The 56,257-nt window shown below is 73.7% G+C and carries 52 protein-coding genes (2 of these 52 only partly in view); 28 read left to right on the forward strand and 24 right to left on the reverse strand.

Annotated elements, in window-relative coordinates:
• Together J5Y05_RS03395 and J5Y05_RS03400 are read left to right on the forward strand one after the other, a co-directional pair.
• A protein-coding gene (locus tag J5Y05_RS03395) for an ArsB/NhaD family transporter (RefSeq protein WP_210868220.1) crosses the window boundary here: on the forward strand, positions 1-116 show its 3' end. The gene continues 1,183 nt to the left of window position 1, outside the view; the window shows 116 of its 1,299 coding nt (coding positions 1,184-1,299); its start codon lies off the left edge, out of view; it ends in the stop codon at positions 114-116.
• Between the two features lie 108 nt (positions 117-224).
• Positions 225-515: a DUF3040 domain-containing protein gene (locus J5Y05_RS03400; RefSeq protein WP_210868221.1), complete on the forward strand. Its 291-nt coding sequence runs from the start codon at positions 225-227 to the stop codon at positions 513-515.
• A gap of 236 nt (positions 516-751) precedes the next feature.
• Here the strand turns inward: J5Y05_RS03400 and J5Y05_RS03405 are convergent, their stop codons facing one another.
• Positions 752-1,075 carry a hypothetical protein gene (locus J5Y05_RS03405; protein WP_210868222.1) on the reverse strand — a complete coding sequence of 108 codons (324 nt, stop codon included), beginning with the start codon at positions 1,073-1,075 and terminating at the stop codon, positions 752-754.
• A gap of 157 nt (positions 1,076-1,232) precedes the next feature.
• Here J5Y05_RS03405 and J5Y05_RS03410 point away from each other — a divergent pair, with 157 nt between their 5' ends.
• From J5Y05_RS03410 to J5Y05_RS03425, 4 genes are all read left to right on the forward strand, one after another.
• Positions 1,233-2,081, forward strand: a complete 849-nt coding sequence (locus tag J5Y05_RS03410) for an inositol monophosphatase family protein (protein ID WP_210868223.1) — start codon at positions 1,233-1,235, stop codon at positions 2,079-2,081.
• Positions 2,082-2,214: 133 nt separating this feature from the next.
• Positions 2,215-3,624: a phytoene desaturase family protein gene (locus J5Y05_RS03415; RefSeq protein ID WP_210868224.1), complete on the forward strand. Its 1,410-nt coding sequence runs from the start codon at positions 2,215-2,217 to the stop codon at positions 3,622-3,624.
• Complete coding sequence (locus J5Y05_RS03420; RefSeq protein WP_210868225.1) at positions 3,621-4,133, forward strand: O-acetyl-ADP-ribose deacetylase; 513 nt, start codon at positions 3,621-3,623, stop codon at positions 4,131-4,133. The genes J5Y05_RS03415 and J5Y05_RS03420 overlap by 4 nt, the downstream gene beginning before the upstream one ends.
• 234 nt (positions 4,134-4,367) lie before the next feature.
• The gene (locus J5Y05_RS03425) at positions 4,368-4,886 is read left to right on the forward strand and encodes a hypothetical protein (RefSeq protein ID WP_210868226.1); all 519 of its coding nucleotides are present in this window, start codon (positions 4,368-4,370) and stop codon (positions 4,884-4,886) included.
• Positions 4,887-4,954: 68 nt separating this feature from the next.
• Here J5Y05_RS03425 and J5Y05_RS03430 read toward each other — a convergent pair whose 3' ends face one another.
• On the reverse strand, positions 4,955-5,821 hold the full coding sequence (locus J5Y05_RS03430) for an MHYT domain-containing protein (protein ID WP_210868227.1): 867 nt from the start codon (positions 5,819-5,821) through the stop codon (positions 4,955-4,957).
• Positions 5,822-6,060: 239 nt separating this feature from the next.
• On the opposite strand from J5Y05_RS03430, the gene J5Y05_RS03435 reads away from it, so the two are divergent.
• The 9 genes from J5Y05_RS03435 (at position 6,061) to J5Y05_RS03475 (ending at position 19,353) form a co-directional block, all read left to right on the forward strand.
• Positions 6,061-7,647, forward strand: a complete 1,587-nt coding sequence (locus J5Y05_RS03435; RefSeq protein ID WP_210868228.1) for an ABC transporter substrate-binding protein — start codon at positions 6,061-6,063, stop codon at positions 7,645-7,647.
• Between the two features lie 20 nt (positions 7,648-7,667).
• Positions 7,668-8,636 (forward strand): ABC transporter permease, encoded by a 969-nt coding sequence (locus tag J5Y05_RS03440; RefSeq protein WP_210868229.1) that lies wholly within the window; start codon positions 7,668-7,670, stop codon positions 8,634-8,636.
• A 5-nt stretch (positions 8,637-8,641) separates the two neighbouring features.
• Positions 8,642-9,553 (forward strand): ABC transporter permease, encoded by a 912-nt coding sequence (locus tag J5Y05_RS03445; protein WP_210868230.1) that lies wholly within the window; start codon positions 8,642-8,644, stop codon positions 9,551-9,553.
• Complete coding sequence (locus J5Y05_RS03450; RefSeq protein ID WP_307853690.1) at positions 9,550-10,524, forward strand: ABC transporter ATP-binding protein; 975 nt, start codon at positions 9,550-9,552, stop codon at positions 10,522-10,524. Before J5Y05_RS03445 ends, J5Y05_RS03450 begins: the two co-directional genes overlap by 4 nt.
• A complete protein-coding gene (locus J5Y05_RS03455; RefSeq protein ID WP_210868231.1) occupies positions 10,517-11,197 on the forward strand; it encodes an ABC transporter ATP-binding protein in 681 nt (226 codons plus the stop codon). Before J5Y05_RS03450 ends, J5Y05_RS03455 begins: the two co-directional genes overlap by 8 nt.
• Before the next feature lie 230 nt (positions 11,198-11,427).
• Complete coding sequence (locus J5Y05_RS03460) at positions 11,428-13,023, forward strand: alkaline phosphatase D family protein (RefSeq protein WP_210868232.1); 1,596 nt, start codon at positions 11,428-11,430, stop codon at positions 13,021-13,023.
• A gap of 253 nt (positions 13,024-13,276) precedes the next feature.
• The gene (locus J5Y05_RS03465) at positions 13,277-17,194 is read left to right on the forward strand and encodes a glycoside hydrolase family 2 TIM barrel-domain containing protein (protein ID WP_210868233.1); all 3,918 of its coding nucleotides are present in this window, start codon (positions 13,277-13,279) and stop codon (positions 17,192-17,194) included.
• A gap of 141 nt (positions 17,195-17,335) precedes the next feature.
• Complete coding sequence (locus J5Y05_RS03470; protein WP_281730663.1) at positions 17,336-18,868, forward strand: AlkA N-terminal domain-containing protein; 1,533 nt, start codon at positions 17,336-17,338, stop codon at positions 18,866-18,868.
• On the forward strand, positions 18,865-19,353 hold the full coding sequence (locus J5Y05_RS03475; RefSeq protein WP_210868234.1) for a methylated-DNA--[protein]-cysteine S-methyltransferase: 489 nt from the start codon (positions 18,865-18,867) through the stop codon (positions 19,351-19,353). The genes J5Y05_RS03470 and J5Y05_RS03475 overlap by 4 nt, the downstream gene beginning before the upstream one ends.
• 18 nt (positions 19,354-19,371) lie before the next feature.
• On the opposite strand, the gene J5Y05_RS03480 is transcribed toward J5Y05_RS03475, so the two are convergent.
• From J5Y05_RS03480 to J5Y05_RS03500, 5 genes are all read right to left on the reverse strand, one after another.
• Positions 19,372-19,683 (reverse strand): hypothetical protein, encoded by a 312-nt coding sequence (locus J5Y05_RS03480; RefSeq protein WP_210868235.1) that lies wholly within the window; start codon positions 19,681-19,683, stop codon positions 19,372-19,374.
• Positions 19,683-21,071 (reverse strand): hypothetical protein, encoded by a 1,389-nt coding sequence (locus tag J5Y05_RS03485; protein WP_210868236.1) that lies wholly within the window; start codon positions 21,069-21,071, stop codon positions 19,683-19,685. The genes J5Y05_RS03480 and J5Y05_RS03485 overlap by 1 nt, the downstream gene beginning before the upstream one ends.
• Positions 21,068-21,517, reverse strand: a complete 450-nt coding sequence (locus J5Y05_RS03490) for a hypothetical protein (protein WP_247614019.1) — start codon at positions 21,515-21,517, stop codon at positions 21,068-21,070. Before J5Y05_RS03490 ends, J5Y05_RS03485 begins: the two co-directional genes overlap by 4 nt.
• 91 nt (positions 21,518-21,608) lie before the next feature.
• Positions 21,609-22,340, reverse strand: a complete 732-nt coding sequence (locus J5Y05_RS03495) for an SIR2 family NAD-dependent protein deacylase (protein ID WP_210868237.1) — start codon at positions 22,338-22,340, stop codon at positions 21,609-21,611.
• 42 nt (positions 22,341-22,382) lie between these two features.
• A complete protein-coding gene (locus J5Y05_RS03500) occupies positions 22,383-22,886 on the reverse strand; it encodes an NUDIX domain-containing protein (RefSeq protein WP_210868238.1) in 504 nt (167 codons plus the stop codon).
• Positions 22,887-23,045: 159 nt separating this feature from the next.
• Between J5Y05_RS03500 and J5Y05_RS03505 the strand changes: the two genes are divergently transcribed.
• A complete protein-coding gene (locus tag J5Y05_RS03505; RefSeq protein WP_210869671.1) occupies positions 23,046-24,179 on the forward strand; it encodes a glycerate kinase in 1,134 nt (377 codons plus the stop codon).
• A 145-nt stretch (positions 24,180-24,324) separates the two neighbouring features.
• On the opposite strand, the gene pssA is transcribed toward J5Y05_RS03505, so the two are convergent.
• The 9 genes from pssA to J5Y05_RS03550 form a co-directional block, all read right to left on the reverse strand.
• Positions 24,325-25,143, reverse strand: coding sequence for a CDP-diacylglycerol--serine O-phosphatidyltransferase (gene pssA / locus J5Y05_RS03510; protein ID WP_030418749.1), 819 nt, complete (start codon positions 25,141-25,143; stop codon positions 24,325-24,327).
• Between the two features lie 22 nt (positions 25,144-25,165).
• The gene (locus tag J5Y05_RS03515) at positions 25,166-25,822 is read right to left on the reverse strand and encodes a phosphatidylserine decarboxylase (protein ID WP_210868239.1); all 657 of its coding nucleotides are present in this window, start codon (positions 25,820-25,822) and stop codon (positions 25,166-25,168) included.
• Positions 25,823-25,992: 170 nt separating this feature from the next.
• A complete protein-coding gene (locus J5Y05_RS03520) occupies positions 25,993-27,198 on the reverse strand; it encodes an acyl-CoA dehydrogenase family protein (protein WP_210868240.1) in 1,206 nt (401 codons plus the stop codon).
• On the reverse strand, positions 27,199-27,711 hold the full coding sequence (locus J5Y05_RS03525) for a MaoC family dehydratase (RefSeq protein ID WP_210868241.1): 513 nt from the start codon (positions 27,709-27,711) through the stop codon (positions 27,199-27,201).
• Between the two features lie 5 nt (positions 27,712-27,716).
• Positions 27,717-28,727, reverse strand: a complete 1,011-nt coding sequence (locus J5Y05_RS03530; protein ID WP_210868242.1) for an HpcH/HpaI aldolase/citrate lyase family protein — start codon at positions 28,725-28,727, stop codon at positions 27,717-27,719.
• Positions 28,724-30,751, reverse strand: coding sequence for an ethylmalonyl-CoA mutase (locus J5Y05_RS03535; RefSeq protein ID WP_210868243.1), 2,028 nt, complete (start codon positions 30,749-30,751; stop codon positions 28,724-28,726). Before J5Y05_RS03535 ends, J5Y05_RS03530 begins: the two co-directional genes overlap by 4 nt.
• A 9-nt stretch (positions 30,752-30,760) precedes the next feature.
• Positions 30,761-32,098, reverse strand: a complete 1,338-nt coding sequence (ccrA, locus tag J5Y05_RS03540) for a crotonyl-CoA carboxylase/reductase (protein ID WP_210869673.1) — start codon at positions 32,096-32,098, stop codon at positions 30,761-30,763.
• A gap of 429 nt (positions 32,099-32,527) precedes the next feature.
• Positions 32,528-33,343, reverse strand: coding sequence for a TetR family transcriptional regulator (locus J5Y05_RS03545; RefSeq protein ID WP_210869675.1), 816 nt, complete (start codon positions 33,341-33,343; stop codon positions 32,528-32,530).
• Between the two features lie 157 nt (positions 33,344-33,500).
• On the reverse strand, positions 33,501-35,306 hold the full coding sequence (locus J5Y05_RS03550) for a 3-hydroxyacyl-CoA dehydrogenase family protein (RefSeq protein ID WP_210868244.1): 1,806 nt from the start codon (positions 35,304-35,306) through the stop codon (positions 33,501-33,503).
• A 424-nt stretch (positions 35,307-35,730) separates the two neighbouring features.
• Between J5Y05_RS03550 and J5Y05_RS03555 the strand changes: the two genes are divergently transcribed.
• Positions 35,731-36,315: an adenylosuccinate lyase gene (locus J5Y05_RS03555; RefSeq protein ID WP_210868245.1), complete on the forward strand. Its 585-nt coding sequence runs from the start codon at positions 35,731-35,733 to the stop codon at positions 36,313-36,315.
• An 86-nt stretch (positions 36,316-36,401) separates the two neighbouring features.
• On the opposite strand, the gene J5Y05_RS03560 is transcribed toward J5Y05_RS03555, so the two are convergent.
• Genes J5Y05_RS03560 through J5Y05_RS03575 form a run of 4 tightly spaced genes read right to left on the reverse strand, consistent with a single transcriptional unit; the run spans position 36,402 to position 39,552 of the window.
• Positions 36,402-36,941 carry a GNAT family N-acetyltransferase gene (locus J5Y05_RS03560; protein ID WP_210868246.1) on the reverse strand — a complete coding sequence of 180 codons (540 nt, stop codon included), beginning with the start codon at positions 36,939-36,941 and terminating at the stop codon, positions 36,402-36,404.
• 31 nt (positions 36,942-36,972) lie between these two features.
• Complete coding sequence (locus J5Y05_RS03565) at positions 36,973-37,500, reverse strand: GNAT family N-acetyltransferase (protein ID WP_372450453.1); 528 nt, start codon at positions 37,498-37,500, stop codon at positions 36,973-36,975.
• On the reverse strand, positions 37,497-37,895 hold the full coding sequence (locus J5Y05_RS03570) for a RidA family protein (RefSeq protein WP_210868247.1): 399 nt from the start codon (positions 37,893-37,895) through the stop codon (positions 37,497-37,499). Before J5Y05_RS03570 ends, J5Y05_RS03565 begins: the two co-directional genes overlap by 4 nt.
• 55 nt (positions 37,896-37,950) lie before the next feature.
• Positions 37,951-39,552 carry an alpha/beta hydrolase gene (locus J5Y05_RS03575; RefSeq protein ID WP_210868248.1) on the reverse strand — a complete coding sequence of 534 codons (1,602 nt, stop codon included), beginning with the start codon at positions 39,550-39,552 and terminating at the stop codon, positions 37,951-37,953.
• Between the two features lie 359 nt (positions 39,553-39,911).
• On the opposite strand from J5Y05_RS03575, the gene J5Y05_RS03580 reads away from it, so the two are divergent.
• The 4 genes from J5Y05_RS03580 (at position 39,912) to J5Y05_RS31530 (ending at position 42,155) form a co-directional block, all read left to right on the forward strand.
• Positions 39,912-40,127, forward strand: a complete 216-nt coding sequence (locus J5Y05_RS03580; protein WP_210868249.1) for a hypothetical protein — start codon at positions 39,912-39,914, stop codon at positions 40,125-40,127.
• 142 nt (positions 40,128-40,269) lie between these two features.
• Positions 40,270-41,520: a helix-turn-helix transcriptional regulator gene (locus J5Y05_RS03585; protein WP_210868250.1), complete on the forward strand. Its 1,251-nt coding sequence runs from the start codon at positions 40,270-40,272 to the stop codon at positions 41,518-41,520.
• A 126-nt stretch (positions 41,521-41,646) separates the two neighbouring features.
• On the forward strand, positions 41,647-41,850 hold the full coding sequence (locus J5Y05_RS03590; RefSeq protein WP_210868251.1) for a hypothetical protein: 204 nt from the start codon (positions 41,647-41,649) through the stop codon (positions 41,848-41,850).
• Positions 41,851-41,900: 50 nt separating this feature from the next.
• Positions 41,901-42,155, forward strand: coding sequence for a DUF6415 family natural product biosynthesis protein (locus J5Y05_RS31530; RefSeq protein ID WP_247614020.1), 255 nt, complete (start codon positions 41,901-41,903; stop codon positions 42,153-42,155).
• On the opposite strand, the gene J5Y05_RS03595 is transcribed toward J5Y05_RS31530, so the two are convergent.
• Positions 42,091-43,125 carry an Rv2578c family radical SAM protein gene (locus J5Y05_RS03595; RefSeq protein WP_210868252.1) on the reverse strand — a complete coding sequence of 345 codons (1,035 nt, stop codon included), beginning with the start codon at positions 43,123-43,125 and terminating at the stop codon, positions 42,091-42,093. The genes J5Y05_RS31530 and J5Y05_RS03595 overlap by 65 nt on opposite strands.
• Before the next feature lie 194 nt (positions 43,126-43,319).
• Between J5Y05_RS03595 and J5Y05_RS03600 the strand changes: the two genes are divergently transcribed.
• The 3 genes from J5Y05_RS03600 to J5Y05_RS03610 all read left to right on the forward strand — a co-directional run bounded on the left by J5Y05_RS03600 (position 43,320) and on the right by J5Y05_RS03610 (position 47,287).
• Positions 43,320-43,766: an SRPBCC family protein gene (locus tag J5Y05_RS03600; RefSeq protein ID WP_210868253.1), complete on the forward strand. Its 447-nt coding sequence runs from the start codon at positions 43,320-43,322 to the stop codon at positions 43,764-43,766.
• Between the two features lie 151 nt (positions 43,767-43,917).
• Positions 43,918-46,371, forward strand: a complete 2,454-nt coding sequence (locus tag J5Y05_RS03605; RefSeq protein ID WP_210868254.1) for an MFS transporter — start codon at positions 43,918-43,920, stop codon at positions 46,369-46,371.
• A 178-nt stretch (positions 46,372-46,549) separates the two neighbouring features.
• Positions 46,550-47,287: a class I SAM-dependent methyltransferase gene (locus tag J5Y05_RS03610; RefSeq protein WP_210868255.1), complete on the forward strand. Its 738-nt coding sequence runs from the start codon at positions 46,550-46,552 to the stop codon at positions 47,285-47,287.
• Positions 47,288-47,293: 6 nt separating this feature from the next.
• Here the strand turns inward: J5Y05_RS03610 and J5Y05_RS03615 are convergent, their stop codons facing one another.
• The 3 genes from J5Y05_RS03615 to fxsT all read right to left on the reverse strand — a co-directional run bounded on the left by J5Y05_RS03615 (position 47,294) and on the right by fxsT (position 52,604).
• Positions 47,294-48,508 carry a cytochrome P450 gene (locus tag J5Y05_RS03615; RefSeq protein ID WP_210868256.1) on the reverse strand — a complete coding sequence of 405 codons (1,215 nt, stop codon included), beginning with the start codon at positions 48,506-48,508 and terminating at the stop codon, positions 47,294-47,296.
• Positions 48,509-48,537: 29 nt separating this feature from the next.
• On the reverse strand, positions 48,538-49,467 hold the full coding sequence (locus J5Y05_RS03620) for an ATP-grasp domain-containing protein (protein ID WP_210868257.1): 930 nt from the start codon (positions 49,465-49,467) through the stop codon (positions 48,538-48,540).
• A gap of 272 nt (positions 49,468-49,739) precedes the next feature.
• A complete protein-coding gene (gene fxsT, locus J5Y05_RS03625) occupies positions 49,740-52,604 on the reverse strand; it encodes an FxSxx-COOH system tetratricopeptide repeat protein (protein WP_210868258.1) in 2,865 nt (954 codons plus the stop codon).
• Between the two features lie 366 nt (positions 52,605-52,970).
• On the opposite strand from fxsT, the gene J5Y05_RS03630 reads away from it, so the two are divergent.
• The 4 genes from J5Y05_RS03630 to J5Y05_RS03645 all read left to right on the forward strand — a co-directional run.
• Positions 52,971-53,345 (forward strand): hypothetical protein, encoded by a 375-nt coding sequence (locus J5Y05_RS03630; RefSeq protein ID WP_210868259.1) that lies wholly within the window; start codon positions 52,971-52,973, stop codon positions 53,343-53,345.
• A gap of 142 nt (positions 53,346-53,487) precedes the next feature.
• Positions 53,488-54,321 (forward strand): M55 family metallopeptidase, encoded by an 834-nt coding sequence (locus J5Y05_RS03635; protein ID WP_210868260.1) that lies wholly within the window; start codon positions 53,488-53,490, stop codon positions 54,319-54,321.
• Positions 54,314-55,657, forward strand: a complete 1,344-nt coding sequence (locus tag J5Y05_RS03640; RefSeq protein ID WP_210868261.1) for a M20/M25/M40 family metallo-hydrolase — start codon at positions 54,314-54,316, stop codon at positions 55,655-55,657. Before J5Y05_RS03635 ends, J5Y05_RS03640 begins: the two co-directional genes overlap by 8 nt.
• Before the next feature lie 66 nt (positions 55,658-55,723).
• A protein-coding gene (locus J5Y05_RS03645) for a prolyl oligopeptidase family serine peptidase (protein WP_210868262.1) crosses the window boundary here: on the forward strand, positions 55,724-56,257 show its 5' end (the start). 1,431 nt of this gene lie beyond the right edge of the window; only the first 534 of its 1,965 coding nucleotides appear in the window; its start codon is at positions 55,724-55,726; the stop codon falls past the right edge of the window.

Here is a 56,257-nt window from a genome sequence, read left to right on the forward strand (position 1 = left end):
GGGAGGGACACCACATTTCCTTCTGGCAGTTCAGCCGCTACGGCCTGGTGGTCACCGCCACCACGGTCACCATCGCGGCGGCCTATGTCTGGTTGCGCTACTTCGTACTGGTGTGACGTGATGCCGCCTACCCCGCGAGGAGAACAGATGGACCGCAAAGGAGACCGCCCCGCCCGCCTCACCCGCCCCACCTGCCTGCGGCCCCGCGCCGGAAGGGAGGAGCCATGCCCCGATCACCTGACGACCGGCTCGCCGAGATCGAGGCGCGACTGCGCCGTGAGGACCCCCGTTTCGCCCACGCCCTGGCGAGCGGCCTGCCCCGCCGCTCCCGTGACCGACGGCGCCGGTGGCTCTGGCTGCTGCTGGTCGCCGCGCTCGCGGCGCTCGGCGCCGGCATCGTGCTCCCGCACGGGCTGCTCATCGCCGCCGGGCTCGTCCTGGCCGGTGTGGCGGGGGAGTTGCTGGCACCGGGACCGGACCCGCCTCCCCGGCGCACCTCCTGGCCGAGGCGCTGACCGCGGTGGCCGGCACGGACACGCCGGCCGGACCCGGCTCGGCGGGGCGTCCGGGGGGTCCGGGGCGTCCGGGGGGTCCGGGGCGTCCGGGGGGTCCGGGGCGTCCGGCGGGTCCGGAGCGTCCGGAGCATCCGACGTGTCCGGAGCGTCCGGCGTGGACGTGATGCCGAAGCACCCCTGGAGGCACGCCTCCTGAGTCCCCTCTCCGCCCGGCCGGCCCGGCCGGGCGGAGACACTCAGCGACCGCCGGGCCCGCCGGGGAGCGCGTCCCCGCGCCGCCTCGCCGACGCCCGCACCGCCTGAACGCCCGTCAGGACGACGGTGAGCACCAGAAAGAGCACGGCGAGCGGCACCGGGTTCTCCGTCCCGGCCATCATGCTGATCCCCCCGTCGCCGTCCCGCGTCGACCGGAACACCATCGAGCCGAAGAACGCGCTGCGGTCGACGTCCCCCGCGGTGTCCGCGGTGAACGCCAGGGCCGACAGGGTCACCACCACGGTGGTCACCGTCAGCGCCGCCGCCCCCGCGGCGGACCTTCCCACCGACCGTATGCTGATCATTCCGTACCCCCCTTTTTTCTTGTACGTCCCCGGCGGACGGCCCGAAAACACGTGCCGCACCCGGCCGAGGCCGCCCCGGGACGGGTGTTCACCTCGATTCCACCCGGAATACACGGGCCGAGTGGGGTTTGTCAGTGCCTCGTGCTCTCATGGAGGCATGATCGAGGACTACGAAACCATCGACGAGTTTCTCACCCGGCACGCCGGCGACGTGGAGGAGGCCGTCCGCAAGGCGGCAGCGCAGGAGATCATGCCCCGCTGGCGGCGGCTCGCCGACGACGAGGTCGACCAGAAGTCCGGGCCGCACGACCTGGTGACCGACGCGGACCGCCAGGCCGAGCTGCACCTCACCGAGGCCCTGCGCCTGCTGATGCCGGGCTCCGAGGTCGTCGGCGAGGAAGCGGTGCACGACAACCCGGCGAGCTACGAGGCGATACGGGGCGACGCCCCGGTGTGGATCGTCGACCCCGTCGACGGCACCCGCCAGTTCGTGCGCGGCGAGACCGGCTTCTGCACGCTGGTCGCGCTCGCCCGGCACGGCACCGTGCTCGCCTCCTGGACCTACGCCCCCGCACAGGACCGTTTCGCCACCGCCCGGCGCGGCCGGGGAGCCTTCCTGGACGGCGTACGCCTGCACGCCGGACCGCCCGAGCCCGGCCGCGACCTGCGCGTCGCCACCTCCCACCCCGACTACACGACCGACGACCAAAAGCGCGCCCTGCTCGGCCTGCGCGTCCCCGGCGTGGCCCCCCGCCCCTGCGGTTCGGCCGGCCTGGAGTACCTGGACATCGCCCTCGGCCGCGTCGACGCCACGGCCTTCTCGTGGGAGGCGGCCTGGGACCACGCGGCGGGCATCCTCCTGGTCGAGGAGGCCGGCGGCATCCACCTGGCCCGGGACGGAGAGCCCTTCCGCATCACCGGCGGCAACGACCTGCCGTTCACCACGGCCCGCGACGCGGCCACCGCCCGCCAGGTGGCGGCCCTCCTCGCGGGGGAACCTGCCTGACGCGGCGGGAGGGGGCCGGCCGGGCCCTCTTCCCGGCCCCCGGCCCCACCCGCGACCGGTACGTGTCGGTGCCGGCGCCTATCCTGGAGAGTCAGTGCCCGTCGGCTGACGAAGGGGTCCCAAGGTGGCGTCGATGCTCGATGTGGTCGTGGTGGGAGCGGGGCCGAACGGGCTGACCGCCGCCGTGGAGCTGGCCCGGCGCGGCTTCTCCGTCGCCGTCTTCGAGGCCCGGGACACGGTGGGCGGCGGCGCCCGCACCGCGGAGCTGACCCTGCCCGGCTTCCGGCACGACCCCTGCTCCGCGGCGCACCCCCTCGCCATCAACTCGCCCGCCTTCCGCGACCTCCCCCTGGAGCGGTACGGCCTGCACTGGCTGCACGCCCCGCTCCCCATGGCGCACCCCTTCCCCGACGGTTCGGCCGCGGTGCTCTCCCGCTCGGTCGGCGAGACGGCCGCCTCCCTCGGACCGCGCGACGCGGGCACGTACCGCAGGCTGGTCGGTCCCTTCCTCCCCCGCTGGGACACCCTGCTGCGCGACTTCATGTCGCTGCCCGGCACCGCGCTGCCCCGCGACCCGGTCACCCTCGCCCGCTTCGGACTGGCCGCGCTGCCCCCGTCCACCTGGCTCCTGCGCCGCTTCCACGACGAGAAGGCCAAGACCCTCTTCGCCGGTCTCGTCGCCCACGTCATGGCCCCCCTCGGCGGCATCGCCACCAGCGGCGTCGGCCTGGTCTTCGCGCTGGCCGCGCACGCCCGCGGCTGGCCCGTGGCCCGCGGCGGCTCCCAGGCCCTCTCCGACGCCCTCGCCGCCCTCCTCACCGACCTCGGCGGCGCCGTCCACACCGACTACGAGGTCAAGCGCCTCGACGACCTGCCGCCCGCCCGCGCCTACGTCTTCGACACCTCGCCCACCGCCCTGGCCCGCATCGCCGGCCTCGGCAGCCACTACGCGGGGTACCGGTACGGCCCCGGCGCCTTCAAGATCGACTACGCGCTGGACGGCCCCGTCCCGTGGACCGCCGAGGCCCCCCGCCGCGCGGGCACCGTGCAGATCGGCGCGGACAGCGCGGAGATCGGCGCCGCGCTGAACGCCGTCTCCCGCGAGGGCCGCGCCCCCGCCCCGCCCTTCCTCATCACCGTGCAGCCCAGCGTCGCCGACCCCACCCGCGCCCCGGAGGGCAAGCACGTCTTCTGGGCGTACGGGCACGTCCCGCACGGCTGGACGGGCGACCTCACGGACGCCATCGAACGCCAACTGGAGCGCTTCGCCCCCGGCTTCCGCGACCGCGTCCTCGCCCGCGCCACCGCCGGCCCCCGCGAACTCGCCGCCCACAACGCCAACTACGTCGGCGGCGACATCGCCACCGGTGCCGTCTCCGGCCTCCAGACCCTGCTGCGCCCCAAGCTCTCCCTGACGCCGTACGCCACCCCGCACCCGGCCGTCTTCATCTGCTCGGCGGCCACCCCGCCGGGCCCCGGCGTCCACGGCATGCCGGGACACAACGCGGCCAAGGCCGTCTGGCGGAGGCTGAGGCGCGCATGACCCCCCGCATCACGCTGGTCCGGGGCGACATCACGCGCGAGAGCGCCGACGCGATCGTCAACGCCGCCAACTCCTCGCTGCTCGGCGGGGGCGGCGTCGACGGCGCGATCCACCGGCGGGGCGGTCCCGCGATCCTGGCGGAGTGCCGCCGGCTGCGCGCCTCCCGGTACCCCGAGGGCCTGCCCACCGGCCGGGCCGTCGCCACCACCGCGGGCGATCTGGACGCCCGCTGGGTGATCCACACCGTGGGCCCGCGGTTCTCCCGCCGGGACGACCGCTCGGAGCTGCTGGCCTCCTGCTACCGGGAGTCGCTGCGGGTGGCGGACGAACTCGGCGCCCGCACGGTCGCGTTCCCGGCGGTCTCCGCGGGCGTCTACGGATGGCCGATGGACGACGTCGCCCGGATCGCCGTGGAGACGGTGCGCTCGGCGCGGACGTCGGTCGAGGAGGCGCGGTTCGTCCTCTTCGACGAGGGCGCGCACGAGGCGTTCACCGCGCGGCTCGGCTGAGACCGCCCGCGGGGCCCGGCCCCCGTCCACGCGAGGGCGCCCGCCCCGCGGGGTGACCACGCGCTACCCCGGGCTCCGCCGACCGGGGGACGCCGCCGTGGCAGCCGCCGGACGGCCGGGGCGGGCGCGGGCATGCTGGTGCCCGTGACCGGGCCGGTGCCCGCGCCGTGCCCGTGCCACCGGGACGCGCGCCGTCCCCGCCGTGAGACGCCGACGCGAGGGGAACGGAGCCCAGTGGCCGGACAGGGACGGGCCCCCGCGCCCTCCGAGGCGGAGACCGACGTGCTGGTGGACCGCCTCAAGGAACGCCTCTACGCCACGATCACCATGATCGCCGTGGTGGTCGGGCTCGCCTACGGTCACGCCGGGCCCACCGGCGCCGTCGCCACCGTCCTCACGGCCGCGCTGGGCCTGTGGCTGGCCGCCCTCGTCGCCGACCAGCAGGCCCACCGCACCGTGCACGGCCGCTTCGCCACCGGCAGGGAGCTGCGCCGGATGCTCCACGTCAGCAGTCCGCTGCTCTCCTGCGCCGTCGGCCCGCTGGTGCTGACCGGCCTCGCCGCCCTGGACGTGCTCTCCCTGTACGCCGCCCTGCTGGTCTCCGCCGGGGTCCAGGTCGCCTCGCTCTTCGGATGGGGCTGGACGGCCGGGCGGCGGATGGGCGGGGGCACGCTGCTGCCGCTGCTCGCCGGGTTCGTCGACGCGGTGATCGGCGCCGCGGTGGCCCTGGTGAAGGCCGCCGCCGGGCACTGACCGGCGGGGGTGTCACCCCTCGCGGCGAGAAGGCGCCCCCGTGGCGGCAGGCCGCGGGGCGTGGTCCCTCATCCGCCCGGACGCCGGTGGGAGAGCGGCGGGGTGGCGTCCCGCCCGGTGCCCCCGTCGTGCCCGGTGGCTCCGTCCCGTCCGCCGCCCGCGGCCCGGCCGTGGCGCGGTCCCCGGTCCGTCTCGCTCTCCCCGAGCACCATCTCCGGGTCGAACATGACGACCACCGCCGCCACCACCAGCACCGCCATCGGACCGGCGATCATGGCCAGCAGGAAGGAGAGCAGACCGGCCGAGGAGTGGTTCATCGGCACCGTCTGGTGCAGGTGGACGCTGACCGCGGCCATGCCGGTGTAGTGCATGCCGCTCACGGCGACGCCCATGACGAGGCTCGCCGCGAGGGTCGCCCAGAAGCCGCGCACGGAGACCGCGGCCCACAGCGCGGCCGTGGCCGCCACCACCGCGATGACGACCGACAGCGCCACGACCGCCGTGTTGTACCGGATCTCGCCGCCCGTGTGCATCGCGGCCATACCGATGTAGTGCATCCCCGCGACACCGAGGCCGGTGAAGACGCCCGCCGTGCCCAGCGTCGCCGGGCCCGAGCCGCGGTAGCCGACCAGGAACACCCCGACCGCGACCACGGCCACCGCGACCAGCAGGCTCAGCAGCGTGAGCTGGGTGTCGTACTGGAGGACGGCGCCGTCCACGCTGAAGCCCATCATCGCGATGAAGTGCATGGACCAGATGCCGCAGCCGATGGAGACGGCCCCCAGGCTGAGCCAGCCGGCCCGCCGGCCCCCGGGGCCGCGGCGCATCGACCGCACCGTGCAGCGCAGGCCGAGCGCCGACCCCAGACAGGCCATCAGGTAGGCGGCGACCGGGGTCACTGCCCCGTAGTGGAAATCGGTCACTGTGGCATTCACGTCCACGTGCCTTTCTCGACGCGCGGCGCGCGCAGCACGGCGCGGAACGTCGTGTCACGAAGGGAAGACAATCGGCGAGATCACGCCACGTGGCTGAATCAATCACACGTGTGTGGTTCAGGTGAAGATCGGGTCTCTGTGGCTTCTGTCACGAACCGGACGGTTCCGGCGTCCGCTTGACCTTCAATTGCGACTGATGTGCAATAGCTGTTCACCAGCAACAATCGCGTGGGGGAGACATGACGACCCGTCGGATACGAAGTGCCGCCGCCGCGGTGGCCTTGGCCGCCGGGGCCGCGGCCTGCTCGGCGCCGGGCAGCGGCACGGGCGACGCCAAGGCGGCCGAGTCCGTCGTCATCGGGGTCGGCTCCGAACCGGACACCCTCAGCCCCCTGCTGGGCTACGGCAAGGACGGCAACTCCAAGATCTTCGACGGGCTCCTCGCCCGCGACGCGGACATGGGCCTCAAGCCCGCCCTGGCCACCGCCCTGCCCGAGGTCGCCGACGACGGGCGCACCTACACGTACACCCTGCGCGAGGGCGTCACCTTCAGCGACGGCGAGCCGCTGACCGCCGAGGACGTGGTCTTCACCTACCGCACCGTCCTCGACCCCAAGACCAACAACACCGCCCGCAGCGAACTCGACGCCATCCGCGAGGTGCGCGCCGACGGCGACGACAAGGTCGTCTTCTCCCTGAAGTACCCCTACGCGCCCTTCGCCGCGCGGACCGTGCTGCCCATCGTCCCCGAGCACAAGGCGGGCGGGCAGGACCCGAACACCGGCTCCTTCAACACCCGCCCGGTCGGCACCGGCCCCTACGTCCTGGCGGGCTGGAGCAAGGGCGAGAAGCTCACCTTCAAGGCCAACCCCCGCTACTGGGGCGGCGCTCCGAAGGTGAAGTCCTTCACCATGGCCGTCATCGCCGACGACAACGTCCGCGCCACCCGGCTGCGCTCCGGCGACCTCGACGGCGCCGTGCTGCCGCCCAACCTCGCCGCCACCTTCGGCAAGGACACCGGCAAGAAGCTCCACGAGGCCAAGTCGTACGACTTCCGGGCCGTCACCCTGCCCACCGCGGGCAAGGTCACCGGCGACCGGGACATCCGCCGCGCGCTGGACGCCGCCGTGGACCGCCAGGCCATGGTGGACAAGATCCTCGACGGCGCGGGCACCCCCGCCTACGGGCCGCTCCCCACCGACGACCCCTGGTACGCCAAGGGCATCGAGCGCCCCCGCGACCTCAAGGGCGCCACGGCCCTCCTGGACCGGGCCGGGTGGAAGCCCGGCGCCGACGGCGTCCGCGCCAAGGACGGCAGCCGCGCCTCCTTCACCCTCTTCTACCCCTCCGGCGACAAGGTCCGCCAGGACCACGCCCTCGCCTACGCCTCCGACGCCAAGAAGGCCGGCATCGAGGTCAAGGTCGAGGGCGCCACCTGGGAGGTCATCGAGCCGCGCATGGGCGAGGACGCCGTCCTGGCCGGCTTCGGCAGCGTCGGCGACCCCGACTTCGGCCTCTACACCCTGCTGCACTCCTCCCTCGCCGGCGACGGCTTCAACAACATGCCCGGCTACGACAACCCGGCCGTCGACCGCGCCCTCGACACCGCGCGCCGCGCCCAGGACGAGGGCGAGCGCCGCACCGCCTACACCGCCCTGCAGAAGGCCCTGGTCGAGGACCCCGGCTACACCTTCCTCACCCACATCGACCACCTCTACGTCCTCGACGACCGCTGGGACGGGCTGACCACCCAGCTCGAACCGCACGAGCACGGCTTCGCCAGCGGCCCCTGGTGGAACATCGAGGACTGGCAGCCGAAGAAGTGACACCGCTTCCCTGGGGGGCGATGGCCCGCATGACGGGGCGGCGGGCGCTGTTCGCCGTCCCCGTCGTCCTCGTCGTCACCCTCGGCGTCTTCGCCATCGCCGCCGTCTCCCCGTTCGACCCGGTCAAGGCGTACGCCGGCAGCGCCGCGCTCGGCGCCGACCAGGAGACCCTGGACCGGCTGCGCGCCAACCTCGGCGTCGACCAGTCCTTCGCCGCGCGCTGGTGGCACTGGCTGACCTCCGCGCTCGGCGGCGACCTCGGCCACTCCACCGTCATGCGCCAGCCCGTCACCGAGGTCATCGGCGAACGCCTCGTGTGGAGCGCCCTGCTGTGCGCCGTCGCCTTCGCCGCCGCCGTCGTGGCCGGTGTCGTGCTCGGCGTCCTGGCCGCCCGGCGCCCCGGCTCGCTCACCGACCGCGTCGTCACCTCGCTCGCCTACTCCCTGGAGGCCGCGCCGGTCTTCTGGACGGCGCTGCTCGCCGTCTGGCTCTTCGCCCTGCACTGGGGCGTCCTGCCGGCCGGCGGTCTCACCGACACCGGCAGCGAGCTGGTCACCGCCGGCCAGGTGGCGAGCCATCTGGTCCTCCCCGCCGGGGTGCTCGCCGTCTCCCAACTGCCCTGGTTCACGCTCTACGTCCGCCAGGGCGTCACCGACGCCCTCGCCGAGGACCCGGTGCGCGGCGCCCGCGCCCGCGGCATCGGCGAGGGCACCGTCCTGTTCGGCCACGCCCTGCGCTCCGGACTGCTCCCGGTGCTCACCCTGATCGGCTCCCGGGTGCCCGAACTCATCACCGGCGCCCTGCTGGTGGAGTCCGTCTTCAGTTGGCCCGGCATCGCCGCCGCCACCGTGGAGGCCGCCACCGCCGTCGACTTCCCGCTGCTGGCCGCGCTCACCACACTCGCCACCGCCGCCGTCCTCGCCGGCAACCTCCTCGCCGACCTGCTCTACGGACTCTTCGACCCGAGGGTGAACCTCCGTGACATGTGACGCCCATGGCTGAGACCACGGTCGAGAAGACCGCCCCACGCGAGTCCGGTGCGGCCCGCGCCGCATGGCGCTCCCGGACCGGCACCCGCCGCTCCACCCGCACCCTGCGCCTGTACACCTCCGTCGTGCTGACCGGCGTGACGGTGCTCGCCGTCCTCGTCGTCCCCCCGCTGGTCCAGCTCGACCAGCAGGCCGTCGACCTGGCCGCGAAGCTCCGGCCGCCCAGCGCGGCCCACCCCTTCGGCACCGACGACGTCGGCCGGGACCTGCTGCTGCGCTGCGTCTACGGGCTGCGCGTCTCCCTGCTCGTCGGCGTCGCGGCGGCGCTGACCGCCACCGTCGTCGGCACCGCCGTCGGCGCCACCGCGGGCGCCCTCGGCGGCTGGGTCGACCGCGCCGTCATGCGCGTCGTCGACGCCTTCTCCTCCGTACCGCATCTGCTGCTCGGCGTCTTCATCGTCGCCATGTTCCGGCCCGGCGTCTGGCCCGTGGTGGCCTCCGTCGCGCTCACCCACTGGCTGTCGACCGCGCGGATCGTCCGTGCCGAGGTGCTCTCCCTGCGCGCCCGGCCCTACGTCGACGCCGCCGTCTCCGGCGGCGCCTCCCGGTGGCGGGTGGCCGTACGCCACCTGCTGCCCGGCGTCCTGCCGCAGGCCGCGCTCGCCGCCGTCCTCATGGTGCCGCACGCCATGTGGCACGAGTCGGCGCTCTCCTTCCTCGGGCTCGGACTGCCCACCCACATGGCGAGCCTCGGCAACCTCATCCAGAGCGCCCGCGGTTCGCTGCTCGCCGGGCAGTGGTGGCCCACCCTCTTCCCGGGCCTGTTCATCATCGTCCCCACCCTCGCCGTCGCCGGGCTCGCCGGCGTCTGGCGGGAGCGGATCAACCCCCGCCGCCGATCGGAGCTGATGCTGTGACCGGGCGAGCCCCCGTGCTGTCCGTACGCGGTCTGTCGGTGCGCTTCCTCATGCCGGGCGGGCGGCGCGTCGCCGCCGTCACCGACGCCCACTTCGACGTGGCACCCGGCGAATGCCTCGCCCTGGTCGGCGAGAGCGGCTGCGGCAAGTCCGTCCTCGCCTCCGCCCTCCTCGGCCTGCTCCCGGGCAACGCCCGGACGGCGGGCGAGGCGCTGCTCGGCCCGCTCGACCTGCTCGCCGCCGACGAACGCACCCTGGCCCGCACCGTACGCGGCCGGCTCGTCGGCCTCGTCCCGCAGAGCCCCGCCGCCCACCTCACCCCGGTCCGCACCATCCGCTCCCAGCTCGCCGAGACCCTCGCCGCGCTCACCCCGGTCCGCGGCCGGAGCGCCCTGCGCGCGGCCACCCGGGCCGCCGCCGAACGCGCCGCCTTCCCCGCCGACCACCTCGACCGCCACCCCCACCAGCTCTCCGGCGGACTCGCCCAGCGCGCCGCCACCGCCCTCGCCCTGGCCGGCGACGCGCCGCTGCTGCTCGCCGACGAACCCACCACCGGGCTCGACCGCGACCTCGTCGACCGCACCGTCGACGAACTGCGCCGCCACGTCGACGCCGACGAGGGCCGCGCCCTGCTGATGATCACCCACGACCTGGCCGCCGCCGAGCGCATCGCCGACCGGGTCGCCGTGATGTACGCCGGCCGGATCGTCGAACTCGCCGACGCCACCGCCTTCTTCGGCACCCCCGGACCCCGCCACCCCTACAGCCGCGGCCTGCTCCAGGCGCTGCCCGACCGCGCCTTCACCCCCATCCCCGGACTGCCGCCGGAACTCGGCGACCTGCCCGCCGGCTGCGCCTTCGCCGCCCGCTGCGCGCGGGCCGACGACGCCTGCGCCGAGCTGCCGCCGGCCGGCCCGGTCCTCTGCCACCACCCGCACACCGCCGTCCCGGAGGCCGCCGACCGTGCTTGACCTGCGTGCCGTCACCGCCGGATACCCGGGCCACCCCCCGGTGTTCCGGGACGTCTCCCTGACCGTCGCCCCCGGCGAGTCGGCCGGCCTGCTCGGCCCCAGCGGCTGCGGCAAGTCCACCCTCGCCCGCGTCGCCGCCCTCCTGCACCGCCCGGACGCCGGCACCCTGCACCTGGACGGGGAGCGGATACGCCACTGGCGTCACCGCGCGCCCCGCGCCCAGCGCACCGCCTTCGGCGTCGTCTTCCAGCAGCCCCGCCTCTCCGCCGACCCCCGGCTGACCCTCGCCGACCTCGTCGCCGAACCCCTGCGCGCCACCGGGGACCGCGAGCACCTCGGCGAACGGGTCGCCGCACTCGCCGCCCGGGTGGGCCTCACCGGCGACCTGCTGTCCCGCCGCCCGCACGAGGTCAGCGACGGCCAGTTGCAGCGGGCCTGCCTCGCCCGCGCGCTGGTGCTGCGCCCGCGCTGGCTGGTGTGCGACGAGATGACCGCCATGCTGGACGCCTCCACGACCGCCGCGCTGGTCGGGGTGGTCGAGGAGTACCGCGCCGAGACGGGCGCGGGACTCCTCGCCGTCGGCCACGACCGGGTCCTCCTGGACCGCTGGTGCGACCGCACCGTCGAGTGGAGTTCCCTGATCACGCCCGCGGCACAGGCACCCGCGCGGTAGCGTCGCGCAGGCCGCCCACCCCGCCCGCCGCGCACCGGCACCCACCCGCCGCCGGGGGAAGACGACAGGCGGGAAAGGCCACTCGCGGGAAAGGCCACACGCGGGAAAGGCCACACGCCGGGAAAGCGACATGCATCCGTCAAGCGCGGGTCACGGGCGCAGGGGCCGGGGTTCATCCGGCGCCGCTTGGCTGGACGCGGCCAGCCAGCCCCTCGCCGTCTGGAGGTTCGATGACCCCGTCACGCACCAGCATGGCCGGCCCCCTTCGCAGAAGGGGGTTCCTCGGCATCGCGGGGGCCGGCGCCGGTGCCGTGCTGCTCGGCGGCGGACCCGCGCCCGCCGCCGTGGCCGCGCCCCCGGCCCGCGCCCCGCGCGACCCGTTCACCCTCGGCGTCGCCTCCGGCGACCCGCTCCCCGACGCCGTCGTCCTCTGGACCCGCCTCGCCCCCGACCCCCTGGAACCCGGCGGCGGCATGCCCGCCCGCCCCGTCGCCGTGCGCTGGGAGGTCGCCCTCGACGAACGGTTCCGCACCGTCGTACGCCGGGGCGTGGAACACGCCGTCCCCGAGGAGGCGCACACCGTCCACGCCGACGTCCGGGGCCTCGCACCGCACCGCGAGTACCACTACCGCTTCCGCGTCGGCGACACGCTCTCGCCCGCCGGACGCACCCGCACCGCCCCGGCCCCCGGCACCGCCCCCACCGTCGACTTCGCGTTCGCCTCCTGCGCCAACTGGGAGGCCGGCCACTTCACCGCGTACCGGCACATGGCCGAGGAACGCCCCGACGTCGTCTTCCACCTCGGCGACTACCTCTACGAGTACGCGGCCGGCGCCAACGGCGACGTGCGCACCCACGTCGGCGGCGAGATGCACACCCTCGACGAGTACCGCCGGCGCCACGCCCAGTACAAGACCGACCCCGACCTGACGCTGCTGCACTCCGTCGCCCCCTTCATCGTCACCTGGGACGACCACGAGACCGACAACAACTACGCCGGCCTGATCCCCGAGAACCGCGACCCCGCCCAGGGCAACGACACCACCGAGCACTTCGCCGCCCGCCGCCGGGCCGCCTACCAGGCGTACTGGGAGCACATGCCGCTGCGCCGCTTCCGCAAGCCGGTCGACACCGGACTGCCGCTGTACCGGCGGTTCGTGTACGGGGACACCGCCACCTTCAGCGTGCTCGACACCCGCCAGTACCGCACCGACCAGCCCTACGGCGACAAATGGCAGGTCTCCGGCCCCGACCAGTGGGACCCGAAGGCCACCATCCTCGGCGAGGAGCAGCACGCCTGGCTGGAGGAGAGCCTCACCCGCTCCCGCGCCACCTGGAACGTGCTGCCCCAGCAGATCTACTTCGCCAACTGGGACGCCGTCGCCGGAGAGGACGACGGCGGCTACAACGACGGCTGGGACGGCTACCGCGTCTCCCGCGACCGCGTCCTCGGCCACGTCGCCGAACGCGGCATCGACAACTTCGTCGTCCTCACCGGCGACGTCCACGCCAACTGGACCAACGACCTGCGCCGCGACTTCGAGCGCCCCGAGACCCCCGTGCTCGGCAGCGAGTTCGTCTGCACGTCGATCACCTCCGGCGGCGACGGCACCGGCTCCCACGACCCCGGCCAGGTCTACTGGGACGAGAACCCGCACACCAAGTACTACGGCGACCGCCGCGGCTACGTCCGCTGCACCGTCTCCCGCGACACGTACACCGCCGACTACCGGGTCCTCGACCGGGTCACCCGCCCCGACGCCCCCGTCCGCACCGACCGCTCCTTCGTCATCGAGGCCGGGGTACCGGGCGTACAGACGCCCTGACCCGGCCGCCGGAGGCCGCTCCCCGCGCCCACGCCCCGCACCCCGGGGGGCGTGGGCGCCGCGCGTGGCCGAACCACACCACCAGGAACCGACAGAGACCGACGGGGTAATTGATTCGGTTGTGTTCGGGTCCTAGGGTGACCGTGGCTCAGCAGCCCTCCCCCCACCGGCAGTTCGCCCCCGGACCGCTCTCCCCAGCCGTCCCCGCACCGTGCGCCGAGCCATCCTCGGCGCCCCACGGAAGGCCACGGTCATGCCGCACTCTCCCGTGTCACCCCACGACCCCGCCCCGGCCCCCCGTCCCCGGCCGCTCGTCAGCCGGCGCCGCCTCCTGGAAGGGGGAGCCGCCGTGTTCGGCGCCCTCGCGCTCTCCGCCTCCACCGTCCAGGCGCGCTCCGCCGGACGCCGCGCGGACGCCGCCTTGGCCCCGGAGTGGAACGACTTCGGCGTCCACAGCGTCGGCACCGAGCCCCCGCACACCACGCTCATGCCCTACGCCGACCTCCCGCAGGCCCTCGCCGGCGACCGCACCCGCTCCCCGTACCGGCTCAGCCTCGACGGCACCTGGAAGTTCGCGCACGCCGACCGGCCCGAGGACCGCGACCCCGACTTCCACCGCACCGGCCTCGACGACTCCGGCTGGGACACCCTCCCCGTCCCCTCCGTCTGGCAGCTCCACGGCCACGACCTGCCCGTCTACCTCAACATCACCTACCCGTACTGGGGCGCCAACGGCCTCGGCGAGGAACCGCAGCCGCCCGCCGCCCCCACCCGGTACAACCCGGTCGGCCAGTACCGGCGCACCTTCACCGTGCCCCGCGACTGGTCCGGCCGCCGCACCTTCCTGCACTTCGAGGGCGTCAAGTCCGCCCACTACGTGTGGATCAACGGCACGCTCCTCGGCTACGACGAGGACTCCTACACGCCCTCCGAGTACGACGTCACCGACCACCTGCGCCCCGGCACCAACCACATCGCCGTGGAGGTCTACCGCTACGCCGACGGCGACTGGCTGGAGGACCAGGACATGATCCGGCTGAGCGGCATCTTCCGCTCGGTCTACCTCTACTCCACGCCCCCCGTGCGGCTGCGCGACTTCCGCCTGGAGACCCCGCTCGACGCCGCCTACCGGGACGCCGAGCTGAAGGTCACCGCGAGCCTGCGCGCCCACGGCAGACCGGCCACCGGCGACTACACGGTGGAGACCCAGCTCTACGACGCCGCCGGCCACGCCGTCTGGCCCCGCCCGCTGCGCCAGAGCGCCGACCTCGCCGCCGCCCCGGCCGGCCAGGACGTCACCGTGGAGGGGGCGAAGGCCGTCACCGCGCCCCGCCTCTGGTCGGCCGAACACCCCCACCTCTACACCGCCGTGCTCCACCTGCGCGATCCGGCGGGGACCGTGATCGAGACCCTGTCGCACCGGGTCGGCTTCCGCGAGTTCGCCCTCAAGGACGGGCTGATGCGGATCAACGGCCGCCCCGTCTCCCTGCGCGGCACCAACCGGCACGAGATGCACCCGGCCCGCGGCACCGCGCTCACCCGCGCCGACATGACCGAGGACATCCGGCTCATCAAGCGGATGAACATGAACAGCGTCCGCACCTCCCACTACCCGGGCAACCCGCTCTGGCTCGAACTCGCCGACGAATACGGGCTCTACGTCGTCGACGAGACCAACCTGGAGACCCACGGCATCCGCGACCGCTTCCCCGGCGACCACCCCGACTGGTCGAAGGCGTGCGTCGACCGCGCCCGCAACATGGTGCACCGCGACAAGAACCACGCCTCGGTCGTCATCTGGTCCCTCGGCAACGAGGCCGGCGGCGGCAGCACCTTCGTCGCCATGCACGACTGGGTCCGCTCCTACGACAAGACCCGCGTCATCCAGTACGAGGGCGACGACCGCCCCGGCATCAGCGACATCCGCTCGGCCATGTACGAGACGCCCCAGCGCGTCGAACAGCGCGCCGCGGACACCGCCGACACCCGCCCCTACGTCATGATCGAGTACTCCCACGCGATGGGGAACTCCAACGGCAACTTCCGCGAGTACTGGGACGTCGTGCGCCGCCACGACGTGCTCCAGGGCGGCTGGGTCTGGGACTTCGCCGACCAGTCGCTGCACTGGCCGGTCCCCGCCCGCACCCTGCTCACCGAGACCGGCCCGGCCGGACTGCGCGGCGAGATCCTCGCCCCCGGCGGCTCCTTCGACCGAGAGCGGGGCCTGTCCGGCGGCACCGTCTTCGCCCGCGACGAGCGGCTCGACCTCACCGGCTCGCTCACCCTGGAAGCCTGGGTCACCCCCGGCGTGCCCGGCTACCACCAGCCGATCATCGCCAAGGGCGACACCCAGTACGCCCTCAAGCAGAACCACCGCACCCTGGAGTTCTTCATCTACTCCGGCGGCCAGTGGATCACCGCGACCTGGGACGTGCCGGACGGCTGGACCGGCACCGAACACCACCTCGCCGGCGTCTTCGACGCCGACGCCGGCACCCTCACCCTGTACGTCGACGGCACCGTGCGGGCCACCCGCGCCACCACCCTGCGGCCCAGCGGCAACACCGCCGCCCTCTCGCTGGCCACCGACGCGGACAACCAGACCCGCGAGTTCACCGGCACCATCCGCCGCGCCCGCGTCTACGCCCGCGCCCTCGGCGCCGCCGACCTCGCCTCCGACCGCCGAGGCCCCGGCGACGAGGGCGTGCGCTTCTGGTTCGACGCCGAGACCGTCCGGGCCGCCCGGGAGCGGCCCCGGGAGAAGACCTTCCTCGCCTACGGCGGCGACTGGCGCGACAACCCCAACGACGGCGCCTTCTGCGCCGACGGCATCCTCACCGCCGACCGGCGCCTCACCGGCAAGGCCGCCGAGATCACCCGCGTCCTCCAGGCGGTCGGCGCGAGCCGCACCCCCGGCGGCGGACCCGGCGCCGTCACCCTCGTCAACGAGTACCTCTTCACCAGCCTGCGGGAGTTCGCCGGGAGCTGGCGCCTGGTCGCCGACGGCACGGCGGTGGGGGAGGGGAAGCTCACCCGGGACCAGCTCGACGTGGCTCCGCTCTCCCGCAAGGACATCACCCTGCCCGTCCGGCTCCCCGCGCGCCCGGCCGCCGGTACCGAGTACTTCCTCGAACTCTCCTTCACCCTCAAGGAGTCCACCCCCTGGGCCGAGGCCGGCCACGAGATCGCCCGGCACCAGCTCCCGCTGCCCTCCGACGCCCCCGCCGTCACCCCGGTACGGCTCTCCACCGTCCCCGCCCTGCGCCACGAGGACCGCGATGGCGAGGTCACCGTCCGGGGCAGGGACTTCGGCCTCACGCTCGACCGGCGCTCCGGCACCTTCACCTCCTACGAGGCCCACGGCACCCGCCTGATCGACTCCGGTCCGGTGCCCAACTTCTGGCGGGCGCCCACCGACAACGACAAGGGCACCGGCCAGCACACCCGCAACCAGACCTGGCGCGACGCCGGCGCCCGCCGCACCGTCACCGACGTCACCGTGCGCAGGCTGGGCGACCGGGCCGTCGAGATCGCCGTCGCGGGCACCCTGCCCACCCGGGTCGCCTCCGCGTACACCACGACGTACACCGTCTTCGGCAACGGCGAGATCAAGGTCGACCACACCCTCCACCCCGGCGCCCCCGACCTGCCCTACCTCCCCGAGGTCGGCTCGATCCTCCTCCTGCCGCGGAGCCTGGACCGACTGCACTACCACGGGCGCGGCCCCGAGGAGAACCACTGGGACCGCAACACCGGCACCGACGTCGGCCTGTACTCCGGCACCGTCGCCGAACAGTGGACCCCCTACATCCGCCCGCAGGAGAACGGCAACAAGACCGACGTGCGCTGGGCCGCCCTCACCGGCCGCGACGGCGTCGGGCTCCTCGTCAGCGGCGAACCCCTCCTGGAGGTCAACGCCTCCTTCTTCACCCCGGAGGACCTCTCCGCGGGCGTCCGCCACGACTACCAGCTCACCCCCCGCGACCAGGTCGTGCTGCGGCTCAACCACCGCCAGATGGGCGTCGGCGGCGACAACAGCTGGGGCGCCCCCACCCACGACGAGTACAAGCTCTTCGCCGGCCGCGACTACGCCTACACCTACCGGCTCCGCCCGGTCACCGACGTCGCCAAGGCCCTGTCCGCCTCCCGCCGCCCCACGGCGACGACGTAGCGGGCGGCCCGGCACGGGGGCGGGGCACCGGGGCCCGGCAACCCCGGGCTGGGGTTGCCGGGGGACCGGGCCTGCGGGAATCCGACGTCCGTGTCGGATTCCCGCCAGCCCCGGCCCCCGGCCGTCCCGCATGCTGGACCCATGCCGATGGGGATGCACACCGACACCGAGCGCTGCGTACGCGCCGTCCAGTCGAAGGACACGCGGTTCGACGGCTGGTTCTTCACCGCCGTCCTGACCACGCGTATCTACTGCCGCCCCAGTTGCCCGGCCGTCCCGCCCAGACCGGGCAACATGACCTTCTACCCGAGCGCCGCCGCCTGCCGCCAGGCCGGATTCCGCGCCTGCCGCCGCTGCCGACCCGACTCCAGCCCCGGCTCGCCCGAGTGGAACCACCGCGCCGACCTCACCGCCCGCGCCATGCGGCTGATCGCCGACGGCACCGTCGACCGCGAGGGCGTCCCCGGACTCGCCGCCCGGCTCGGCTACAGCACCCGGCAGATCGAACGCCGGCTCCTCGCCGAGGTCGGCGCCGGGCCCCTCGCCCTCGCCCGCGCCCAGCGCGCCCAGACCGCCCGCCTGCTCATCGAGACGACCCCGATGCCGATGGCGGACGTGGCCTTCGCCGCCGGCTTCTCCTCCGTACGCACCTTCAACGACACGGTCCGCGAGGTGTTCGCCCTCAGCCCCGGCGAACTGCGCGCCCGCGCGCCCCGCACCCGCGCCGACCGCACCACGGGCCCCGGGGCCCCCACCGCCCCCGCCACCGCAGGCACCCTCTCCCTGCGGCTCCCCTTCCGCGCCCCGCTCCACCCCGACAACCTCTTCGGCCACCTCGCCGCCACCGCCGTACCCGGCGTCGAGGAGTGGCGCGACGGCGCCTACCGCCGCACCCTGCGCCTCCCGTACGGCCACGGCATCGTGGCCCTCGCCCCGCGCGCCGGGCACATCGCCTGCCGCCTCACCCTCGCCGACCCGCGCGACCTCACCGTCGCCATCAGCCGCTGCCGCCGCCTGCTCGACCTGGACGCCGACCCGGCCGCCGTCGACGACCTGCTGCGCGCCGACCCGCTGCTCGCCCCACTGGTCGACGCGGCGCCGGGACGACGCGTGCCGCGCACCGTCGACGAGGCCGAGTTCGCCGTGCGCGCCGTCCTCGGCCAGCAGGTCTCCACCGCCGCCGCCCGCACCCACGCCGCCCGCCTGGTCACCGCCCACGGCGAGCCGGTCGACGACCCCGAGGGCGGGCTGAGCCGCCTCTTCCCCGCCACCGAGGCCCTCGCGGCGCTCGACCCGGAGCGACTGGCCCTGCCCCGCGCGCGCCGGGCCACCCTGACCACCCTCGTCGCCCGCCTCGCCGACGGCACCCTGACCCTCGGCGCCGGCAGCGACTGGGCGCCGACCCGGGAGCGGCTGCTCGCCCTGCCCGGCTTCGGCCCCTGGACGGCCGGCGTCATCGCCATGCGCGCCCTCGGCGACCCGGACGCCTTCCTCCCCACCGACCTCGGCGTCCGCCGCGCCGCCCGTAACCTGGGCCTGCCCGCCACCCCGGCCGCGCTCACCGCGCACGCCGCGGCCTGGCGGCCCTGGCGGGCGTACGCGGTCCAGTACCTGTGGGCGACCGACAGCCACCCGATCAACCACCTCCCCGACCGAGGACGGACCCCGGCATGAAGCAGCACACCGTCACCGACAGCCCCTGCGGCCCGCTCACCCTCGTCGCCGAGGACGGCGTCCTGTGCGGCCTGTACATGAGCGACCAGCGCCACCGCCCGCCCGAGGAGAGCTTCGGCACCCCCGACGACGCCCCCTTCGCCGAGGCCAAGCGGCAACTGGCCGCCTACTTCGCGGGCGAGCTGCGCGAGTTCACGCTCGAACTGCGCCTGCGCGGCACCGCGTTCCAGCGCTCCGTCTGGGAGCGGCTGCGCGCCATCCCGTACGGCGAGACCCGCACCTACGGACAGCTCGCCGCCGACCTCGGCGCCCCCACCGCCTCCCGCGCCGTCGGCCTCGCCAACGGACGCAACCCGGTCGGCATCGTCATCCCCTGCCACCGCGTCGTCGGCGCCAACGGCGCCCTGACCGGCTACGGCGGCGGCCTCCCCCGCAAACGCCACCTGCTCGCCCTCGAACAGGCCGCGCCGCAGGCCCTCTTCTGACCACCCCGGGGCGGCCGCCTACCCGCCCACGGCCCACCGCACCCCGGCGGCCACCCCGGCCACCAGCGCCGGACCGGTCCACCACCAGCGCACGACCCGCCGCACCGACGGCACCGCCCACAGCACCACCGCCGCCCCGGCGGCCCCGACGGCGAGCACGCACGACAGGACGATCCCCGCGTACGCGTCGTCGTCCCAGGTCCCGGAAGGCCGGATGGTCCACGCCGTCCAGCAGAAGTACGCGGCGACGACCGTGAGCAGACCGAGCGGCACCGCGAACACCACCCGCAGCCAGGCCCGGTCGTCGTCGACGGGAGAGTGATGAGCCATCAGCGCAGTGCGCTCCTTGCCTCGTCGAGATTGTTCATGAAGCCACGGCCGTAAGCCTGGGCGTCGTCCGTCTGCCAAGAGGGGCCGCCGTTGTACCGGGCGGCGAGTTCGCCGTACTGGGCCGGTGTCATCTCCTTGGCCGGAACGTCGGCGAACTCGCTCTCCGCCTTGAGCTGGGCCAGGTACTCGGAGGCGATGAAGATGTTCTGCGCGGGGTCCTGGAGAGCGTCCTCCACCACGTTGCGCTGTTGCTCGGTGAGGTGGGCGGGGTCGTAGCCGAGAACCTCGGCGCCACGGCGCACCTGGATGGCGATGGGGCCCATGGAGGTGTTGTCGGGGTCCCCGCCCAGACGCCACGGCAGGCTCTCCGGCGCGATGGGGCTCAGCGGGGAGTCCGCCTGTTCGCGGAGGGTGTCGGTGATGTCGTCCAGGATGCCGGGCTGTCCGCCGATCTCCTGCCAGGCGATACCGGCGACCATGTCCGGCGGCAGGCCCGCGTTGCGCGCGGCCGACTCGATGATCTCCTTGTTCGCGGTGATCCATTCGGCGCGCTCCCGGGCGTTGCCGGGAGGGCTCCAGTAACTGTCCCTGGCGTCGGGCAGGCTCGCGACGCGGAGCCGGATGTCGCGGAGCGTGGGGGAGACGATGTCGTCCCCGGCCGCGGGGTAGTAGTCCTGCTTCGGTCCGCTGCCGGGCAGCCGTGTCAGCGGGTTGTCCCTCGCCTCGGCCGCCTCTCGGCGCAACTCGCCGATCGCGGAGACGATGTCGACGCGGTCGATGAAGCCCATGCGGAAGTCGGGTAACAGGTCGTACGCCTGCTTGAGCTGATGGACGCAGATCTCGCGTGCCTCGCGCTCGACGGTCCCGGCCAGGTGGAAATCGCCGCCGGCGGCGTCGTGCAGCCGGTCGGCCTCGTCGCGGATGTCGTCGACGTCCATGGTGAGTTCGGCCAGGAAGTCCAGGACGCCGGTGGTGGCCCGCATGTCCTCCCACTGGCGCATCGGTTCGGCCTGCTGGGCCGCGCGGGTGATCGCCGTGCCCTTGGTGAGGATCAGCTTCGAGAGGGCTTGCTCGTTCGCCTTGCCGTTGGCGTAGTGGGCCTTGGCGGTCGCCAGCGCGAACGCGTAGTCACGCAGGGCGCCGGCGGCCTTGCCGTACCCCTCGGCGAGTTCGGCGACGAGTTTGCGGCTTTCCGCGAGCCGGGCCTCGTAGTGCCGGCTGCCCTCGCTCTTCCACCGGGTGTGTCTCTCGGCCCGCTCGGCCGAGGGGGCGATCTCCGTGAGCATGTCGTGCAGGCGGGTGAACTCGTCCGCGTTCCGTTCGACGAGCGAGGAGTTGCAGCTCTCCAGGAACTCGACGTCCTCGCGGTGGCTCAGGCCACTGCTCATCGCGCCTCCGGAGCCACGTACTGCCCGTAGCGCAGGATGTTGTCGAGGAAGTGCCGGGCCGTGTCGCCGTCGACCTCCACGAAGCCGCCGCCGGCGGTGCGCAAGCGGGTGGAGAGCGCCGCGAACAGGGCGACCGCGTCGAGGTACTGGTCGTCGGCGAAGGTGGCGAAACGCGCCACCTGCCGGGCCACTTCCTCATGTGCCCGGGGCAGCCTCGCCATGGTGGTGAGTTCGGCGTCGGGCCGGCCCTCGTGCAGAAACCCGGCGATCTCGATCAGCAGGTTCGCGTTGCCGTTGATCGAGGTGGCGTTGGCCACCAGGCTTCCGGCGGCCGGTGCGCCCGTGTCGCCGCTCGCCTCCGGCGGCAGGTGATCGATCTGTGTGGCCGTCGGCTGCCGTGCCAGCGCGTCGGCCTTGAGTTGAGCCCATTCCTCTGCGAAAGACAACCCGTTCCCCCTTGATCGGATGCCTGTTCTCCCTTGGAAGGTCGGTTCCATCATCCCATCGGACGCCCTGTGACGTCTCGCTCTCGCGCCGTCACCCGCCCCCGGCCAGCCGGCGCAGGAGGGCGGGCAGGGCGGTGCCGAGAGGCTCGCGGATCACCTCGTCGGCGATGTCGTCGTACGGGGTCGGTTCGGCGTTGACGATGATCAGGCGGGCCCCGTGGCCGGCGGCGACGCCCGCGAGACCGGCGGCGGGGTCGACCTGGAGGCTGGTGCCGGCCGCGACGAACACCTCGCACGCCTTGCTGATGGCGAGGGCCTGCCCCAGCACCTCGTGGTCGAGGGACTCGCCGAACATCACGGTGGCCGACTTCAGGATGCCGCCGCACCGCTCGCACGGCGGGTCGTCCTCGCCGGCCTCGACCCGGGCGAGGGCGTCCTCCATCGGCCCGCGCGCCCCGCACCGCGTGCACACGACAGCGCGCACGCTGCCGTGCAGCTCCAGCACCTTCCGCTCGGGCATCCCGGCGCGCTGGTGCAGCCCGTCCACGTTCTGCGTGATCACCCGGACCGGCACCCCGGCCCGTTCCAGCTCGGCCACGGCCCGGTGGGCGGCGTTCGGCTCGGCCCGCAGGGCGAGGTTGCGCCGCCGCATCCGCCAGGACCGGCGCCGGATCTCGGGGTCGCCCATGTAGAACTCGTACGTCACGAGCTTCTCGGCCTCGGGGTCCCTGCGCCACAGTCCGTCGGGTCCGCGGTAGTCGGGAATGCCGGAGTCGGTCGAGACACCGGCCCCGGTGAGGAGCGCGACGAGGGGCCTGTTCATGGGGCCGAGGGTAGGTCGCCGGGGGCCCAGGGGCGAGCGATTTCAGGGGCGGTCGTGCACGACGCGCCGGCCGTTCTCCAGTTCGGCGGTTCCGGTGCCGTCGGCGAGGACGTCCAGGGCGGCCAGCACCCGGCGGCACAGGGCGTCGGGCAGGAGGCGGGGGACCTCCGCGCGCTCCACCAGCCGCCAGGAGAGCAGCTCCTCCTCCTGGAGCCGGATCGCGCCGAACCGCTCCTCGTCGAGCACGCCGCCGTCGTACACGTACGCCACGATCGGCGGCCGGCCCTCGCCGGGCACCCAGTCCACCGCGAGCAGCCGGCCGAGCGGCAGGTCGAGGCCGATCTCCTCCGCGGTCTCGCGCCGGGCGGCCTGGCGCGGTGTCTCCCCGTCGTCGGACTCGACGGTGCCGCCGGGCAGCGTCCACCCGTCGCGGTAGTTCGGCTCGACGAGCAGGACCCGGCCGTCGGCGTGGCGGAAGAGGGCGGCGGCGCCGGCGAGGACGCGGGGGAGGCCGGCGATGTAGGCCGTGTAGTCGGCAGTGCTCATCCGGGCAGCGTAGCCGGGCGGCGGGGCCGTACGGCTTCTCCGCTGTGGGCAGGGGCATGACGAGGCGGTGGGGGCGAGGTTAAGGTCGCTGCGGCGCGACTGCCTTGACATGCGCAAGGCTCGGACGAGCAAGGGGAGAGCAAGGTGGCTGACGCTGCTGTGAACGGGACCCGCACGGTCCTCGTCGCCGCGGACAAGTTCAAGGGGTCGCTGACGGCCGTCGAGGTCGCCCGGCGGGTCACGGCCGGTCTGCGCCGCGTACGGCCGGACCTCGTGGTGGAGGCGCTGCCCGTCGCCGACGGCGGGGACGGCACCGTCGCCGCGGCGGTCGCGGCCGGGTTCGAACGCCGCGAGGTGCGGGTCGCCGGTCCGCTCGGGGACGAGGTGACGGCCGCGTTCGCGGTGCGCGGGGCGACCGCGGTGGTGGAGATGGCCGAGGCGAGCGGGCTCCAGCGGCTGCCGGAGGGCGTCCTCGCCCCGCTGACGGCCTCCACCCACGGCTCCGGCGAACTGCTGCGGGCCGCGCTGGACGCGGGCGCGCGCACGATCGTCTTCGGCGTCGGCGGCAGCGCGACCACCGACGGCGGCGCGGGGATGCTCTCCGCGCTGGGCGCGCGGTTCCCGGACGCGGCGGGGGAGCCGGTGGCGCCGGGCGGCGGGGGCCTCGCCGCGCTCGCCTCGGCCGACCTGTCCGGGCTGGACCCGCGGCTGTCCTCCGTCGAGCTGGTGCTCGCCAGCGACGTCGACAATCCGCTGACCGGGCCGAAGGGCGCCGCCGCGGTCTACGGGCCGCAGAAGGGCGCCTCGCCCGAGGACGTGGAGCGGCTCGACGCGGCCCTCGCCCACTACGCCCGGGTGCTGGAGGCGGCGGTGGGCGCACGGGCCGCCGGGTACGCGGCCTCGCCGGGGGCCGGCGCGGCGGGCGGCATCGGGTACGGGGCGCTGCTGCTCGGGGCGCGGTTCCGGCCGGGCATCGAGGTGATGCTCGACGTGCTGGGCTTCGCCCCGGCGCTGGAACGGGCGGACCTCGTGATCACGGGGGAGGGCTCGCTGGACGCGCAGACCCTGCACGGGAAGGCTCCCGCCGGGGTCGCGGCGGCGGCGCGGGCCGCGGGCAGGGAGGTCGTCGCGGTGTGCGGGCGGCTGGCGCTGACGCCGCGGGCGCTGGCGGAGGCGGGGATCGGGCGGGCGTACGCGCTCACCGACGTGGAGCCGGACGTGTCACGGTGCATCGCGGAGGCGGGGCCGATCCTGGAGCGGGTCGCCGAGCGGATCGCCCGCGACCTGGGCTGAGCGACCGGCCTGTACCGAGCGCCGGTCCGGGCGGAGCAACCGGCCTGGACCGAGCCCCGGCCCGGACCGAGCGGGCGGCCCCCTCGTCCCGGGGAACGCGAAGGGCCCGGACCGACTGGCGGTCCGGGCCCTCGTACGCCGAGGACTACGGGAGCTGCGCGGCCCGCGCCTCACGGCGGTTGTCGCGGAAGTTGTTCACCCGGCGGGCCGTGGCGAACAGGGGGATCACCGCCCCCATGACCAGTTGCAGCGCGCACCCGGTCTGGAGGAGGAGCTGTCCGCTCGGCGCGTCGAAGGCCCATCCGGCCAGCAGGCCCATGGACAGCACGATCCAGGACAGCATCGCTATGGCGAGGCGGCCCCGGGGCTTCGGGTACTCGACCCGGCTCACCATCAGCCAGGCCGTGCCGATGATGGCGAGCAGCGTCGCCACGAACGGCAGCTCCAGCAGCACGATCGAGACGACGGTCAGCGCGCCGAAGGGCGACGGCATCCCCTGGAAGGTGCCGTCCTTCACGGTGACGCAGGAGAACCGCGCGAGCCTCAGCACCACCGCCAGCAGCACCACGATCGCGCCCACCGCGGCCACCCGCTGGTGTGCGTCGTCCGCGACCATGCCGTAGACGAGGACGAAGTACGCCGGCGCCAGGCCGAAGCTGATCAGGTCGGAGAGGTTGTCCAGCTCGGCGCCCATGGGGGAGGAGCGCAGCTTGCGCGCCACCAGGCCGTCGAACAGGTCGAAGACCGCCGCGCACAGCATCAGGATCACGGCCGTGGCCGCGCTGTGCCGGGCCATGCCGGTCTCCTGGCTGCCCGTGAGGTGCGGGATCAGGATGCCGGTGGTGGTGAAGTACACCGCCATGAAGCCGCAGGTGGCGTTGCCGAGCGTGAGGGTGTCCGCTATCGAGAGGCGGAGGGAGAGGGGCATCTCCTCCTCGTCGTCCGCCTCGTCGGCGTCGGGCACCCAGCCCGTCTGGGTCTGGGGATCAATCACGGTCAATTCGAGTCACCCCAGCCACCGTCTTCTGACCCACCTCGACGTCGACCTCCACACCCTCGGGCAGGTAGAGGTCGACGCGCGAGCCGAAGCGGATCAGACCGATCCGGTCGCCCTGCTCGACCTTGGTGCCCTCGGGCACGTAGGGGACGATGCGGCGGGCGACCGCGCCGGCGATCTGGATCATCTCGATGTCGCCGAGTTCGGTGTCGAAGTGCCACACGACCCGCTCGTTGTTCTCGCTCTCCTTGTTGAAAGCGGGAACGAAACCGCCCGGGACGTGCTCGACGGAGGTCACCGTGCCGGCCAGCGGCGCGCGGTTGACGTGGACGTTGAGCGGGCTCATGAAGATCGCGACGCGGGTGCGGCCGTCCTTCCACGGCATGATGCTCTGCACCACACCGTCGGCGGGCGAGATGACGCGGCCCTGGGCGATCTCGCGCTCGGGGTCGCGGAAGAACCACAGCATCCCCGCCGCGAGCGCGGTGGCGGGGACGGCGACGGCCTTGGCGACACCCGAGCGGCGGGCGCGGACCAGGCTGAGGGCTGCGGTGGCGACGGTCGGCAGGAGCCACGGCGAGGCTCCGCGCGCGAGGCGTACGCCGGTGAGGCTGTCGCGGGGTGCAGAGGTTTGGCTGTGGGGCATGGATGACCTTCGTAGCGGATGAGGCCGCGCTAGGACGGGGGACGGCGGCTTTCGGGCGATCGTAGCGGCTTCGCACCGCAACTGGGTAAGCCAGGAAGCCGAGTCGACGGCTGGACCATGCCTACGGGGTGTGACCTTGTTCTCCAAGAAAACACCCCGTATCCGGACATCTAACCCTGGAATCGATACTCTTCGAGCAGTCTCCGGCCGATGATCATTTTCTGGATCTCGGCGGTGCCCTCCCCGATCAGGAGCATCGGTGCTTCACGGTAGAGTCGCTCGATCTCGTACTCCTTCGAGAAGCCGTATCCGCCGTGGATTCGGAAGGCGTCCTCCACGACCTCCTTGCAGTACTCGGACGCGAGGTACTTGGCCATCCCCGCTTCCAGGTCGTTTCGTTCGCCGGAGTCCTTTTTGCGTGCGGCATTCACCATCATCGCATGCGCCGCCTCGACCTTGGTGGCCATCTCGGCCAGCTTGAACTGGATGGCCTGGTGGTGGGCGATCTGGCGGCCGAAAGCATGGCGCTGCTGGGCGTATCGGACACCGAGTTCGAAGGCACGCCGAGCGACGCCGCAGCCACGGGCCGCGACATTCACGCGTCCCACCTCCACGCCGTCCATCATTTGGTAAAAACCTCGTCCGGTGGTGCCGCCGAGGACCCGATCGGCCGGAATGCGCACTCCGTCCATGATCAGCTCGGTGGTGTCGACGCCCTTGTACCCCATCTTCTCGATCTTGCCGGGGATGGTCAGGCCGGGCCGCACCTCCCCGAAGCCGGGCTCCTTCTCGACCAGGAACGTCGTCATCGACTTGTGCGGCGCGGTGCCCTCGGGGTGACCCTCGTCACTGCGGACCAGGACCGCGACCAGCGAGGAGGTGCCGCCGTTGGTCAGCCACATCTTCTGCCCGGTCAGGACGTACTCGTCGCCGTCGCGGACCGCCTTGGAGGAGATCGCCGACACGTCCGAGCCGAGCGCCGGCTCCGACATCGAGAACGCCCCCCGGATCTCTCCGGCGGCCATCCTCGGCAGGAAGTGGTCCTTCTGCTCCGGGGTGCCGTGCTGCTTGAGCATGTACGCCACGATGAAGTGCGTGTTGATGATGCCGGACACCGACATCCAGCCCCGGGCGATCTCCTCCACGCACAGCGCGTAGGTCAGCAGCGACTCGCCCAGACCCCCGTACTCCTCGGGGATCATCAGCCCGAACAGGCCCAGCTCGGTCAGCCCGTCGACGATGGCCTGCGGATACTCGTCACGGTGCTCCAGCTCGGTGGCGACCGGCAGGATCTCCTTGTCCACGAAGTCCCGGACGGTGGAGAGGATCTCCCGCTGGACGTCCGTGAGGCCGTGGGTCTGGGCGAGACGGCTCATCTACTTCTCCCGCGTCTTCGGCTCCGGGCGGCCGGGCTGCTCTCCGCCGCGCTCCTTGATGTACGTCCGGGTCGGCACCATCACCTTGCGGCGGAAGACGCACACCAGCGTCCCGTCCTGCTTGTGCCCCCGGGTCTCCACGTGGACGATCCCGCGGTCGTCCTTCGACTTCGAGGGCCGCTTGTCCAGCACGGTCGTCTCGCCGTAGATCGTGTCCCCGTGGAAGGTCGGCGCCACGTGCCGCAGCGACTCGACCTCCAGGTTGGCGATCGCCTTGCCCGAGACGTCCGGCACGGACATGCCCAGCAGCAGCGAGTACACGTAGTTGCCGACGACGACGTTCTTCCCGAAGTCCGTCGTCTCCCCGGCGTAGTGCGCGTCCAGGTGCAGCGGGTGGTGGTTCATGGTCAGCAGGCAGAACAGGTGGTCGTCGTACTCCGTGACCGTCTTGCCCGGCCAGTGCTTGTACACCGCCCCGACCTCGAACTCCTCGTACGTACGTCCGAACTGCATGTCGCTCAGCCCTCCGGGATCTCGAACTCGCTGGTCCGGCGCATCCCCGCCGCACGCCCCTTGCCCGCGATGACCAGCGCCATCTTCCGGCTCGCCTCGTCGATCATCTCGTCGCCGAGCATCGCCGAGCCCTTCTTCCCGCCCGCCTCGGAGGTGCAGTAGTCGTAGGCGTCGAGGATCAGCTCGGCGTGGTCGTAGTCCTCCTGGGAGGGCGAGAAGACCTCGTTGGCCGCCTCCACCTGGCCCGGGTGCAGCACCCACTTGCCGTCGAAGCCCAGCGCCGCGGCGCGCGTGGCCACCTTCCGGAAACCGTCCACGTCGCGGATCTGCAGGTAGGGGCCGTCGATGGCCTGGAGGTCGTTGGCACGGGCGGCCATGAGGATCTTCATCAGGATGTAGTGGTAGGCGTCCGCCGGGTAGCCGGGCGGCTGCTCACCCACCACCAGCGACTTCATGTTGATCGACGCCATGAAGTCGGCCGGCCCGAAGACGATCGTCTCGGTGCGCGGCGACGCCTGCGCGATCTCGTTGACGTTGTTGAGACCCCGCGCGTTCTCGATCTGGGCCTCGATGCCGATACGGCCCACCTCGAAGCCCATCGTCTTCTCGATCTGGGTCAGCAGCAGGTCCAGCGCCACGACCTGCTGCGCGTCCTGCACCTTCGGCAGCATGACGCAGTCCAGGTTCTGCCCGGCGCCCTCCACGACCGTGACGACGTCGCGGTAGGTCCATTCCGTGGTCCAGTCGTTGACCCGCACCACCCGGGTCTTGCCGCTCCAGTCGCCCTCGTTGAGGAACTTGACGATGGTGTGCCGGGCCTCCGGCTTCGCCAGCGGCGCGCACGCGTCCTCCAGGTCCAGGAACACCTGGTCCGCCGGGAGCCCCTGCGCCTTCTCCAGGAAGCGCGGGTTGCTCCCGGGGACCGCCAGACAGGAGCGGCGCGGACGCAGGCGGTCGACGGGGTGGGCGGTGCCGCCGGTGGGAAGGGCGGCGCCGGGAGAGGGGTGGGCGGTCATGCGGGGACCTCCAGGGGGTCGAGCTTGTTCGCGGTGCGGATCTCGTCGACGATACGGCCGATGATCCCGGTGATGTCGAAGTCCTTCGGGGTGAAGACCGCGGCGACTCCCGCGGCCCTGAGCTGCTCGGCGTCGCCGTTCGGGATGATCCCGCCGGCGATCACCGGGATGTCGGCGGCGCCTGCCTCGCGCAGCCGTTCCAGCACGTCCGGCACGAGCTGGGCGTGCGAGCCGGAGAGGATGGACAGGCCCACCGCGTGCACGTCCTCGGCGAGGGCGGCGTCCACGATCTGCTCGGGGGTGAGCCGGATGCCCTGGTAGACCACCTCGAACCCGGCGTCGCGGGCCCGTACGGCGATCTGCTCGGCGCCGTTGGAGTGCCCGTCCAGGCCCGGCTTGCCGACCAGGAAGCGCAGCTTGCCGACGCCGAGGTCACGGGCGGTCAGCTCCACCTTGTGGCGCACCCGGCCGAGCGCCGAGCCCCGCTCGGCGGGGACCGCGACCGGCGCCGAGGAGACGCCGGTGGGCGCCCGGAACTCGCCGAAGACCTCGCGCAGCGCCCCCGCCCACTCGCCGGTCGTGACCCCGGCGCGGGCGCAGTCGAGGGTGGCCTCCATCAGGTTCTCGGTGGTGCGGGCGGCCTCCTTCAGCCGCTCCAGGGCCTTGCAGGGGCGCGGGTGGTTGAAGGGCGGCTGGTAGCGGGTGTCCCGCCAGGTGCCGAGCGCGGCGACGACCCGGGCCTCGACCGCCGGGTCGACGGTCTGGATCGCGGTGTCCAGGTCGGCGGTGAGCGGGTTCGGCTCGGTGCCCTCGAAGGCGTTGACCCCGACGATCTTCTCCTCGCCGGACTCGATCCGGGCCCGGCGCTCGGCGTGCGAGGCGACGAGCCGGGACTTGAGGTAGCCGGACTCGACGGCGGCCATCGCGCCGCCCATCTCCTCGATGCGGACCATCTCGGCGCCGGCCGCCTCGACCAGCTCGTCCACCTTGGCGCCGATCACCTTCGAGCCGTCGAAGAGGTCGCCGTACTCCAGCAGATCGCTCTCGTAGGCCAGCACCTGCTGGATGCGCAGCGACCACTGCTGGTCCCAGGGGCGGGGCAGGCCCAGCGCCTCGTTCCAGGCGGGGAGCTGCACGGCCCGCGCGCGGGCGTCCTTGGAGAGGGTGACGGCCAGCATCTCCAGCACGATCCGCTGGACGTTGTTCTCCGGCTGCGCCTCGGTCAGACCGAGGGAGTTGACCTGGACGCCGTAGCGGAAGCGGCGGTGCCTGGGGTCCTCGATGCCGTACCGCTCCCGGGTGACGCGGTCCCAGATGAGGCCGAAGGCGCGCATCTTGCACATCTCCTCGACGAAGCGGACGCCCGCGTTCACGAAGAAGGAGATACGGCCGACCACCTCGCCCATGCGCTCCTCGGGCACCTGCCCGGAGTCGCGCACCGCGTCCAGTACCGCGACGGCGGTGGACATCGCGTACGCGATCTCCTGCACCGGCGTGGCACCCGCCTCCTGGAGGTGGTAGCTGCAGATGTTGATCGGGTTCCACTTCGGCAGGTGGGACACCGTGTACGCGATCATGTCCGTGGTCAGCCGCAGCGACGGACCGGGCGGGAACACGTGGGTGCCCCGGGACAGGTACTCCTTGACGATGTCGTTCTGCGTGGTGCCCTGGAGCCTGGTGAGGTCCGCGCCCTGTTCCTCCGCGACGACCTGGTAGAGCGCGAGCAGCCACATGGCGGTGGCGTTGATCGTCATGGAGGTGTTCATCTGCTCCAGGGGGATGTCCTGGAAGAGCCGGCGCATGTCGCCGAGGTGCGCGACGGGCACCCCGACCCGGCCGACCTCGCCGCGGGCGAGGACGTGGTCGGAGTCGTAGCCGGTCTGCGTCGGCAGGTCGAAGGCGACCGACAGGCCGGTCTGGCCCTTGGCCAGGTTGCGCCGGTACAGGGCGTTGGACGCCTCGGCCGTGGAGTGTCCGGCGTAGGTGCGCATGAGCCACGGCCGGTCCTTGTGACGCTCGCTCATCCCGTGGCCTCAGACGTTCCGGAAGCGGTTGATGGCGTCGGCGTGGCGGGCGCGCAGTTCGTGGTCGCGGACGCCGAGCCCCTCCTCGGGGGCGAGGCAGAGCACGCCGACCTTGCCCTGGTGCGCGTTGCGGTGCACGTCGTGGGCGGCCTGGCCGGTCTCCTCCAGGGAGTAGACCCGGGAGAGGGTCGGGTGGATCTTTCCCTTGGCGACCAGGCGGTTGGCCTCCCACGCCTCGCGGTAGTTGGCGAAGTGCGAGCCGACGATGCGCTTGAGCGACATCCACAGGTAGCGGTTGTCGTAGCTGTGGTCGTAGCCCGAGGTGGAGGCGCAGGTGACGATGGTGCCGCCCTTGCGGGTGACGTAGACGCTGGCGCCGAAGGTCTCGCGGCCGGGGTGCTCGAAGACGATGTCGACGTCCTCGCCGCCGGTGAGTTCGCGGATGCGCTTGCCGAGGCGCTTCCACTCCCGGGGGTCCTGAGTGTGCTCGTCCTTCCAGAAGCGGTACTCCTCGGCGCTGCGGTCGATGATCAGCTCGGCGCCCATGCGCCGGCAGATCTCGGCCTTGCGCTCGCTGGAGACGACGCAGATCGGGGTGGCGCCGCCGGCCAGCGCGAACTGGGTGGCGTACGAGCCGAGTCCGCCGCTGGCGCCCCAGATCAGGACGTTGTCGCCCTGCTTCATCCGGGCGCCGTTGCGGGAGACGAGCTGCCGGTAGGCGGTGGAGTTGACCAGGCCGGGGGCGGCGGCCTCCTCCCAGCTCAGGTGGGTCGGCTTGGGCATGAGCTGGTTGGACTTGACGAGGGCGATCTCGGCGAGGCCGCCGAAGTTGGTCTCGAAGCCCCAGATGCGCTGCTCGGGGTCGAGCATCGTGTCGTTGTGGCCGTCGCTGGACTCCAGCTCCACCGAGAGGCAGTGGGCGACCACCTCGTCGCCCGGCCGCCAGGCGTTGACCCCGGGGCCGGTGCGCAGGACGACGCCCGCCAGGTCGGAGCCGATGACGTGGTAGGGCAGGTCGTGCCGGCGGGTCAGGTCGCTGACGCGGCCGTAGCGCTCCAGGAAGCCGAAGGTCGACAGCGGCTCGAAGATCGAGGTCCAGACGGAGTTGTAGTTGACCGAGGAGGCCATCACGGCCACCAGGGCCTCGCCGGGGCCCAGTTCGGGCACCGGCACCTCGTCCAGGTGCAGTGACTTGCGGGGGTCCTTGTCGCGGGTGGCGAGCCCGGCGAACATCTCCGTCTCGTCCTTGTGCACGGTGATCGCGCGGTACGACTCGGGGAGCGGCAGCGCGGCGAAGTCGGCCGGTGTGGAGTCGGGCGACTGGATCGCGTCCAGGATGTCCTTCACGGTCACGGTGTTGCCTCCGGCGGTGAGCGCCCTGAGGGAGGGGCGCTGAGAGGGGTGCGTCGGTGCGCTGAGGGTTGGGTGAGGGGCCGAGGGGGTGCGGCTGTGGTGCTGTTCGGCAGCGCTTGGTGGCGCGGGAGGGTGCCTGTGACGCAGGCGTCCGGACAACGCGGGCGATCGCTCGCGGGGACAGCCGGACACCTTCAACGTATGACACGGCGTGTCACCCCGCAAGGCACTGAGTGCCAGGAAATGCACTCAGATGAAATCTTTACCCTTCAGATGAGCGATGATCGATCGAATGGACTCTCGGCGGCGAGTCAAAAGGGGCGCTGACATGCAAAAACGGCCACCCGGAGGGTGGCCGTCATCACAGGGCGGAAAGAGGCCGCTCAGCGGCGGAAAGCGGTCGCTCAGCGGCGGGAAGGCCGCTCAGCGGTCCCGGAGCGCCTGCTCGATGGTGCGCATGACCTCGTCCAGCGGCGCGTCGGTGCGCGCGACCGTCACGAGCACCTCGCCCTGGGCCGTCGCCGAGGCCGACGGGGACGCGGCGCGTACGGAACTGCCGCGCCCCGCGCCGATACCCGTGCCGAAGGTGCGCCGCACGATGGCGAAGGCGTGGTCGAGCTGCGCCTCCACATCGCCCTGCCCGTCCGCCCGCAGCCAGCGCCGCAGCACGTGGTTGTGGGCGGTGACCACGGCGGACGCGGCGACCTCCGCCAGCAACGGGTCGTCGTTGGCGTCGTCGTCGTGCGCGTGCTCGTCGAAGTGGCCGAGCAGGTACCGGGTGAAGAGCCGCTCGTAGCGGGCGACCGAGGCGATCTCCGCCTCCCGCAGGGTGGGCACCTCACGGGTCAGCTTGTAGCGGGCGACGGAGATCTCCGGCCGGGCCGCGTACATCTTCATGACTTCCTTGATGCCACGGCACACCGTGTCGAGCGGATGCTCGTGCGCCGGGGCCGCGTTGAGCACCGCCTCGGCGCGGACCAGGGTGTCGTCGTGGTCCGGGAAGATCGCCTCCTCCTTGGAACGGAAGTGGCGGAAGAAGGTGCGGCGCGCGACGCCGGCCGCCGCCGCGATCTCGTCGACGGTCGTCGCCTCGTAGCCCTTGGTCGCGAACAGCTCCATCGCCGCCGCCGCCAGCTCCCGGCGCATTTTCAGCCGCTGGGCCGCGGCGCGGCTGCCGGCCGCGCTCTCGGGCGCGTCGGACGTGGCAGGGGTACGTGGGGTCCTGGCGGGCTGGGACATGCCCCGAACGTACTGCATGCGCGGCCGGCGGTGCGCACGAGCGGGCCCTCCCCCGCCGCCGCGGGGCGGGGGAGAGCCGGCCGGGTCGAGCAGTCCGCCCCAGTCCTCGGCGGACCGGAACCAGGCGGCGAGCCGGTCGGCGGCGGGCATGCTCGCGTCAGCGTCGGGCATGTTCGCGGAAGCCCCGGCCGGACTTGCGGCCGAGGCAGCCCGCGGCCACCAGGTGCTCCAGCAGCGGCGCCGGTGCCAGCCCCGGGTCGCGGAACTCGCGGTGCAGCACCTTCTCGATGGCGAGCGAGACGTCCAGCCCCACCACGTCCAGCAGCTCGAAGGGGCCCATCGGATAGCCGCCGCCGAGCTTCATCGCCGTGTCGATGTCGTCCATCGACGCGTAGTGCTCCTGCACCATCTTGACCGCGTTGTTGAGGTACGGGAACAGCAGCGCGTTCACGATGAAACCGGCCCGGTCCCCGCAGTCCACCGGGTGCTTGCGCAGGGTCGCGCAGACCTCCCGGACGGTGGCGTGCACGTCGTCCCCGGTCAGCACCGTGCGGACCACCTCGACCAGTTTCATCGCCGGGGCCGGGTTGAAGAAGTGCATCCCGACCACGTCCCCGGGGCGCGAGGTGGCGCGGGCGCAGGCCACCACCGGCAGCGAGGAGGTGGTCGTCGCCAGGACCGCGCCGGGTCGGCACACCTTGTCCAGGGTGGCGAAGAGCTGCCGCTTCACCTCCAGCTCCTCCGCGACCGCCTCCACCGCGAGGTCCACCTCGGCGAAGTCGTCGTAACTCCCCGTCGGCGTGATCCGGGCCAGCGTCCCGGCGGCGGCCTCGTCGCTCAGCCTCCCCCGGGCCACCGACCGCGCCAGGGAGGCGCCGATACGGTCCTTCGCCGTCCGGGCCTTCTCCGCGCCGCGGGCGGCGAGGACGACCTCGTACCCCGCCTTGGCGAACACCTCGGCGATGCCGGAGGCCATCGTGCCCGACCCGGCGACACCGACGGTGCGCACCGGACGCCCCCGCACCGGCACGTCCGTCTCGCGCGGGGAGGCGGCGTCCGGCACCACCGCCGGGCTGCCCGGCGCCTCGTAGGTGTAGAAGCCGCGCCCCGCCTTGCGGCCCGTCAGGCCCGCCTCGCTGAGCTGGCGCAGGATCGGCGCGGGGGCGTGCAGCCGGTCGTGCGAGGCCGTGTACATCGCCTCCAGGACGGTGCGCGCGGTGTCCAGCCCGATCAGGTCCAGCAGTGCCAGCGGGCCCATGGGCAGCCCGCAGCCCAGGCGCATCGCGGCGTCGATGTCCTCGCGGGTGGCGTAGTGCGACTCGTACATCGCCGCCGCCTGGTTGAGGTAGCCGAAGAGCAGCCCGTCGGCGACGAAACCGGGCCGGTCGCCGACCGCGACGGGCTCCTTGCCGAGGTCGAGGGCGAGGTTGGTGACCGCCGCGACGGCCGCGGGCGCGGTCAGCACCGAGGAGACGACCTCCACCAGCCTCATCGCCGGGGCCGGGTTGAAGAAGTGCAGGCCGAGCACGCGCTCGGGCCGGGCCGAGTCGGCGGCCAGCCGGGTCACCGACAGCGCGTTGGTGCCGGTCGCCAGCACGGTGTCCGGGCGCACGATCCCGTCCAGCTCCCGGAAGATCCGCTGCTTGACCTCGTACGACTCCGGGGCGACCTCGATCACCAGATCGGCGTCGGCCGCCGCCCGCGGGTCGGTGGTGGTGCGCAGCCGGGCGAGCACGTCCGCGCGCTCGCCCTCGGTCAGCCGGCCGCGGGCGACGGCACGGGCGGTGGACGACTCCAGCGCGGCGGCGGCCCGCACGGCCTGCGCCTCGCTGATGTCGATGCCGACGACGTCGCGGCCGGCCGTGGCCAGGACCTCGGCGATGCCGGTGCCCATGGTGCCGAGGCCGACCACGGCGACGGTCCGGAGCGGGGACAGGGGGGTGTCGGGCAGGGGAGCGGCCATCGCGGGACTCCAGGAATGAGGGGTGACGACGGGAAGCGCCCGGGTGCGCCGGACGGCGCACCGGGTGCGGGAGGTGCGGGAGAGCACAGGGAGAGAAGGAGGGTGCTGGTGGAGGTGTGCCGGGCGCACGCGCCCGGTGCCGTCGGGGCGGACGCGCACACGTCCGCGCCACGGCGTCGTACCAGCCGGCCCTGTCCCGGAGCCGGGTCGCTCCGCGGTGCCCGGGGGCTCCGCGCCGACGTCCCCCGCCGTCACGACGGCGGAGTCCGTCCCGTCACGGCCGGCCGCGTCACCAGACCGCCGTGCGGAGTGCGCGAGTGGGTAACTCGCTCGTCTGAGCTTAACCACCGGGTAACGAGCGCGCCAGCCCCCGGTGTTCGTGATCTGCGTCCCAGAGGCGGGGTGACGTGTCTAACCTCCTGTCATGGACGAAGAGTTGCGAGCGCTCACGGAGCGCTTACGGACCGAGGCGGACGCCTCGGGCGACCGCGCGGCCTGCGACCGCCTCGCGGAGATCGCGGGCCCGGACGAACTGGCGGCGGTCCTCACCGAGCCCGGACACCCCCTGTGGGCCCGCGAACTGGCCGCGTTCCGGCTGGGATCGGCCGGTGACCGGCGGGCCTTCGAGTCCCTGGTGCTGCTGCTCAACCACCGCGACCCCCCGCGCTGCGCCGCCGCCGCCGAGGCCCTGGCCCGGCTCGGCGACCCACGCACCGCACGGGCCGCCGCCGCCCTCGCCACCAACGAACTGCGCGTGGCCTACGCCCTGCAACCCGTGCGCCTGCTGGCCGTGTTGCGCGCCCCCGAGTCCGTGCCCGCGCTGATCACCACCCTGGAACGCCGGCTGCGCCCGCACGACCCGTACCACCGGATCGCCCTCGCCTGCGTCGAGGCCCTCGGCACCCTCGGCGACGCCCGAGCGACACCGATCCTGCGCGAGGCCCTGACCCACCCAGCCCTCACGGAAGCGGCGACGGCCGCGCTGGCCCGGATTCCCGGCCAGCGGTGAGCCCTTGACCGGGCGCCGGCCTCAGTCGACGAGCGCCCTCACGCGCGTGGGCGGGCGGGTACTCCCCGGACGGTTCCGTCGCGGACTCAACCGGACGGTGTGACCGGGGACCGCATGCCGAGCCACTGCTCGGCTCCCCACGCCTGGAACCGCTCCACCTCGGCGAACCCCAGCTTCGCCGCGAGACGCATCGAGCCGACGTTGGCGGTCTGGGTGGTGAGCACCACCGGCTCGCCGGGAAGCACGCCGGAGAGCATGCCGAGCGCCGCCGTGCACGCCTCGGCGGCGTACCCGAACCCCCACGCCCGTGGCAGGAACAGGTAACCGAGGTCGGCCTTCCCCATGGCAGCCGGCCGGCTGTGCCCGGTCGCCCTCCTGAGCAGGATCTGGCCGATCATCGCTCCGTCGAGATCGACGACGAAGCTCCCGGGCCACCGTTCCGGTACCTTGGGCAACTCGCGCTCAAGCTCTTCGCGCGGGCGGGGGCCGCCGAGGTAGGTGTGCACCTCTGCAGAAGAGAGCAGTTCGACGAACGTCCCGCGGTCCCGTGCCTCGGCCGCACGGAGGACGAGCCGTTCGGTCCTGATCGGCTCGGGGGGCCAGGCCCGGAGTCCTAAACCTTCCATCGGCGCAGGCTAACAGGATGCCGGCCGCCCCTCAGCCGGTCAGCTCCCTCCTGTACCGCACCTCCGGTACCGCCGTGCCGTTCACCTCGAAGGGTTCCTCGGTGCCGTCGGCGTGGAAGCCCGCGCTGGTGTAGAAGCGGCGGGCGCGGGTGTTGCCCTTCAGGACCCACAGCAGCGCGCGCGGGTACCCGGCGGCGGCGCAGTGGCTCAGGGACGTCTCCAGCAGGGCCCGGCCTATGCCGGTGCCGGCCCGCTCGGGGTCGACGTAGAGCGCGTACACCTCGGCGTCGGCGGTGGTGGTGTCGCCCTCGCGGTACGGGCCGTGGCAGACCCAGCCGGTGACCGTGCCGGCGGCGTCGGCGGAGACCAGGTTCACCACACCGGGCGCCGCCTCGGCGAGCATCGTACGGCGCCGCTCGACGTCCTCGGCCGGGTCGAGCCCGTCCAGGTAGGACCGGGCCACCAGACCCCGGTAGGCCCACTGCCAGCCGCGTACGCGGATCTCGCCCACCCGCTCGCAGTCCCCGGGCGTCATCGCGCGCACCGTCGGACCGCTCACGGGGCGACCACCGCCAGGGCCTCGATCTCCATCAGGAACTCGGGCCGCACCAGGCCGGCCACCCGCACCGCCGAGGCGGCCGGCAGCCGGTCGTCGGGGATGTGGCCGGCGCGGGCGGCGCGGATCGCGGGCATGTGCGCCATGTCCGTGACGAAGTAGGTCAGCTTCACCACGTCGTCGAAACCGGCGCCGGCCGCGGCCAGGCAGCGGCGCAGGTTCTCGAAGACCTGGCGGGCCTGTGCCGCCGCGTCGCCCTCGCCGACGATCCGGCCCTCCGCGTCCAGCGCGAGCTGGCCCGAGACCGCGACGAGGCGGCCGGTCGCGGAGACGACGTGGGTGTACTGGGCGGCGGGGGCGACGCCCTCGGGGGCGGGAATCCTGGTCAGGTCGCTCATGGGCGCATCATGTCCCACGGCTCCGGCCGGTGTCCCGCCCCTTTCGGCCCGCCGGTCAGCCGCGCGGAGCGAGCAGCCCGTGCAGGGCCGCGCCGCGCGCGGACGCCGACGTCGTCTGGGACTCCAGTGGCCGCGGATCGGGCAGCGCCGGGCAGACCGCGTCCGCCTCGCCGGTGCCGCGCGGCAGGGTGCCGTCGGTCAGATAGGCCGTCAGGTGCCGGTCCAGGCAGGCGTTCCCGCTCAGCGTGACGCCGTGGTTCCCGCCGCCCTCCTCGACGACGAGGCGCGAGCCGCGCAGCATCCGGTGCAGGGTGACGGCGCCGTCGTACGGGGTGGCCGCGTCGCCGGTCGCCTGGAACAGCAGGGCGGGCGGCAGCGCGTGGTTGGTGACGTCCACGGGCCTTCGCGCGGGGGTCGGCCAGAACGCGCACGGCGCGTTGTACCAGGTGTTGTTCCAGGTCATGAAGGGCGCCTCGCGGTGCGTCGCCCAACTGTCCGCGCGCCACCGCGCCCAGCTCCGGGGCCAGCCGGCGTCCCGGCACTGCACGGCGGTGTAGACGCTGTACCCGTTGTCGTCGGAGGCGCCCGCGGCAGCGAAGTCCTCGTACGCCTCGACCAGCGGGCCGGTCTCCCCGTCGTGGGCGTACGCGGCGAACGCCTCGGCCAGATAGGGCCAGTAGCCGTTGTAGTAGCCGCCCGGCAGGAAGGTGTCCTCCAGCTCCGCCGGGCCGACCCGGCCCTCGGCGGGCTCACGCGCGAGCGCCGCCCGCATCGCGTACCAGGCGGCCTCGACGCCGTCCGGGTCGGTGCCGAGCCGGTACACGCCGTCGTGCTCGGCGATCCAGGCCATGAAGGCGCGGTGGCGCTGCTCGAAGGCGCGGTCCTGGCCGAGGTTGTCCTCGTACCAGACGCCGGTGGGGTCGACGACGGAGTCGAGCACGAGGCGCCGCACGCGGTCGGGGTACCGCTTGGCGTAGACGGCGCCCAGGTAGGTGCCGTACGAGTAGCCGAAGTAGTTCAGCTTCCGCGCGCCGAGGGCCGCGCGGATGGCGTCCATGTCGCGCACGGCGTCGACGGTGCCCATGTGCGGCAGCAACTCGCCGTGCTTCTCGCCGCAGGCGGCGGCGAAGGCGGCGGCCCGGTCGAGGTTGGCCTTCTCGACGGCCGGGGTGGACGGCACCGGATCGGGGCGTACGGGGTCGAAGTGGCCCGGCAGGCAGTCCAGCGCCGGTTCGCTGCGGCCGACGCCCCGCGGGTCGAAGCCGATCACGTCGTACTCGGCGGCGACCTCGGCGGGCAGCGCGGACGCCACGAAACCGGCCAGCGTCAGCCCACTGCCGCCCGGCCCGCCGGGGTTGACCAGCAGGGGGCCCTGGTACGTCGCGGAGGTGTGCGGCACGCGGGAGAGGGCCAGCGTGATCTTCTTGCCGCCCGGAAGGTCGTGGTCGAGCGGCACCGTCAGGGAGGCGCACTGGAGCGTCGGATAGCCGGGGGTGCCGCACGCGCGCCAGTCGGGCGCCACGCTCGTACCGTGCGCCACGCTCGTACCGCGCGGTGCGCTCGCGGAGTGCGGTGCGCTGGCCTGGGCGGGCAGGGCGGTGACGGACCCGGCGGCGATGACGGCGGCCCCGCACAGCACGGCTGCGCGTTGTCTCATGAAGTCTCCCGGGGACGGAGAGGCAAGGGCCCGCGCGGCTCGCGGTCCCCGCCGCATCGTCCCGGACCCCACCCCCGAAAGAACGCCCCGCCCACAGACTTGGCCCAAACGGCCCCTCGGATGCCCCCGAATGCCCGCGGCCGGCCAAAGTCGTTCAGGGGCGGTCACCAGGCCCTGACGTCGACGGCCCGTCTCCGGCGCCGCGGAGCCGAGTGGCGCCGCCTTGGCCGAACTCGTCTTGCCGTACGGCTCGACCCGCACCGTCCTCCGGGCAAGGATGTGGCTGCCGGGGACGGCTCGGAGCGCGCTGGGCTTCGGCCCAGTCCACCCCTGCCCGCAGACGTGAGAGGGACCCGACGATGAGTGACCGCGTGAACGTGCGAGTGCTGCTGCTCTATGGCGACCAGGCCGAAGTCGTCGCCGACGTACCACCGGAGGAGCGCGCCCAGCCGGTGCGGTACCCGGCCGCGGACATCGCCGCGGAGACCGGTCTGCCGGTCGTGGACCTCCCCGGCAAGCGGCTGACAGCCGTCGTGGACCACGGAGACCGGCTGTCGGCCTGGCGGCGGGCCTGAGCTTCGTACGACTCCTCCCGGTGTCCACCCGGCGGGCTCGTTCGGCGGAGATGCCGGTGCGTGTCCGTCGGGGCCTCACGGAGGGACCGGTCTCACCCGTACCCTGGCGGGGACGTAGTCGGCTGGGAGGGGCAAGGCCGTGATGTCCTCAGAACCTACTCCGGACCCGTACGCCGACCCGCTGAGGTTCGGCCAGCGGGTGCAGATCCTGCGGGAGCGTCGCGGCATGACGCAGGCGCAGTTGGCAGACTTCGTCGGTCTGTCGCCGCACACCCTGCGAAAGATCGAGAACGGTCAGCAGAAGGCGCCCGGCCTCGACCTGGTGCTGCGCATCGCCGAGGCGCTGCGGGTCCGTGACCTGGCGGACCTGACGGGCCGCCCCGACGGGCACGTGGACCTGTTCGTCGGGCCCGGCCACCCCCGCCTGGTGGCGGTGAAGGCCGCGATCGACAGCTTCGGCTTCACGGCGAGCGCCGAACTGCCGCCCGTCGGGCACGTGGAGGCCCGGCTGTGTGCCGCGTGGCGGGAGAGGCATCGGTCGCCCAACCACCGGGAGGCGATCGGCCGGCTGCTGCCCGACCTCATCCGCGACGCTCAACTCCTCGTGCGGCACGCGGACTCGGCCGCCGAGCGGCGCCGGGCGCAGGCCCTGTTGTCCCAGACGTACTCCCTGGCGCAGTTCTTCATCGCCTACCAGCCGGACGGCTCCTTGCTGTGGAGAGTCGCCGAGCGCGGCATGATCGCGGCCCAGGAGAGCGAGGACCCGCACGCGATCGGTGTGGCGTCCTGGCTTCTCGCACAGGCCCACCGCGACAGCGGCCCCCGCCACTTCGACGCCGCGGACGCCGTGAACGAGGAAGCCGTCCGCCACCTCGCCCCGCTTCTCCCGGACGCGCCCGACGACATCCTGGCCATCGCCGGGGCGCTGGAGTTCGAGTTGGGGTACACCGCCGCCCGCCGACGGGAGACCGGCACGGCGTGGCGGCACTGGGAGCGGGCGAACGACATGGCGGCCCGGCTGCCCGCCGACTACCACCACCCCGTCACCTCGTTCTCCCGTGCCGTCATGGGCGCACACGCGGTGACGGTGGCGGTCGAACTCCACCAGGGCGGCGAGTCGGTGCGGCAGTCGGCGAAGGCGGACAAGGCCGTCATCAAGTCCCGGCCCCGCCGGGCCCGTCACCGCATCGAGGAAGCTCGCGGCTACCACCTGGACGGGCAGCCCGATGTCGCGGTGGCCGCCCTGGAGAAGGCGTTCGAGGCCGCGGCGGAGACGATCCGCTACAACGGCTACGCGCGGGCGATCCTCCTGGAGGAGATCGAGTCGACCCAGGCACCCCGCCGCCGACGCGCGGCCGAGCTGGCGTCGAAGGTCGGCCTCCTCGCCGCCTGAGCGTAGCGACCGGATCACGGTCGGCGATCGGGCGGGAGCGGTTCTACGGTCGAAGCTCAGACCCCGGCGAGGTGGCGAGACCTCCCGGGGAACGGCCCACGCTCGATCCGTAGAGGGAGCGTCGACATGACGAACCGTACCGCCCTGACCCGCTCGGCGGATGTCAGGATGACCATCCGCGTGTACACGGTCGACCGCCACGGTGCGGTCACCGGCGAACGCGCCACCGTGGACGTGACGACGGACCGGGAGACGCCGCCGCCGTTCGGCGGTACGTACCCGCCGTGCGGGTGCCCGCGGCACCGCGCCGGGAAGCAGGTGAGCCGGTGAGGACCGGGACCGGGCGGCACGCTCTTCCGGTCCGCCCGAACCTGACCGTGATGCGCCGGGTCGCCCGGGACGTCCTCGCCGGTGATGCCGAACCGCCGTCGCCCGACGAGTTGGAGAAGCTCACCCTCGTGCTGCGGGGACATATCGCGCTCACCGTGCCGGAGATCGAGACGGCCGCGCTTCGGCTCCCCGGTACCTTCCCGGAGGGACGGTCTGGGGGTGGCCGGGGGAGGTGGAGGGTCAGAGGAACGAGAGTTGGGTCGGGTGGGGGCGGGGCCCCGGGGTGGCTGGAGGCGGCGGGCTGAGAGGGCGGCGGTCCGCGGCGGGGCCCATGCCGTACTCGCGGGCGAGGTCGTGGACCTGGCGGGTGATGCGGCGTTGGTACCAGGTCGGGGCGTAGGCGCCGTCCGCGTACAGGCGTTCGTAGCGGCGGACCAGGTGGGGGTGGTGGCGGGCGAGCCACGCCGTGAACCACTCCCGGGCGCCCGGCCGCAGGTGCAGGACCAGCGGTGTCACCGAGGTGGCCCCCGCGGCGGCGATCGCCCGGACCGTCGCCCGCAACTGGGCCGGCTCGTCGCTCAGGTAGGGCAGGACCGGCGCCATCAGCACCCCGCAGGCGAGTCCCCGTTCGCCCAGCGCGCGCACCACCTCCAGCCGGCGTTCCGGGGCCGGGGTGCCCGGCTCCACCGTGCGCCACAGCTCGGTGTCGGTGAAGCCGACCGAGACGGAGACGCCCACGTCCGTCACCCGCGCCGCCCGCGTCAGCAGGTCGAGGTCGCGCAGGATCAGCGTGCCCTTGGTCAGGACCGAGAACGGGTTGGCCCGCTCGGTCAGGGCGGTGATGATGCCCGGCATCAGGCGGTAGCGGCCCTCCGCGCGCTGGTAGCAGTCGACGTTGGTGCCCATCGCCACGTGCTCGCCCCGCCACCTGGAGGAGGCCAGTTGCCGGCGCAGCAGCTCCGGCGCGTTCACCTTGACGACGATCTGGGTGTCGAAGCCGAGGCCCGTGTCGAGGTCCAGGTAGCCGTGGGTCTTGCGGGCGAAGCAGTACACGCACGCGTGCGTGCACCCCCGGTAGGGGTTCACCGTCCACTCGAACGGCATGCGTGAGGCGCCCGGCACCCGGTTCAGGATCGAGCGGGCCCGCACCTCGTGGAAGGTGATGCCCTGGAACTCGGGCGTGTCGATGGTACGGACGGTCACCGCGTCCGCGCCGAACAGCGTGGCGTCGGCGGTCCTGGCGTGGTCGGAGTCCGTGAGGTTCTCCCAGCGCATCGGCGCCTCCTCGGTAGCACTGCGCGCCACAATAGAACATATGTTCCCATGATCGTGCGCGCGTGCCCCCGGCCTGCGCGCCCGCCGGTCCCCGGGGCACCCCGCCCCCTGGTCGCGCGCCCCCCGATTTGGAGGCCGGGCGGCGGGGTGGTTGGCTTGCCCCGACCCCGAGAAACAGGCCCTGGAGGAACCCGATGGCGCAGGTCGAGGCGACGACGGAGCGGATTGTGGCGGCGGACGCGGAGACGGTGTTCGACACCCTCGCCGACTACGCCGGCACGCGCGCGAAGCTGCTGCCCGAGCACTTCAGCGAGTACGAGGTCCGCGAGGGCGGCGACGGCGAGGGCACCCTCGTCCACTGGAAGCTCCAGGCCACCAGCAAGCGCGTCCGCGACTGCCTGCTGGAGGTCACCGAGCCGACCGAAGGCGAGCTGGTCGAGAAGGACCGCAACTCCACCATGGTCACCGTCTGGCGGGTCACCCCGGCCGGCGAGGGCTCCTCCCGGGTCGTCGTCACCACCACCTGGCAGGGCGCCGGCGGCATCGGCGGCTTCTTCGAGCGGACCTTCGCCCCCAAGGGCCTCGGCCGGATCTACGACGCGATGCTCGCCAAGCTCGCCGCCGAGGTCGAGAAGAAGTAACCAAGAGGCCGTTCCCCGGGGCGCGTTGGCCCGCCCTCACCGGTTCGAGTGATCCTCAGGCGTTCACGTCCCGCACCGTAACTTGTCGCACTCGCTCGCAGTTGTCGCCGCAGGCGGCAGAAGTGCGCAGGCGCGATGAGGGGAGCGATACGTGGGCGGGATCACTCTGGTGCAGGACGAACCGGTCATCGCGCCCCCGGACACCCCGGACGCGGGCCCGCCCCGGGGACCCTCGGCACCCGCGCCGGAGCCCGGCGCGGAACTGAGCCCGCGCCGGGTCCGGCTGGTCTTCCTCGGGCTCATGCTCGCGCTGCTCCTCGCGGCGCTGGAGCAGATGATCGTCGCCACCGCGCTCCCGAAGATCGTCGGCGAGCTGCACGGCCTGGACAAGATGTCCTGGGCGATCACCGCCTACCTGCTCACCGCCACCATCGGCCTGCCGGTCTACGGCAAGCTCGGCGACCTCTTCGGCCGCAAGGGCGTCTTCCAGTTCGCCATCGTGGTCTTCATCATCGGCTCGGCGCTCGCCGGCCGCGCGCAGACCATGGACCAGCTCATCGCCTTCCGCGCGGTGCAGGGCGTCGGCGCGGGCGGGCTGATGATCGGCGTCCAGGCGATCATCGCGGACATCGTGCCGCCCCGGGAACGCGGCCGGTACATGGGGCTCATCGGCGCCGCCTTCGGCCTCGCCTCGGTCGCCGGGCCGCTCCTCGGCGGCTACTTCACCGACCACCTCTCCTGGCGCTGGTGCTTCTACGTCAACGTCCCCTTCGGCCTGGTCACCCTCGCCGTCGTCGCCGCCGTCCTGAAACTGCCGAAACCCCGCACCCGGGCCCGCCTCGACGTGGTCGGCGCCGTCCTGCTCGCCGCCGCCTCCACCTGCCTGGTGCTGCTGACGAGCTGGGGCGGCACCGAGTACGCCTGGGACTCCGAGGTCATCCTCGCCCTCGGCGCCGGGGCCGCCGTCTCCACCGTCCTCTTCCTGGTCGCCGAGCACGTCGCCCCCGAGCCGCTGATCCCGCTCCGGCTCTTCCGGGACTCCGTCTTCAACGTCACCGGCCTGGTCGGACTCGTCGTCGGCGTCGCCCTGTTCGGCGCGGCCAGCTATCTGCCGACCTTCCTCCAGATGGTCGACGGCGCCTCCGCCACCGCGTCCGGACTGCTCATGCTCCCCATGATGGGCGGCATCGTCGGCGCCTCGATCGTCTCCGGCCAGCTCATCAGCCGCACCGGGCGGTACAAGGTCTACCCCGTCCTCGGCGGCCTGCTCTCCGCCGTCGGCATGTGGCTGCTCTCCCTGCTCGACGCCGACACGCCCCGGCTGCACTACAGCCTCTGGATGGCCGTCCTCGGCGCCGGCATCGGCATGGTGATGCCGGTCCTCGTCCTCGCCGTGCAGAACTCCGTGCGCCCCGCCGACCTCGGCACCGCCACCAGCGCCAACAACTACTTCCGGCAGATCGGCGGCAGCGTCGGCGCCGCCGTCTTCGGCACGCTCTTCGCCAACCGGCTCGCCGACGCCCTCGCCGAACGGCTGCCCGCCGGGGCCGGGGCGGGACCCGGCGCCGAGTCCGTCACCCCGCAACTCGTGCACGGCCTGCCGCCCGCGCTGCGCGACGCCTACATCGCGGCGTACGCCGAGGCGATGCCGCGCATCTTCCTGTACCTGGTGCCGGTGCTCGTCGCCGGCCTGATCATCGCCTTCTTCCTCAAGGAGAAACCCCTGGTGTCCCACAACGCCCCCGTCACCGACCCGGACACCGCGCGGCACGCCGCACACGTCCCGCACGCCCGCCCCCACTTCCCCGGCGGGGAGAACCCCACCTCCCCCCGCGCTCCGTACGCCGCCGGCATCCCGGTCTGCGGCACGGTGCAGCACCCGGACGGCACCGTCGTACCGCGGGCGGCGCTCACCCTCATCGACGTCGGCGGGCAGCAGATCGGCCGGGGCGCCAGCGGGGACGACGGGCGGTACGCGCTCTCCACCCCCGGCTCCGGCTCGTACGTCCTGATCGCCGCCGCCGGCGGGCACCAGCCGCAGGCCGTGTCGGTCACCGTCGGCGAGCGCCCGGTCGAACTGGACGTGGTGCTCGGCGGCGCGGGCCGCCTGGCCGGCAGCGTGCTCACCGCGGACGGCAGCCCCGTCCGGGAGGCCACCGTCACCCTCACCAACGTGCACGGCGAGGTCGTGGCCACCACCCGCAGCGGCCGGGAGGGCGGCTACGTCATCACCGAGCTGGTGGCCGGCGAGTACACCCTCGCCGCCAGCGCCCCCGCCTTCCGCCCGGCCGCCCTGCCGGTCAGCGTCCAGGCCGCCCGCGAGACCCGGCAGGACGTGGAGCTGGCCGGCGGCGCGGTGCTGCGCGGGACCGTGCGGGCGAGCGGCGGCCGGGCCGTGGAGGACGCCCGCGTGACGCTGCTCGACGCCGCCGGGAACGTGGTGGACACGCTGACGACCGGAGCGGACGGCGCCTTCCGGTTCATCGACCTGTCGTCCGGCGAGTACACCGTCATCGCCGCCGGTTATCCGCCGGTGGCGACCGTGCTCCAGGTGGCCGGCGGCGGCCGTACCGAACGCGACCTCCAGCTCGGCCACGAGGACTGAGACCCCTCCGCCCCGGCGCCCTCCGCGCGCCGGGGCGTCCCCGTCCGGCCACGCCGGGCGGAGACACCCCGAACGACCCGTGAAGGAACGCGCCGGGCGCTTGTGGCAGTGCGCCGGGCGCGATACACCGTACGAGCCCGCCACTGGCGACGGGCCGCACCGCACCTGGGGAGTCGGCATGAGCGTGACGCGTCGGTACCGGGACGCCTGGGACGGATTCTGGCGGGAGGCGCCCGAGGGCCCGGGGGAGGTGTTCTGGGACGCGGAACCCATGCTGACGGCCGGCCGGCACCTGGCCCACTTCGAGCCGTACCTCGTCGACCCGGCGCTGCCGCTGATCGACCTCGGCTGCGGCAACGGCACCCAGACCCGCTACCTCGCCGACCGCTTCCCCCGCGTCGTCGGCGCCGACCTGTCCGACGCCGCCCTCGGCCACGCCCGGCGGGCCGATCCCGAGGGGCGGGCCGGCTACCGGCGGCTCGACGCCGCCGACCCGGAGCAGACCGGCGCGCTGCACGCGGAACTCGGCGACGCCAACGTCTACCTGCGGGCCGTCCTGCACCAGTGCGAGCCCGGGGAACGGCGGGCCCTCGCGCACGGCGTCGCCGCCCTGCTCGGCGAGCGCGGCCGGGCCTTCCTCGTCGAGCCCGCCGAATCCGCCGGCCCGCTGCTGATGGCCCTGGTGCAGTGCCCCGAGGGCCCGCCGGCCAAGCTGGCCCCCGTACTCGGCCACGGCCTCATCCCCGGCCGGCTCCCGGACACGGCGCTCCCCGCCTACCTGGACGAGGCCGGACTCGCCGTCGTGGCCGGCGGGCGGCTGCCGCTGGTCACCACCGAGTACACCGCCGACGGCATCCGCCTCGAACTCCCCTCCGCCTGGGTCATCGCGGGCCGGCCCGAGCCCGGCGCGGGGTGAGACGGCTCAGCCCGTCCCCGTCTCCCAGGTCACCGGCAGCCGGCCGAGGCCGCCCGTCACCCGGCCCGTGTCGAGGTCGGGCAGCGTGGGCAGCGGGCCCGCCGGGCGCAGCCCCGGGAAGCGGGCGAGGCCGGTGAGGAAGACCGACAGCTCCAGCCGGGTCAGCGCCGCGCCCAGGCAGTAGAAGGTGCCGTGCCCGAAGGCGAGGTGCGGGTTGGGGTCGCGGCGGATGTCGAAGCGGGCGGGGTCGGCGAGGACGGCGGCGTCCCGGTTGGCGGACTGGAAGGAGAGGACGATCAGGTCGCCGGCCCGGATCGGGGCGTCCGGCAGCGGGATGTCGGCGCGGGCGTAGCGGGGTATCCAGCTCCCGCCGGGCACGGCGAGCCGCAGGATCTCCTCCACCGCCCCGGGGACGAGCGCCGGGTCACGGCCGAGGGCACGCCACTGCCCGGGGTGGGCCAGCAGGTGGCAGGTGCCGTAGACCATGCGGGAGGCGACGGTGTCGAAGCCGGCGAGGAAGACGTCCAGGAGGGCGTCGGCGTGCTCGTCCGCGCGCAGCTCGCGCGGTCCGGGCTCGGCGTGGGCGAGGGCGGTGAGGACGGTGCCGTCCGCCGGCCGGCCGCGCCCCTCGTCGAGGGCGGCCCGCACGGCGTCGAGCAGGCGCGCGCGCCGCTCCGCCGCCTCGGCCGCCTGCCCGTACGTGCGGACCGTGTCGGACCAGTCGAGTAGCGCGGGGCGCAACTCCTCGGGCAGGCCCAGCAGTTCGCAGATGACGGCGGCGGCCAGCGGCCGGGCCAGGTCGGCGTGGACGTCCAGCGGCGGTCCGGCGCGCAGCAGCGGCGCGGCGAGGCTCGCGAAGCGTTCCTCCACCGCGGGGCGCAGCCGGGCGGTGTGGCGGCTGCCGAAGTGCCGGGCGAGCGTGTGCCGCCAGCGGCGGTGGTCGTCCGGCTCGTCGGCGTGCCCGTCCACCGGCTCCATCAGGGCCGCGTCCCACAGGCGCGGGGCGTGCGCCGGGTCGGGGTGGGTCCGGCCCAGGCGCGGATCGCCGCACATGGCCCGTACCCCCTCGTACGTGCTGACCAGCCAGGCGGTGTCGCCCGTCGAGGTGGGCAGCCGCACCGGGGCGGGCCGGGAGCGCAGCGCGGGGAACGCCTCCGGCTCCCCGAGGACGTGGGGGCAGGAGAAGGGCAGGACCGGTTCGGGCGCCGACCCGTCCGCCATGTCCACCACCGCCCCCTCCCGGCCGCCGGTCAGATGTGCTCGGCGACCGGCTGTCCGGGCAGCCGGCGGGCGTCCCGGGCCCGTGCGGCGATGGCGCCCGTGACCACCGGCAGGGAGGCGGGCTGCACGGAGAGGAAGAGGTTGGGCTCGATCAGCTCCAGCTCCATCACCACCGGCCGGCCCTCGTCGTCGTCGACCAGGTCGACGCGGGCGTAGAACAGTTCCCCGGAGTGGGGGACCACCGCGAGGGCGCTCTCGGCCACCTCGCGCTCGCGTGCCGTGGGGACCCACGGTTCGAGGCCGGGGTGGGCCACCTTGCGCTGGTCGAAGGGGACGTCGGCGCCGAGGACCGCCTTCTTGCGGATGGCGTGGAGGAAGGAGCCGCCGAAGAAGACCAGGGCCCGTTCGCCGCCGGTCTCGATCCGCGCCATGTACGGCTGCACCATCGCCGTGATGCCCTCGGCGTGCATGTGGCCGATGTGCCGCACCGCCGTGTCCCTGTCGCCCGCCCGGTAGCGCGCCGCGTACCGGGCGCCGGCGCCCACCGCCGGTTTGATCACGTACTCGTGGTCGGAGGGCAGGACGGCGGCGGCCTCCACGGCGGCGCCGGGGGCGAGGTAGCGGGTGGGGACGGCGGGGACATGCGCCTCGGTGAGCCGGGAGAGGTAGAACTTGTCGGAGCTCCAGCGCACCACCGGCGGCGGGTTGAGCAGGGTCGTGAGGCGGCTGCACCGCTCCACCCACTCCAGGAACGCCTCCGTCCGCCAGGTGTAGTCCCAGGTGGAGCGGATCAGCACCAGGTCGAAGCCGGCCCAGTCCACCGCCGGGTCGTCCCATTCGGCGGATTCGGCGGCGACGCCGGTCTCGTTCAGCGCCGCCAGGAGCAGCGGCATGTCGTGATCCGTATTGATTTCCGGGCGTGGCCTGGTGGTGACCAGTGCGACCCTGGCATCCGGCATGGATCATTCCTCACTCGGGACGATGTGTCGGGAGCAAGCTAGCAGCGAGAGCGGCCGTCCGAAGGAGTTCCCCGGGCGCACTGCTCCCCCTTCCGGCCGCCGTCCGGGTAATACCGGAGAGGCGGCCCCGGACACCGATTCACCTTCCGGTGGAACAGGCCGAGTTGACGTCCTTGCCAGCGTAAGGCCGCTTTCGGCGCGTGACCATACGGAGACGATTGTCTGGCAGATATTCGCTGTTCCTCGAACGCGGTATGCGGCATTTCCTTCCGTCACCGCTGTTCGCCGATCTTCCGCAACTGGTCCTCGGCGCCGCGCGTCTCCGGGTGGTCGGCGCCCAGGACCCGGCGGCAGCGGCGCACGGTGTCCTCCTGCAACTCCCTTGCCCGGTCGAGCAGGTGGAGGTGGTGCAGGGTCTCGCACAGCGCCCGCGCGGTGCGCAGGCTCTGCGGATGATCCGCGCCGAGCACCCGGCGGGAACGCGTCAGCGTCTCCTCCTGGAGCGCCAACGCCTGCTGGAGCATGCCGAGTTTGCGCAGGATGGTGGTGTACGAGGTGGCCGCCCGCAGGGTGTGCGGGTGGTCCTCGCCGAAGACCCGGCGGCAGCGCGCGAGGGTGTCCTCGTCGAGGACGCGGGCCTTCGCGTACTCGCCGAGGGCCACCAGGTCGGCCGCCAGGTGGTTCGCCGAGCGCAGGGTGTCCGGGTGGTCGTCCCCGAGGACCCGGCGGTAGCGGACCAGGGTGTCCTCGTGCAGCCGCCGCGCTTCGTCGTAGTGGCCCAGCGCGCTCAGGTCGGCGGCGAGGTGGTTGGCGGAGTGCAGGGTGTGCGGGTGGTCCTCGCCGAGCACGTTCCGGTACGAGCGCAGCGTCTCGGCCTGGAGCGCGCGGGCCGCCGCGTACTGCCCGAGCAGGCGCAGGTTGATCGCGCTGCCGTGGGCGAGGCGCAGGGTGTCCGGGTGGCCGCCGCCCAGCACGCGGTGGTAGCGGGGGAGGGCGTCGTCGTAGAGGCGGCGGGCCTCCTCGTAGTGGCCCTGCTCCCGCAGGGCTCGGGCCAGGCAGCGGGTCGCCCACAGCACGTGGACGTCGTCGGCGCCGAGGTGGCGCAGCCAGGACGCGCGCAGGGCGCGGGTCAGCCGGGCGCCCGCGTCGGCGTCGCCGCGCTCGATCAGGTACCAGGAGGTGTCGCAGGCGAGGATGCGCAGGTGCAGGTCGGTCGGGGTGGTCGGCTCGACGGCCAGGACGTGCGGGACCATCGGCGCCCACGCGGTCCAGGTGGCGGGGTCCTCCGGGTCGCCGGGCGCGTTGGCGACGAGGAGGGCGCGGGCGTGCCGGCGTACGCGGGCGCGCGCGGGCTCCGGCAGCAGATCGCGGACGACGCCCTGCACCAGCCGGTGCAGCCGTACGCCGTCCCGGTTGCTCTTGGCCAGGCCGAAGCGGACGGCGGTGCCGATGGCCCGCCGCAGCCGCATCTCGTCCGCCGCGACCTCGGCGAGGGCGGCGATCGGCTCGTCGTCGCCGGCCGCGATGTCCTCGACGCTCATCAGCCAGCGCACCGGCACCGACTCGGGCGCCAGCAGCGCGCAGACCCGCACCGTCGCCAGCCCCACCGGGTCGGCCTGGGCGAGCTGGTCCAGGCTGAGGCCGATGACGGCGGCGAGGGAACGCGGGTAGTCCCCGGCGTCGCCCTCGCTGAGCAGGGCCGCCGGATGGGCCTGGAGCAGGGCGAGGTAGTCGCCGACGCCGGTCGCGGTCTCGGAGAGGAAGCCGCCGGCCTGGCAGAGCGCGAGGGGCAGGAAGTCCAGCTCCCCGGCGAGGGATTCGGCCTCCTCCCGGCGCAGGTCGGGGCAGTGGGTCTGGAGCAGGGCCACCGACTCGGCGGCGGCCATGACGTCCACGGGGGTGATGGCGGCGATGCGCTCCCAGCCGCCGGCCCGCGAGGTGATCAGCACGTGGCCGGGGCCGCCGGGCAGCCACTCGGAGACGCCCGCCCGTTCCTCGGCGTTGTCGAAGATGAGCAGCCAGCGGTCCCGGCCGCGCAGGAACGCCTTGGTGACGGCCGCCGCGGTCACCGTGTCGGTGCCCCGCTCGACCAGCTCCAGTTGCACGGCGAGGGCCGCGATCTGCTCGCCGACCAGCGAGGAGTCCTCGGAGGCGACCCACCACACGAGGTCGTACTCGTCGGCGTGGCGGTGGGCGTACTCGACGGCGATCTGGGTCTTGCCCACCCCGCCCGGTCCGCGCAGCGCCTGGACCACCGAGGCACCGCCCTGCCCGAACCGCTCCCGCAGCCTGCCGAGGATGGTGTCCCGGCCGGTGAACTCGGGGTTGCGGGGCTCCAGGTTCCAGATGGTCGGCAGCCCGCCCGCGACGCGCTCGCGCGCCGGGCGGGGCCCGCGCGGTCCGGGCACGGCGGCGGAACGGACCACGACGACGGGGGCGGCGGCCCCGCCCGGCCCGGTCGCCCCGGTCACCGCCGCCCCGGCCGCCTCCGCCCCGGCGGACTCCGTGACGGTGGCTCCGGCGAGGGCGGGGGAGGGGTTGCGCACCAGCGTCAGCATCTGCTGGGCGGTGACCGTGTCGGGGTGGTCGGCACCCAGCGACGTGGCGCAGTCCTCGGCCAGTCGCCGCGCCGCCGCCTCCGCCTCCTCGTACCGGCCCCGCGCGGCCAACACCTCGATCACCCCGCACCGGGCCCGGAAGAACGCCGGCGCGTGGCGCGCGGACAGGGCCCGCTGGAGGTCGGCCACCGCCCCGTAGACCACGCCCGCCGACGACCAGTGGCCCTCGCCGCGCAGCGCGTCACCGACCGACGTCCACGCCCGTGCCGCCCGCTCCACCGCGAGGCCCTGCTGTCTCAGCCGCTCGCGCAACTCCGTGACCTGCTGCTCCAGTTCAGCGGCACGGCGGCCGTCGTAGGGGACCATCCGGCCGGTGCCGTCCGGACGCTGGGCAGGTTCACCGACCTTGTACCGCACCGCCAGCCGGTTCCACGTGCTCTCCCACACCCGGATCTCGTCGGGCTCCGCCCCGCACAGCTCGACGAAGGTCAGCAGGAACGCCTTGCTGGGGAACCGGCGGCCCCGCAGCACCTCGCCGAGGGTGGTCCGGGGAAGGGAATGCCCCTTTCCGAGGGCCACCGCGGCCTTTTCCAGATCCCGGTACGAAGGGCTGTCCGCGCGTGCCCGCAACATCTGAAGGAAACGCGACAACTCCTCCGTACTGTCCGACCTCGAAGGATCAATGCGTCCTTCCGAGCCTTGATCCATTCGTCTCCCCCGAATGCAAGGTCGCTGTCCGGTGGTGTCCCGGAACGTCCAACATCTTAGGTGTCCCACGCCAATTCGGGACGCCCGTTGTCCCAATTCCATGGGGCGCCGTCCCGCGCCGGTCGGATCGGTACCCGGTTTCATCTGGCTTTGGCCGTACGGCTGGTGGGACACCCCGGCTTCTTGCTCCGATGAACCGTCAGAGTTCGGCACGGCTCGGCCTCCAGGGAGGAACCGGTGATCAGGAATCGAGGGGACGGCTTCCCGGCCCGCGGGCGGGACGGCACGGCACGCGGGAAGCGGCTCGTGGCGGTCTGCGCCCTCCTCGGCGCGGCGGCCGGGTTCACGATGAGCCTTCTGGGCGCCGCGGCCGTGGACGCCGGCAGCTTCGGCCTGGCGCTCGCCGCGGCGGCGCTCAAACTGCTCCCGGCCGCCGGCGACGGGGGCCGGCGTGCGGAAGGCGCGGACGGGGACGGCTCGTCCGGCCGGTCGCCGGGCGGGCCCACGGACAGCGCCGCCGACGCGGACGCCCGCCGCCGCGGGGACGGCGCGGACCGCCCCGGTGCCGTACCGGAGCAGCGCGGCGAGCCGGGCCCGGCCGACGGGGGCTGACCGCCCGTACACGCCCCTGACCTCCCGTATCCGCCGTGCCGGGGCGGACCGGGGGCCGCGCCACGGCGGGCCGGCGCGGCGTCACGGCCGGGGCGGAGGCGCTCCTGGCAGGCCCTTGCACCGGGGCGTAACGTGGCGCACCATGAAGATCCTCATCAGCGCCGACATGGAGGGCGCCACCGGTGTCACCTGGCCGGCCGACGTGCTGCCCGGGACGCCGCAGTGGGAACGGTGCCGGCCGATGTTCACCTCGGACGTCAACGCCGCCGCGCTCGGCTTCCTCGACGGCGGCGCCGACGAGGTCCTCGTGAACGAGGCCCACTGGTCCATGCGCAACCTCCTGCTGGAGCGGCTCGACGACCGGGTGCAGATGCTCACCGGACGGCACAAGGAGCTGTCCATGGTGGAGGGCGTGCAACACGGCGACGTGGACGGCATCGCCTTCATCGGCTACCACGGCGGCGCCGGCATGGAGGGCGTCCTCGCCCACACCTACCTCGCCAACCAGATCACCGGCGTCTGGCTCAACGGCGTCCGGGCCAGCGAGGGGCTGCTCAACGCGCACGTCGTCGCCGAGTACGGGGTGCCCGTCGTACTGGTCACCGGCGACGACGTGGCCTGCGAGGACGCGCTCGGCTACGCGCCGCAGGCGCTGAAGGTCGCCGTCAAGGACCACGTCTCGCGCTACGCCGCGGTCTGCCGCACCCCGGCCCGGACCGCCGCCGACATCCGCGCGGCGGCCCAGCGGGCGATGGCGGTCGCCGGGCGGCGCGAACCGGTGGCCGGCGGGCCGTTCACCGTGGACGTCGAGTTCGACGCCGAGCACCTGGCGGCGGCCTCGACCGTCGTGCCCGGCGTGGCCCGCAGCGGGGAGCGCCGCGTGGCCTACACCCACGAGACGATGTTCGAGGCCATCCGGACCTTCAAGGCGGTCACCACGATCGCCTCGGCCGCCGTGGAGGAGCAGTATGGCTGAGCAGACGCCGGCCCCCGACGCACAGGCGTTCGACGAGGTGGTCCGCTTCACCTCCGACCTGATCCGCATCGACACCACCAACCGGGGCGGCGGCGACTGCCGCGAACGGCCGGCCGCCGAGTACGCCGCCGCACGGCTCGCCGAGGCCGGGATCGAACCGACCCTGCTGGAGCGCACCGAGGGCCGCACCAACGTCGTCGCCCGCGTCGAGGGCACCGACCCCGGCGCCGACGCGCTCCTCCTCCACGGTCACCTGGACGTGGTGCCCGCCGAACCGGCCGACTGGAGCGTGCACCCCTTCTCCGGGGAGATCCGCGACGGCGTCGTCTGGGGGCGCGGCGCGGTCGACATGAAGAACATGGACGCCATGATCCTCTCCGTCGTACGGGCCTGGGCCCGGCACGGCGTGCGGCCCCGCCGGGACATCGTGATCGCCTTCACCGCCGACGAGGAGGCCAGCGCCGAGGACGGCTCCGGCTTCCTCGCCGACCGGCACGCCGGGCTGTTCGAGGGCTGCACCGAGGGCGTCAGCGAGTCCGGCGCCTTCACCTTCCACGACGGCGCGGGCCGCCAGATCTACCCGATCGCGGCGGGCGAGCGCGGCACCGGCTGGCTCCGGCTCACCGCCCGCGGCCGGGCCGGGCACGGCTCCAAGGTCAACCGCGAGAACGCGGTCACCCGGCTCGCCGCGGCGATCACCCGCATCGGCGACCACCCCTGGCCGCCGCGGCTGACCCCGACCGTGCGCGCCTGCCTGGAGGCACTCGCCGCCCTCTACGGCATCGAGACCGGCCCCGACGGCATCGGCTCCGACCCGGCCGAGGTCGACGCCCTGCTCGACAAGCTCGGCCCCGCCGCCGCCCTGGTCGAGGCCACCGTCCGCAACAGCGCCAACCCGACGATGCTGGACGCCGGTTACAAGGTGAACGTGATCCCCGGCGAGGCCGTCGCCCACGTCGACGGACGCTTCCTGCCCGGCGGCGAGGACGAGTTCCGCGAGACCCTCGACCGGCTCACCGGCCCCGACGTGGAGTGGGAGTTCGACCACCGCGAGCCCGCCCTGTACGCGCCGGTCGACTCGCCGACCTTCGCGCGGATGCGCGCCGCCGTCGAGGAGTTCGCCCCCGAGGGGCACGTCGTCCCGTACTGCATGTCGGGCGGCACCGACGCCAAGCAGTTCTCCCGGCTCGGCATCACCGGCTACGGCTTCGCGCCGCTGCGGCTGCCGGAGGGCCTCGACTACCAGGCCCTCTTCCACGGCGTCGACGAACGCGTCCCCGTCGAGGCGCTGCACTTCGGTGTCGACGTCCTCGACCGGTTCCTGCGCACGGCCTGACGCACGGCATCCGGGAGCACGGGCGCCGTGGAAGAGGCGCGCGGGCTCCCGGGAGGAGTGAGAGGAGTGAGACGGACAGTGCAGACCCTGGCGTACGGATCGTGGCCCTCGCCGATCGACGCGGAGACCGCCGCCGCGCACGACGGGCGCCCCGAGGACGTGGGCTTCGTCGGCGACGAGGTGTGGTGGAGCGCGCCCCGCCCGGCCGAGGGCGGCCGGCGCACCCTGGTACGGCGCCGGAGCGACGGCACCGAGGAGGCGGTGCTGCCCGCGCCGTGGAACGTGCGCAGCCGCGTCATCGAGTACGGCGGCCGGGCCTGGGGCGCCTACCCGGCGGACGGGGGACCACGCGTGGTCTTCGTCCACTTCGACGACCAGCGGCTCTACGCCTGGACGCCCGGCAGCGAGCCGCGCCCGCTGACCCCTCTCTCCCCGGTGGGCGGCGGAGTGCGCTGGGCCGACCCGCGGCCTCGCCCGGAACGCGGCGAGGTCTGGTGCGTCCTGGAGGAGTTCACCGGCGAGGGACCCGGCGACGTACGCCGGGTGCAGGCCGCCGTCCCCCTCGACGGCTCCGCCGCCGACGACCGGGGCGCCGTCCGC

The organism is Streptomyces tagetis (assembly GCF_018069565.1).
Taxonomy (GTDB): Bacteria; Actinomycetota; Actinomycetes; order Streptomycetales; family Streptomycetaceae; genus Streptomyces; species Streptomyces tagetis.

Bases quoted from the DNA above. Each gene is read 5' to 3' on its own strand.
- J5Y05_RS03400 (WP_210868221.1), top strand. From the start codon at position 225: ATGCCCCGATCACCTGACGACCGGCTCGCCGAGATCGAGGCGCGACTG.
- J5Y05_RS03405 (WP_210868222.1), bottom strand. From the start codon at position 1,075: ATGATCAGCATACGGTCGGTGGGAAGGTCCGCCGCGGGGGCGGCGGCG.
- J5Y05_RS03410 (WP_210868223.1), top strand. From the start codon at position 1,233: ATGATCGAGGACTACGAAACCATCGACGAGTTTCTCACCCGGCACGCC.
- J5Y05_RS03415 (WP_210868224.1), top strand. From the start codon at position 2,215: ATGCTCGATGTGGTCGTGGTGGGAGCGGGGCCGAACGGGCTGACCGCC.
- J5Y05_RS03420 (WP_210868225.1), top strand. From the start codon at position 3,621: ATGACCCCCCGCATCACGCTGGTCCGGGGCGACATCACGCGCGAGAGC.
- J5Y05_RS03435 (WP_210868228.1), top strand. From the start codon at position 6,061: ATGACGACCCGTCGGATACGAAGTGCCGCCGCCGCGGTGGCCTTGGCC.
- J5Y05_RS03440 (WP_210868229.1), top strand. From the start codon at position 7,668: ATGGCCCGCATGACGGGGCGGCGGGCGCTGTTCGCCGTCCCCGTCGTC.
- J5Y05_RS03445 (WP_210868230.1), top strand. From the start codon at position 8,642: ATGGCTGAGACCACGGTCGAGAAGACCGCCCCACGCGAGTCCGGTGCG.
- J5Y05_RS03460 (WP_210868232.1), top strand. From the start codon at position 11,428: ATGACCCCGTCACGCACCAGCATGGCCGGCCCCCTTCGCAGAAGGGGG.
- J5Y05_RS03465 (WP_210868233.1), top strand. From the start codon at position 13,277: ATGCCGCACTCTCCCGTGTCACCCCACGACCCCGCCCCGGCCCCCCGT.
- J5Y05_RS03470 (WP_281730663.1), top strand. From the start codon at position 17,336: ATGCCGATGGGGATGCACACCGACACCGAGCGCTGCGTACGCGCCGTC.
- J5Y05_RS03475 (WP_210868234.1), top strand. From the start codon at position 18,865: ATGAAGCAGCACACCGTCACCGACAGCCCCTGCGGCCCGCTCACCCTC.
- J5Y05_RS03480 (WP_210868235.1), bottom strand. From the start codon at position 19,683: ATGGCTCATCACTCTCCCGTCGACGACGACCGGGCCTGGCTGCGGGTG.
- J5Y05_RS03485 (WP_210868236.1), bottom strand. From the start codon at position 21,071: ATGAGCAGTGGCCTGAGCCACCGCGAGGACGTCGAGTTCCTGGAGAGC.
- J5Y05_RS03495 (WP_210868237.1), bottom strand. From the start codon at position 22,340: ATGAACAGGCCCCTCGTCGCGCTCCTCACCGGGGCCGGTGTCTCGACC.
- J5Y05_RS03500 (WP_210868238.1), bottom strand. From the start codon at position 22,886: ATGAGCACTGCCGACTACACGGCCTACATCGCCGGCCTCCCCCGCGTC.
- J5Y05_RS03515 (WP_210868239.1), bottom strand. From the start codon at position 25,822: ATGCCCCACAGCCAAACCTCTGCACCCCGCGACAGCCTCACCGGCGTA.
- J5Y05_RS03520 (WP_210868240.1), bottom strand. From the start codon at position 27,198: ATGAGCCGTCTCGCCCAGACCCACGGCCTCACGGACGTCCAGCGGGAG.
- J5Y05_RS03525 (WP_210868241.1), bottom strand. From the start codon at position 27,711: ATGCAGTTCGGACGTACGTACGAGGAGTTCGAGGTCGGGGCGGTGTAC.
- J5Y05_RS03530 (WP_210868242.1), bottom strand. From the start codon at position 28,727: ATGACCGCCCACCCCTCTCCCGGCGCCGCCCTTCCCACCGGCGGCACC.
- J5Y05_RS03535 (WP_210868243.1), bottom strand. From the start codon at position 30,751: ATGAGCGAGCGTCACAAGGACCGGCCGTGGCTCATGCGCACCTACGCC.
- J5Y05_RS03545 (WP_210869675.1), bottom strand. From the start codon at position 33,343: ATGTCCCAGCCCGCCAGGACCCCACGTACCCCTGCCACGTCCGACGCG.
- J5Y05_RS03550 (WP_210868244.1), bottom strand. From the start codon at position 35,306: ATGGCCGCTCCCCTGCCCGACACCCCCCTGTCCCCGCTCCGGACCGTC.
- J5Y05_RS03555 (WP_210868245.1), top strand. From the start codon at position 35,731: ATGGACGAAGAGTTGCGAGCGCTCACGGAGCGCTTACGGACCGAGGCG.
- J5Y05_RS03560 (WP_210868246.1), bottom strand. From the start codon at position 36,941: ATGGAAGGTTTAGGACTCCGGGCCTGGCCCCCCGAGCCGATCAGGACC.
- J5Y05_RS03570 (WP_210868247.1), bottom strand. From the start codon at position 37,895: ATGAGCGACCTGACCAGGATTCCCGCCCCCGAGGGCGTCGCCCCCGCC.
- J5Y05_RS03575 (WP_210868248.1), bottom strand. From the start codon at position 39,552: ATGAGACAACGCGCAGCCGTGCTGTGCGGGGCCGCCGTCATCGCCGCC.
- J5Y05_RS03580 (WP_210868249.1), top strand. From the start codon at position 39,912: ATGAGTGACCGCGTGAACGTGCGAGTGCTGCTGCTCTATGGCGACCAG.
- J5Y05_RS03585 (WP_210868250.1), top strand. From the start codon at position 40,270: ATGTCCTCAGAACCTACTCCGGACCCGTACGCCGACCCGCTGAGGTTC.
- J5Y05_RS03590 (WP_210868251.1), top strand. From the start codon at position 41,647: ATGACGAACCGTACCGCCCTGACCCGCTCGGCGGATGTCAGGATGACC.
- J5Y05_RS31530 (WP_247614020.1), top strand. From the start codon at position 41,901: ATGCGCCGGGTCGCCCGGGACGTCCTCGCCGGTGATGCCGAACCGCCG.
- J5Y05_RS03595 (WP_210868252.1), bottom strand. From the start codon at position 43,125: ATGCGCTGGGAGAACCTCACGGACTCCGACCACGCCAGGACCGCCGAC.
- J5Y05_RS03600 (WP_210868253.1), top strand. From the start codon at position 43,320: ATGGCGCAGGTCGAGGCGACGACGGAGCGGATTGTGGCGGCGGACGCG.
- J5Y05_RS03610 (WP_210868255.1), top strand. From the start codon at position 46,550: ATGAGCGTGACGCGTCGGTACCGGGACGCCTGGGACGGATTCTGGCGG.
- J5Y05_RS03615 (WP_210868256.1), bottom strand. From the start codon at position 48,508: ATGGCGGACGGGTCGGCGCCCGAACCGGTCCTGCCCTTCTCCTGCCCC.
- J5Y05_RS03620 (WP_210868257.1), bottom strand. From the start codon at position 49,467: ATGCCGGATGCCAGGGTCGCACTGGTCACCACCAGGCCACGCCCGGAA.
- J5Y05_RS03635 (WP_210868260.1), top strand. From the start codon at position 53,488: ATGAAGATCCTCATCAGCGCCGACATGGAGGGCGCCACCGGTGTCACC.
- J5Y05_RS03640 (WP_210868261.1), top strand. From the start codon at position 54,314: ATGGCTGAGCAGACGCCGGCCCCCGACGCACAGGCGTTCGACGAGGTG.